Origin of the sequence: Neolewinella aquimaris (assembly GCF_014197245.1) — a bacterium.
Taxonomy (GTDB): Bacteria; Bacteroidota; Bacteroidia; order Chitinophagales; family Saprospiraceae; genus Neolewinella; species Neolewinella aquimaris.
This window is the reverse complement of record NZ_JACIFF010000005.1, coordinates 346,029-390,275: the sequence shown is the minus strand read 5'-3', so window position 1 is coordinate 390,275 and position 44,247 is coordinate 346,029. Positions and strand designations below refer to the sequence as shown.

Sequence of the window (44,247 nt, the reverse complement as noted above, 5' to 3'; positions counted from 1 at the left end):
TACAGCGGCGCGCCCCTGACCGACCTGGCCGCCTGGCAGTCCGCCTCCGGGCAGGGCGCCAACTCCCTCAGTTTCGCCCCCCAGTACCTCTCCGAGACCAACCTGCACGCCCAGGCCCCGGCCCTGGCCACCGCTGGGGTGTTCCTGGCTGCCGTCCCCGACGACATCGACGGTGAGGTCCGTGGCGATCCCCCCAGCATCGGCGCCGATGAATATATTGCCGGACCGGATCAAAGCGGATCTTTCGCCACGGTCGAGTTGACAGCAGGAAGCTACAGTATCGACGTGGTAGCGGAAGATTCACCCGCAGCCACTACCACCAATGAAACTCTGGACGGCACACACGTGCTATACGCAACGACCCACCCTAATGCTCCTGGTGGCACCGGAATGCCTGCCGACTATTCGGTCAGTACCTCCGAAGGGCTTCCCTACTCATTACGGGACTACACCCAAACCAACGTCGCAACGGTCGGCAGCGGTGACGTTATACTACTAAGTTTCGAAACGCCAACTACGGCTACCCAGCTCCACTTCCTAGCCGCGAGTGCTAACGGAAAGACCCCCGTCGACATCACGGTGGTCTACACGGATAATTCTACGCTGGACATTGCTAATCGTTTCTTCATTCAGGATTGGCTAGCCGATTCCACTTTCGCCCACACGCCCAGTGGGTACATGGAGCAATCCACGGAAGCAATAACGGCGTCAAATACAGATTACCCACGGCTTTTTTCTTACACCTTCAACCTCCCCGGCTCCGACGAATCCAAACTGATCCGGGACATCATTGTCTCCGGTTCCACAAGCAATTCGGCCGGCCAGGCATTCGTCTTTGCCGTATCCCGGACCACTTTCGCTGCCCTGCCCGTCGAACTGGTCGCCTGGAGAGCCGAAGCTAATGACGCAGGTCAGGCCCACCTCAGTTGGCGTACGGCATCGGAATCGGATAATGAACGATTCGACGTTCAACGGAGCCAGGACGGTACCGTATTCGAAACCATCGGCTCCGTAACCGGTCACGGCACTACGGTTACCCCTAAATCCTACACCTTTATCGATGAATCCCCCGGAACTGGAATAAACTACTATCGGCTTAGGCAAGTAGACTACGATGGGGCAGTCGAGTTCACTGAAACGCGCAGCGTGTTCATTACGGAAAGCCAGACTTCGTCGGTCAAGGTATTTCCGAATCCCCTCACCGCCGGTGTGTTGACGGTACGTACTGTCAACCATAAACTACGGGGAGCCCGCCTTCACCTATACGGTCCCGCCGGACGACTGGTAAGAAGCAGGAAGCTGCGTGATCGGGAAACAAAGGTCCCCGTAAGTGATCTTCCTAGCGGTATGTACGTACTGACCATCGGGGAAGGTCCGCATATGAAAACTCGCCGAATTTTGATTCAGTAGACCGGCAGCGTGAACTAAAAATTACTACCGCGTCCGCAACCGAATCACCGGACAAACAATCTCCTCCAAACTGATCCCGCCGTGCTGGAAGGTATCTCGGTAGTAGTTGTTGTAGTAATTGTAGCTATTGGGGTAGAGGAAAAACTTGTCCTCCTTGGCGAAGATGAAACTGCTGCTCAGGTTGGGGCGGGGCAAACAACGAATCGACCTGGCGCGGGATTTTGGAACACTTCGCGCCGGCCGTGCAGCTGGGCCTCACCGCGACACCCCGGCGGAAAGACAACGTGGACACCTACGATTATTTTGGGGAGCCGGTGTACGAGTACTCGCTCCATACCGGTATCGAAGATGGCTTCCTTACGCCCTTCCGCGTCCGCGAGTACACCACCAGGATGGACAAGTACATCTATACGGGCGACGACGAAGTGCTGATCGGTGAGGTAGAAGAAGGCAGGGAATACACGGAGGCGGACTTCAACCGTAAACTCGTCATCCAAGCGCGGGAAAAGTACCGGGTGGAGCTCTTCCTCCAAGCCGTGGATCAGCGGCAGAAGGCCCTCGTATTCTGCGCTACCCAGGCGCACGCCGCCCTGATCCTCGACCTGATCAACCAGCTCAGCGACTCCCTGCACGCGGACTACTGCCAGCGCGTCACGGCCGACGACGGAGCACGCGGCGAAAAGGCCTTGAAAGAATTTCAGGACGACGAACGGACGCTCCCCACCATCCTCACCACCAGCCAGAAGCTAAGTACAGGCGTCGACGCCAGCGAGGTTCGCCACGTCGTGCTATTGCGCCCGGTGAACTCCATGGTGGAATTCAAGCAGATCATCGGTCGGGGTACCCGGCTGCACGACGGTAAGGAGTACTTTACCATTCACGATTACGTGGAGGCCTACCAGCATTTTCAGGATCCGGAATGGGACGGTCCCCCGCAGGACCAGACTACTTCCCGGCCGTACGTCGCACCAGAGGACCGGCGGGTGGAGGAAGTGGCGGATGAAGGACTGAACGAGCTGGCTCTCTGCCCGGACTGCGACAATCACCCCTGCGTATGCGAGCGACCGCGCAGGGAAATCACCGAAATTCGTCTCAGTCCCCATAAGGTAGTGCAGATCGATTCGATGGTTCGCACCATGTTTTACGACTCTTCCGGCCGGGTCATCAGCGCCGAAGCCTTTTTGCATCAACTGTTTGGCGACCTGTCGGAATTGCTCAAGGATGAAGATGAGCTGCGCCGGCTGTGGAGTCGCCCGGAAACACGTCGCAAGTTGCTGCAAACGCTGGAGGAGGCGGGTTATTCTGACGCCCAGCTGGAAGACCTGCGCCGGCTGGTACAGGCCGAAAACAGTGACCTATTCGATGTACTGCGTTATGTCGCCTACAGTAAGAAGGTGCTCCCCCGCCTGGAACGCGCCACCCGCGCCCGGGCTTACCTAAGCGATTACGACGCCAACCAGCAGGAGTTCCTCAATTTCGTCCTCGATCAATACGTAAAGGCCGGCTACGAAGAACTGGACGACAGTCGCCTGGGGGCTTTGCTCGTGTTGAAGTACCACAGCGTACCGGACGCCAAGCGGGTGCTGGGAAATCCGGCTACGATCCGTCAAGCGTTTATTGAGCTGCAGGGCGGGCTTTACCGGGAGTCGGCTTAGGCTGCCACCCATCTCAGCCGTAGTGGAATCGGCACTGAATGATGTAGCAAGTTCTTTCTTCCCCCTCCTCTCCCACAATGCGGTATACCAACCGGTGCTGCTTATCGATGCGCCGTGACCAATAGCCCGCGAATTCATGCTTTAGGGGCTCCGGCTTGCCGGTCCCCTCAAAGGGATGGCGAGTAATTTCCCGAATCAGTTTACGAATTTTGGTGGCCAATTTCTTTTCCCGGTCGAGCATGTATGCAAAATCCTCCCAACCGGTCTCCGTAAATGCAACGATCATATAGCACGATCAAGGTCCGTGAGGCTTTTAACCGTAGTAATTCCAGCCTCGACTTGTCGCACACCCTCCAGCAGTCGTTGGTGATTCATAGGAGAGGATTTTAGATGGAGCGTTTCCATCAATGAATTGTAGTCCGCTAAACTCATGAGCACCACTCCTTCCCGATCATTCCCACTACGGGGAATTACAACGGTGTCGTTGGATTCTTCGACGTGGTCCAGATAGTGCTTCATATTGGACCGGAACTTGGAAACAGTGATAGCCTGCATAGCAATCGATTTGCAGAGTAAACGTACGAAATTACGTACAAGTTGTACCGGCGTCCCCGGTGGGTATCCGGGGGAGACCGAATTGTACTGGTGCCACGATAGTTATCGGGGGAGGCCACGTTGTACTAGCGGGTGCGGAGCCGAATCACCGGACAAACAATCTCCTCCAGACTGATCCCGCCGTGCTGGAAGGTATCCCGGTAGTAGTTGTTGTAGTAATTGTAGCTATTGGGGTAGAGGAAAAACTTGTCCTCCTTGGCGAAGATGAAACTGCTGCTCAGGTTGGGGCGGGGCAGTTTGGCTTCCTTGGGCTCGCGAACCTCGAGCACGTCCTTTTCCTCGTACTGTAGGTTGCGGCCGAGCTTGTACCGCAGGTTGGTGCTGGTATCGCGATCGCCTACGACGCGGCTGGGCGTATTGACCCGAATGGTGCCGTGGTCGGTGGTGACGATGAGGGTAATGTCGCGCTCGGCCAGGCGCCGCAGGGTAGCCCACAGGGGGGAGTTCTCAAACCAGCTACGGGTGAGGCTGCGGTAGGCTTTCTCGTCGCCGGCCAATTCCTTGAGAACCTCCATCTCCGTGCGAGCGTGGCTCAGCATGTCGATGAAGTTGTAGACGATGACGCTGAAGTCGTTGTTGAGAAAATCCAGCGCGCGATCCTGCATTTGGCGGGCGAAGTTTGTGCGGGTGACCTTGGTGTATTCCCATTTGATGTCGCCGCGGCGCATCAGTCGTTCGAACTGCTTGCCGAGCAGGTCAGCCTCGTGGTTGTTCTTGCCGCCGTCCTCGCTGTCGTTTAGCCACCAGTCCTTGTAGTGCTTCTCGATCTCGGAGGGCCACATGCCGGCAAAGATGGCATTGCGGCTGTACTGGGTGGCCGTGGGTAGGATGCTGTAGAACGAATCCTCCTCCTCAACCCGGTAGAGCTGGGTGATCATGGGCTCGATGACGCGCCACTGGTCGTAGCGCATGTTATCGAGCAGCACCATCACGGTGGGCCGCTCCTTGTTGATGTGGGGGAATACCTTTTCGCGCATCAGGTTATGCGACATGATGGGCGCATCTTCTCCCTTCACCCAGTCGAGGTAGTTGCGTTCGACAAACTTCGAAAATTCGGCGTTGGCTTCCCGTTTTTGGACGGACAGGATCTCACCCATCTGCTCGCTGTTGCTGTCGTCGAGCTTAAGCTCCCAGTTGATGATCTTTTTGTAGACGTCGACCCATTCTTCCTTGTCCAGGCCGCTGTTGATCTGCATGAGCAGCTGGCGGAAATCCTGCTGGTAATCACTGGTGGTCTTCTCGCGTACGAGTCGCTTTTCGTCAACGATCTTCTTTAGCGTGAGTAAAATCTGGGAGGGATTAACGGGTTTGATCAGGTAATCGGCGATCTGACTTCCGATGGCTTCCTCCATCACGTCCTCCGCTTCGTTCTTGGTGATCATCACCACGGGGATGGTGGGAAGGATCGCTTTGATGCGGCTCAGGGTTTCCAGGCCGGTCAGGCCGGGCATGCTTTCGTCAAGAAATACGATGTCGATCTCCTTATCCGTTTCAATTTCCTCGAGTGCATCGTGTCCGTTGGTGACGGTAACGACTTCGTACCCCTTCTTACGCAGGAAGATCAGTTGTGGCTTGAAGAGGTCGATCTCGTCGTCGGCCCAGAGGATTTTGATGCTGTCCATAGTTATTCTTTCGCTTGGTGGGGTGGTACGTGTGTAGATACGTTTAACGCCGGGGGGAAGTTGGAAGTACCCGTAGGCGGTGTTCACGGGAAAATCGCGCAAATGCAGACCCCCGCCAAAACATTGGCGAAAGGAAACAGTTAGTAGGCTCGCGCAATTAAATGAGTGTACGTACAATGACCTAGCTTTGTGCCGCCCAACCAACCAGTGAGACCTATGACAAATCTACCCCTACTACAGGCCGTGTGCGAGGCACCCGGCGTATCCGGATTCGAGCGAAGGATTCGTCAACTCGTCCACGACGAGGTCAAGGACCTGGTCGATGAGGTAAGCATCGACAACATGGGCAACCTGATCGCACTAAAAAAGGGCCGCGAACGCAAGCGGGTCATGGTTGCCGCCCACATGGACGAAATCGGCTTCATCGTCAACCACATTGACGACAACGGTTTCCTGCGCTTCCTCCCACTCGGAGGATTCGACCCAAAGACTCTAACGGCCCAGCGGGTACTGGTGCACGGCCGCCACGATGTCCTTGGTGTTATGGGCAGTAAGCCCATCCACATCATGAAGGCGGAGGAACGCACGAAGGTGGTTCCCATCTCCGATTACTTTATCGACCTGGGACTACCGAAGGAGGAAGTAGAAAGGATCGTCTCCGTCGGCGACCCCATCACGCGGGACCGTCATCTCATTGAGGTGGGCAACTGCGTCACCGGAAAATCACTCGACAACCGCGTATCCGTTTTCATCCTGCTGGAAGTGCTGCGTGAGCTCAAAGGCCAGGAGATCCCCTACGACCTCTACGCCACCTTCACCGTGCAGGAGGAGGTCGGACTACGCGGGGCAATGGGAAGCGCAAGCCACATCGATCCGGATTTCGGATTTGGCCTGGACGTGACCATCGCCTACGACGTACCCGGCAGCACACCCCAGGAACGGGTGACCGGACTCGGCTGTGGTGCTGCAATAAAGGTGCTGGATGGATCGGTGATCTCCGACTACCGTATGGTCAATTACCTGAAGGGCATAGCGAAAGAGGATGAGATCACGACCCAACTGGAACTTCTGCCGGCCGGCGGCACCGATACGGCGGCCGTGCAACGGTATGGTACGAAGGGCAGCATCGCCGGAGCCATCTCCATCCCCCTCCGCAACATGCACCAGGTGATCGAAATGGCGAACAAGCAGGACATCGCTGACTGCATTTCCCTGCTCTCCGCCGCCATCCGCAAGCTCGATACCTACGACTGGGATTTTTCGGCCAGCCACGAGCAGCCTTCCCACCCCGACCGGCCCGACAACGGTACCGACTGGCTCTGACGGGACTAATATTTCTTAGCTTTGCGCCGTTCCAGTATCCAATCTTCGCGCAATGGGAAAACTTCATCGCTTACACCAGCTTACCGGCTGGGTCGTATTCATTATTACGGCCACCGTGCTGCTGCTCAGCGTCGAACGTACGGGTAGCCTGTGGGACGTAGGAGAATTTATCCTGGGAGCCCACAAGCTACAGGTGGTCCACCCACCGGGAGCCCCCCTTTTTCTACTGATCGGCCGCATGTTTGCCGCGGTGGGCGATCTGCTCTCCGATGACCCGTCCTTCATCGCCGCCTTCGTCAACGGTATGTCAGCCCTGTGTACCGCCTTCGGTGCCACCTTTGTCGCCTGGGTGACCATCCGCTTAAGCCTGCTTTCCCTTACCGGTCGCGACGAGCGGGCGGAAGTCGGGGGCGGACAGGTGATCGCGGTTGCCGGGGGCGGACTGGTAGCCGGCCTGAGCGCGGCCTTCACCACTTCGGTCTGGTTCTCGGCCGTAGAGGGAGAAGTGTACGCCATGTCCTTCTTCTTTACCTGCATGACCGTCTGGGCCGCCATTCGTTACTACACTACGCCCCGCGACCGGGATCACATTGCGTACCGTTGGCTCATTTTCAGCATCTTCTGTATCGGATTGTCCTCAGGTGTACACCTGCTTAGCATTCTGGTACTGCCCTTCATTACCCTGCTGTTTTACTTGCGCGAGCGGGGTCAGCTCTTCCTCACGCGGGTGGGTAAGATCGTCGGCTACCTCTTCGCGGCCAGTCTGTTGCTTACGGCCGGCAGCTTCGCTAGTAAATTGATCGGCATTGGCGCGGTCGCAGGAGCAACGTATTTCCTGGGAGCAAGGAAGCTGCCGCACTGGGCACAATTCGTGGTGGCTGCCGTCAGCGGCGTCCTGATGATCGGCATTATTCAGACCCTAGTGATCATCGGGGTGCCTTCGGTTTGGCACTGGTTTGAGATCGGCATGGTCAATAGCGGCCTGCCTGTCCACAGCGGCGTAGTGCCTACCCTACTGGCCTACGGCGGATTGCTCTACCTGGCGTTCCGTTACGCGCACCGGCACCGGGACCAGGGCGTCCAACTGGCCGCGATGGGTATCGCCAGCATCCTGATTGCCTACAGTGTGATTGCCGTGGTAGTTATCCGGGCCGAGGCCAAGACGCCGGTCAACATGAATAATCCCGACAACGTCACCAGCCTCCTCCCCTACCTTAACCGGGAACAGTACGGGGAGCGAAGCCTGGTCTACGGTCCCCACTTCGAGGCTCAGTTGACGGCTACCGACGTGGAAGACCGCTACGGACTGGTCGATGGTCGCTACGAGTACACCAACTTTAAGGTCACGCCGGAGTACGAGAAGGACAAGCAGATGTTCTTCCCCCGGATGTACGACGGTACCCAGGGCCGCCCCGGCCTGTACAAACGATGGATGGGCCTGGACCCCTCCCAGCCCATGCCCCGCGGCCGCCCCAGCCAGGTAGACAACGTGCGCTTCCTCTTCAACTACCAGTTGGGCTGGATGTACTGGCGCTACTTCATGTGGAACTTCTCCGGTCGCCAAAACGGTCAGCAGGGATACTTCAGCTGGGATGAAAGTAGCGGCAACTGGATCACCGGCATCAAGTTCCTCGACGAGCTGCGGCTCGGCAACCTCGATGAGTTGCCAAGCGACTTCAAGAACGACCCCTCCCGCAATACCTACTTCCTCCTCCCCTTCTTATTCGGCTTACTGGGGCTACTCTGGCATTCCGGACGACGGGGGGAAGAATTCCTTGCCCTGCTGGCCCTCTTCGTGATCACGGGCATCGGCATCACGATATACACCAACCAGCCGCCCAATGAACCCCGCGAGCGAGACTACGTACTGGTCGGCTCCTTCTTCGTGTTCTGTATGTGGATCGGCATGGCGGTGCCGGCGATCTACGAACTGGTTAAGGGTCAATTCCGGGCCCGTGGGGTCGGTCTGGCCGTCGGTGCCTCCGCCCTTGTCCTGGTAGCCCCCATCCTGATGGTGACGCAAAACTGGGACGATCACAACCGGTCGCACCACACCGCCGCCCGCGACTACGCCCACAACTTCCTGGAATCGGTGGACGAGAACGCCATCATCTTCACCTACGGGGACAACGACACCTACCCCCTATGGTACGCCCAGGAGGTGGAGGGCATCCGGACCGATGTACGGGTAGTTAACCTGAGCCTCATTGCGGTAGACTGGTACATCGACCTGCTGCGGTACCGCATGAACGACTCCCCGGTCATCGACCTTCAGCTCACCGAAGACCAGATGCGGGGACGCCTGCGCAACAACGTACAGTACTACAACCTGCGCAATCCCGAGCAGCCGTGTGAGGAAGCTCCCCCCATCACCCTGGAGGCCTTCATGAACGAGCTCGCGGACGATAAGAACCTCCCGGTGCAGGGCGGCCGAATCATCGAGACGGTTTACCCCACCTGCAACGTAAACCTGAAGGTCGATCCGGGGCGTCTGGCCCAGGCACCCTGGCTCACGCCGGCCGGTGAACCCGTAGTGCAGAGTATCCCCATTAGGATCGATCCGCGTTCGTTACAGAAAGACGAGATCGCCATTCTGGACATCATCAACTCCAACTTCTACAAGCGCCCCATCTACTTTGCGGTAACCTGTCAGCCCTCCAAGTTTATGGGACTGGAAGACTACATGCAACTGGAAGGGCTCGCGCTGCAGCTCACCGCCACCCGCACCCCATCGCAGACCCAGCGCTACCAGAACATCGGAGCCGGAGGCATTGACGTAGACAAGAACTACGAACTCATCATGAACGAATGGACCTGGGGCAACTTCGACAAGGTCGATACCTATGTCAATACCAGCTATGCGCCGGCCATTCAGTCGATGCGTGGAGTAATGCTCAGAACCATGGATGTGCTGATGCAGCGGGGCGACACCGAACGTGCGCTCGAGATCGGCGATAAGTACTTCCAGTCGTTCCCGAACATGAACTTCCCCTTCTACTACGAAGCGTTCATCATGCTCGATCCCTATTTCCGTAGCGGCAATACGGAGCGGGCGGCGGACGTCATCATCCAGCTGGCCGAGAATACCGCCGAGCGACTCAACTACTACGAGAGCCTCGACGAGAAGGTGCTGAACGAAAGCTACTTCTACGAGAATCGCCAGGGGCAGGCCATTGCCCAGCAACTGATCATGCAGTTGCGGGACAGTGGTAACGAGGCCCTCCGTAATCGGGTAGAAGGAATCCTTTCCAATTACCTCTACTTAGCCGAGGCACCCGGCCCGGGCTAACGCATGGATAAGCAGAAGTTCGGTACCGCCCCCGTATTCTTTACGGCCATTTCCACCATCCTGGGGGCGATCATGTTTCTGCGTTTCGGTTTTGCGGTCGGGATGGTGGGCCTCGCCGGCACCATCGGGATCATCCTGATCGGCCACGCCGTGACCATTCCGACGGCTATGGCGATCGCCGAGATCGCCACCAACCAGAAAGTCGAAGGCGGGGGGGAATACTACATCATTTCCCGCAGCTTCGGACTGGTCATCGGTTCCACCATCGGTATGGCGCTGTTCATGTCCCAGGCCATTTCGGTGGCGTTCTACATCATGGCCTTCACCGAGGCCTTCAATCCGTTGATCGGCTGGATCCGGGAAACCTACGTACTGTTGCCCTGGGTCGATAACCTGCTGGGTTATCCCCAGACCGTCGGCATTCCCGCCCTCTTAATTCTGACGGCGCTGATCCTTACGAAGGGAGCGGACCTGGGGGTCAAAGTGCTGTACACGGTTGTTGCTACCCTGGCCCTGGCGCTCCTGGCGTTCTTTGTTGGACGGACCGAATACGCCCAGACCCATTCCGTCTCTTTCTTCAACAGTTACAGTACGGAGGCGGCGGCCCAGCCTTACGACGAATCGGTAACGGCCGCGGACCAATTCTCTGACCTTGATTCGGTCTACTATCCCGGCAGCGAGGTCGTGGCCCGTGCGGCCGACCCGACGCCCATGGAACCAGCGAAGCCCGTCCTGCCCACCCTCAGTTTCTTCACCGTCTTTGCCATCATATTTCCCGCCTTTACGGGCATGACGGCGGGCGTGGGGCTTTCCGGCGACCTGCGCGATCCGGGCAAGTCCATCCCGCGGGGTACCCTGGCGGCTACCATCGGGGGCATGATCGTGTACTTCTTCATGGCCTGGAAGCTAGCGGCGTCGGCGCCACCCGAAGTACTTGCCGATACCAGCACCCTTGTCATGGCCGACATTGCCTGGCAGGGTTGGTGGATCATTCCCCTGGGACTGGCCGCCGCTACGATCTCCAGTGCGCTCGGCTCCATCCTCGTCGCGCCGCGTACCCTCCAGGCCATCGCGGCCGACAACATCTTTCCCGCCACCGGCATTAACCAGTTTCTGGCCCGGGGGAAGGGGGACCGCAACGAGCCCTACAATGCCAGCCTGATCACGGTCGTCCTGGCGGCGTTCTTCATCATGCTCGGGGCGCTGGACAGCGTGGCGGAGATCATCTCCATGTTCTTCATGGTGACTTACGGATCACTCTGCCTCATCAGCTTCCTCAATCACTTCGCCGCCGATCCGAGTTACCGGCCCACCTTCCGTTCGAAGTGGTACGTATCCCTCTTCGGGGCGATCGCGTGTTTCGGGCTGATGTTTTTCATGAACAGCACGTATGCGGCAACGGCGGTGGTGCTCATCGGCCTGCTGTACGTTTACATCGCCTACAGCAATCCGGATAAAAGGAGCCTTGCCCTAATCTTCCAGGGCGTAATTTTCCAGATCAGCCGGCGGATCCAGATCTTCCTACAGAAGGCCGACAAGGAGGAGAAAAAGAGCTGGCGCCCCAGTATGATCGCCGTGAGCGACGCCACCTTCACCCGCCTGGGTGCCTTCGACCTGCTGCGGTGGCTTTCGCAGAAGTACGGTTTCGGGACCTACCTGCACTACATCAACGGCTACCTGAGTCACGATACTTCGGAAGCAGCTGCAGAAACCAAAAAACGCATCATCCGTATGGCCGAGGCTACGGAGAGCCGGATCTACGTCGACACCATCGTCTCCCCTTCCTACACCTCCGCCATCGCCCAGATCATTCAGTTTCCGGGCATTGCGGGTACGGAGAACAACCTGCTGTTGCTGGAATACTCGAAGCAGACCGGAGAGGGTCTCGACGACATCATCGACAACTTCAAGCTGATCAAGTCGGTAGACTTCAACATCGGCATCCTGGGCCTTTCGGAACGCGGTTTCGGGCTCAAGCGGACCATCCACGTCTGGATCACGCGGGCCCACTACGAGAGCGCCAACCTGATGATCCTGCTGGCCTACATCATGACCGGCCACTCCGACTGGAAAAACGCCGAGATCAAGCTCTTCGCCGTATTCGAGGAATCGAAATTAGCCGAGGAGGAGCAGCGGATGTACGACCTGATCGAAACGGGCCAGTTGCCCATCAGCCGCAACAACATCGACGTGCTCTGCCGCCTCGACAATACCGACAGCCGCAGCGTGATCGCCACCAAATCCGGTGAGGCTGATCTGGTGATTCTAGGCTTCCGCGACGAAGCCCTCAAGCGGATGAAGGAAGACCTCTTTGCCGGCTACGAGGAGATCGGTAACGTACTGTTCGTGAATGCGGCCGAGGAGGTGAAGATCCGCTGATAACAATTTTATAGAGTCGCTACACTCACCTTTTCGATCACCTTTGCCGGCATGAGTACGCGCAAATGGCCGACAACGTGTGGTCCCTCATATAAATCCAGCACGTTTTCTGGATAGAGAAGTTCGGAGGGTGCATGGGGGGACACAAACCTTGCTATTGCGTACCAAGTATCATCAACACCCTGTTCTAACAGGTTTAGCGTAATACTCCAGTGGCTTACGGAACCTTCCCGTTCGATCATCGTAGTTGGGGTGTAGGTTCCCCCAGCGAGCGGGCGGCTCCTTCCTCCCTCGCTTGCTGGCACCATTTTTATACCGGCGATCACTTTCATTTCTTTAGAACATCTGTAACGGTTAGAATGGTTGCATGCTTGAGATGGTCAATCTCCGCATATCGTGCTGGTCCAACACCATCTAGATAGTCTGCGAAGTACAAAGCTTCGCCTATATCATCCGCAATCTCAATTTCGATTACGCATACTTTGCTAGAATAGGTTAGCTTCAGAGCCCATTTTAAAGCATCACTTTTAGTCTCTGCAAACCATTTCCCCATCAGGGCATTTGCTACGGATCTAAATCGTCGATGCAGTAGAATATCTTCGTATTCGGCCGAACTCATGGCACGGTACAACCGCATAATAAGTCATTTACAAGGTAAAATATCAATATTCCTATAGTGCCACGAGTTACCATCGATTTTTCCAGTTTCTCCGAAATAACTGACCTCCCCCCCGCCGACCGCGAACTCCTCGCCGCCGCCACCACCGGCCTGGCCCACAGTTACGCCCCCTACTCCAACTTCCGGGTGGCGGCCGCGGCACGGTTGCAAGACGGCACCATCGTCATGGGCGCCAACATCGAAAACGCGGCCTACCCCATGTGCATTTGTGCCGAACCCAACGCCCTGGCCGCGGCCGCATCCGTGAAGCCGGGTATGCCGGTGGTGAGTATGGCCGTCACGGTGAAGGCGCCGGGCCGGGTACTGAGTGCCCCGGCCAGCCCGTGCGGCTCCTGCCGGCAGATTCTCAGCGAACACGAGAGCCGCTTCGGTCACGACCTGCGACTGATCCTGCGGGCGGAAACCGGTCCGATCTACGTGTTCGACCGGGCCAGCGACCTGCTGCCCTTCGGTTTTAGCGGAGAATTGCTGTAGCGATTAGCTTTGCGCATGCGTATCCTCCTTCTGCTCCTGTCCTCTTTCCTGCTTCGGGCGCAATCCGGTGACTACTTCCAGCAGGAGGTCAGCTACGACATTCGGGCCAGCCTCGACGATCGCAACCACGAGCTCAGCTGCTTCCTGCAGCTTACCTACACCAACCACGCGCCCGTAGCCCTGGATTCCATTGTCTTTCACCTCTGGCCACGGGCCTTCAGTAGTGACCAGACGGCCTTCGCCCGCCAGCAACTGCGCAACGGCAGTACGCGCTTCCACTTCTCCGCCGAGGAAGATCGGGGCACTCTGGATAGCCTGGATTTCCGGGTAGACGGTCAGCCGGCAGCCTTCCGATTCACTGCGGATCCGGACATCGGCGTGCTGAGTTTACCGGCGCCGCTGCCTCCCGAAGCATTCATCACGATCACTACTCCCTTTCGGGTAAAAATCCCGATGAGCTTCAGTCGGCTCGGCCACGTCGGGGAGTCGTACCAGATGACCCAGTGGTACCCCAAGCCGGCCGTATATGACCGCGACGGATGGCACGCCATGCCCTACCTGGACCAGGGAGAGTTTTACAGCGAGTTCGGAGATTTCCGGGTGGCGATCGACCTGCCGGAAAATTACGTGGTCGCCGCCACCGGCACCCTCCAGGAAGCGGACGAACGCAGCTGGCTCCTGGCCCGCGCCGACAGCGCCCAACGCGCACTGGCCGGCCGCGACGATCTCTCCCCGGGCTACGTTGCCCAGCCCTACCCTCCCTCCGCCGCCGCGCGAAAAACCGTGACGTACACCGCCGCCGGCGTGCACGATTTCGCGTGGTTTGCCGACAAGCGGTTTGCTGTTTTACACGACACCTTGCACCTGCGTCCCCGCCCGAATAAAGCGATTGACGTGTGGAGTTTTTTCACGGAAACGGAAGCTGCCCTGTGGAAAAATTCGCTCACGTACACCAAACGCGCTACGCGCTTTTTCTCGGAACGCCTGGGCACGTATCCCTACCCGCAGGTAACGGCGGTACAGTCGGCGCTAAGCGCAGGAGCAGGCATGGAATACCCGATGATCACCGTGATCGGAATGAGTGGCAGCAGCTATGCCCTGGACGAAGTGCTCGCCCACGAGATCGGCCACAACTGGTTCTACGGCGTACTGGGCAGCAACGAACGCCGGCACGCCTGGATGGACGAGGGGCTCAACAGCTACTACGAAAGGAGGTACACCCGTGAGTATTACCCCGAACGCAGCGGGCGTTTCCAACTTCTTCCCGGGCGGGAAACGGACATCAATGCCCTGGGTTACCGCTATACGGCACGCCTGGGGAAGGACCAGGCCCCGGATACCCCAAGCGACAGCCTCAGCCAGGTCAACTACTGGATCGCGGCCTACGGGAAGCCCACCCTGGTGCTGGAGGAACTGGAAGGGCAAATCGGGCAGGCTAAAGTGGATGCCGCATTCCGCCGCTACTACACGACCTGGAAATTCCGTCACCCCGGTCCGGAAGATTTTTTCGCCGTCATGGAAAGCGAAACCGGCCAGGGCGACTACTTCCGCGATGCCCTCACGACCACCGGGCGGGGAAGTTTTAATGCCGGTGCCCAGCGGCGACCGGAAGGAGATACAAACTGGCTGCCCTCCATTGGGCTCGTCACCGCCCAGGAACGGGAGCAACCGGCGCTGTTCGTGACCCCGCTGGCCGGCTTCAACGCCAACGACGGGGCCATGCTGGGCCTCGCCCTCCACAACCGGACCCTGGAGCCGCGGCGGTTCGAATTCTTGCTCGCGCCGCTGTACGGGTTCGGATCGAAGGAGCTGGCGGGATTTGCCGGGGGCAGGTACCGAGTCACGCGGCCGTTGTCCTGGTTGCAGCGGGTGACGATCGGTGCCGGAATACAACGGTTTACGGACTTCGTGCCCCCGGCCGAACGGCTCCGGGAGCTCGACCTGCGCTACGGGTACACGCGATCTGCCCTGAAGTCCGAATTTTTCTTCGATCATCCGGCGGTCGACCAGCGCGAGAGCAGCGTGTACACCCAACTGATCCACCTGGACCGGGCACGCCCGGCCTTCTCCCCGGGGGGTGACCTGCTTGACGATCCTGCCCACCTGACCACTAATTTCCTGGTCCTCGGCTACCAAGCCCGGATGGAACGGGAGATCAATCCCATCGCCTACGGTCTGCGCCTGGAGTACCGCGACGACGGCAACGCGGGATCCGTAGATACCGACTACCTCCGGCTGGAGGGAACGCTGACGGGGGGATACCAGTACGACCGCAAGAAATTCGTGCGGTGGCGGTTGTTTGGCGGATACTTTCTGGTCCACGATGCACGGGAGGGGAACGCTTCCCCGGAGTTCAGCTTCAGTCTCGTCGACAACGCCGCCACCGACTACCGCTACGACGACCTCTACTTCGGCCGGAACCGGGACAAGGGCTACGAACAACAACTGGAGCTGCGGCAGGGCGGCTTCCGGGCCCCGATCGCACCGGCCTTCAGTTACGGTCGCAGCAACGACTACCTGGCCGCGCTGAACCTGGATGCCGATCTCCCCCTGCCCAACTTGCCGGTGGGTCTCTTCTTCGACGCGGGGGTGTACGGCTTCCGACCGACGCTGAGCAGCGACCCCACGAACGAGTTGAACTGGGTTGGTGGGCTGTCGGTCAATTTCTTCAACAGCCATCTTCAACTCTTCCTCCCCCTGGTAGCGGACACCGACACCAAGCGGCTGCTCCAGGAGCGTGGGAATTTGCTGGATCGCACGTCGGTGCGCCTCCGGCTCAGTAGTTTACTGCCGTGGCGGTGGCTCGACGACTTGCCCTGATTACCTTTGGGCCATGACGCTCAACGACTTTGTCCGCTTTGCCGCGGAGCACCCTACGGCGGTGATCATCTACTTCTCCCTCATCCCCTTCGCGGCCCTGCTTACGCGCTTTATGGACCGGGAGGAAGCACACCTGCCCCCCTGGAACTACCTGTACACCAGCCTGCTTTACCTGGTTGCCGTGCCGGCGGTGCTGTCGGTGGCCCTGGCGGTATACCAGTGGCTGTTCGGGGACGGCAACCTACTGGTGGAAGCCGACCCGGTACTGCAGATCCTGCCGGTGGTGAGTTTGATTGTTACGGCGCTGCTTATTCGGTCGCAGGTCGACCTACAGAAGCTACCGGGCTTCGGTAGTCTGGGTGGGATGATCGTGATGATTGGGCTTGCCCTGCTGGTTATTGGGGCGGCAGGCTGGGTCGGTTTGGCGGCGGTGGGTGAGTTGCCCATTCGCTACCTGCTGGTGATTTTTCTGTTGTTGTTGATCCTTGTCCGGCGGGTTTGGCCGAGCTCGACTGCGTCCGTAGCGTAAGGCGGGAGTCAATACGATGTTCTTCGGATCGGGGATGCGCGCCAATGCATTATTTTGCCGGCCCCTCCACTTCGTCCCTAACCACTATGCGCCCACTCTACCCCATCCTGTTCCTGTGCCTGCTGGGGACGGTGCACGTGGGCGCTCAGAACCTGGAGTACGGTCAGGGACAACTGATCGTACAGCTCCGGGGGGACGCGGACGCCAAGCTGTGGGCCTACCGGCAACCCGAAGTGACGGCCTGGCGAAGACTGGGGCACACCGTAAACAGCCTCCTGGTTAATTTCGACTGGACCCGCTACGCCGAGGACGAACTGCGCGAGCGCTTCTCCCGCGATTCCCTTGTCATCAGTGCGCAGCTCAACCACCGGCTGAGCATGCGCCTGCGTAAGCCCAACGATCCGCGCTACGGCCAACAGTGGCAACACCACAACACCGGACAGTCGGGCGGCCTCACCGGTGCCGATTACAACCTTGAACGCGCCTGGGATATCACCACCGGTGGGGTCACGGTCAACGGCGACACCATCGTCATCGCTTCCATCGACAACGGCATCGACTTCGACCACGAAGACCTGCAGGAGAACATTTGGATCAACCGGGACGAAGTGCCCGACAACGGGATCGACGACGACCGCAACGGTTACGTCGACGACCGATTTGGCTGGAACACGGCGCTCGAATCGAAGGACATCGAGGGCGGCGGTGGCGACCACGGGACCCCCGTAATGGGGCAGATCGGTGCGGTCGGCAACAATGGACGGGGCGTGACCGGCGTCAACTGGCGGGTAAAGGTGATGAGCATCACCAATAACTTCGATCCGCTGGAGTCGGAAGTCATCCAGGCCTATAGCTACGCCCTGGAGGCTCGCCAACGCTACGACGCTACCGGAGGCCGCGAGGGAGCTTACGTCGTAGCAACGAACGCCAGTTGGGGGCGCGACCGGGCCTTCCCCTCCCAGAGTCCGATCTGGTGCGCCATCTATGATTCGCTCGGAAGCCACGGCATTCTGAACGTGGCCGCCGTACCCAACAGCGACGTCGACGTGGACGAAGTAGGCGATCTGCCCTCCCTGTGCACTTCGGAGTACCTGATCGTGGTCACCAGCCTCGACCAGCAGAACAAGCGGGTAGCGGATGCGGCCCGCGGTGCGCTTTCCGTCGACCTGGCAGCCTACGGAGAAGGGGTCTATACCACCATTCTGGGCAATGGGTACGGACCGGTGTACGGCACTTCCTACGCCGCCCCGGCCGTGACGGGCACCATTGGCCTGATGTATTCCGCCCCCTGTGCCACCTTTGGTGAATTGGCAAAGAGCGATCCCGCCGCTACGGCCCGCTACGTAAAGGACGTACTATACGGCAACCTCCGGCCCCTGGAGGACCTAACGAACGTGACCACCACCGGCGGCTCGTTGGATGCGGGAGGCGCGGTAACCGCCCTGATGGCCGATTGCGGCGGCTGTCAACCCCCCACTTCCTTCGCCATCTCGACCACCGGTGACCAGACAACCGACCTGGACTTATCGTGGAAGGAAACCGCCTCCGTGCAGCGCACAACCCTCCAGTACCGCCGCACCGGCACGACACAGTGGACGGAAGTGGCGGGCGCCAATTCACCCTACCGCCTTAGCGGCCTTCCCGGCTGCACGCCTTACGAACTGCAGCTTCGCGTTGCCTGCGGTAGCGGTACAGCCACGACCGAAATCCGGGAAATAGAAACCCCCGGTTGCTGTCGTTTGCCCGATGATTTCCAACTGACCGCCCTGTCCGGGGGGCGTATCGAGGCCGACTGGTCGCCGTTGCTTACCGCCCGCAGCTATACCCTACGGTACCAAAACCCCGACGGAGCAACGGTCGAGGTGACCACGCCGCTCAATCACCTGGAAGTCGACGAACTCAGAAATTGCCGCAATTACGAATTTCAGTTGCGAACGAACTGCGCGACGGACAGCACCGGCTTTTCGGCAAGGCGGTTACAGAAAACCTTGGGTTGTGGCGTATGCCTCGACGTGGAGTACTGCAGCCCTCCCAAACACCGCAACGAACAGGAATGGATCGCGGAGTTGCATATTCCCGGTATTCTGAGAAAGCAATCGGGTCGGGAGGCCGGTGCCTACACCAATTTCGGTGATTTGACGGAGGCGGCAGTGGTCCCCGGGGGCGTCTACCCGGTACGGCTGCTCGCCGGCTTCCGGAGCGGGGGCTTTACCGAAGATTTCCACCTGTACGTAGACTGGAACCAGGACGGAGTGCTCGCCGACGAGGAGCTTATTCTACAACAGTCGGCGGCACCGGGCAAGTACGCTACGGGAACGTTTACCGTACCCGCCGATGCTAAAACCGGCCGTACCCGCATGCGGCTCATCATGCAATTTAGTGCGGTAAGCTCCCCGGCCTGTTTGACCGGAGGCGGATCGCAGTTCGGGGGAGAAGTGGAAGACTACTGCCTAGACGTTACTTCGGCGAGGGGTTGTCCGCCCCCCGATTCGCTTACCGCAACCTACGATGAACAGGCCAATGCCACTACCCTAAACTGGGGAGCCTCCGCGGCCCCCGGGGGAGCCTACGTGATCAGGTACCGGAAGCGTACCGCTCCCGACTACACCGAAAAAAAGATCGAGGGGTTGACCTTCACGATCCAGAACATCAATCTGTGCAGCAGCTACGAGGTCCAGATCGCTAGCGACTGCGACGGCACCGTGGGTGAGTTCCGTACGGTGTACCTCGGTGACGATTGTGTTTCCCAGCGGCCGACGGCTTTTTTACCGAGCGAATGGAGCGTCTATCCCAATCCGTCTACTTCCCACGCAACGGTCAACTGGCCGCCGGAGTGGCACATCCGCGCCGTCGCACTGTACGGCGCCGACGGCCGACCGGTATGGGACACGTCTGCCGACACGACCACGGGGCAGTTGCTCATCCCACTGAATGATCTTCCTACGGGAGTGTATTTCATCCGTCTGACGGCAACGGACGGCCGCCGGGGCACCCGCAGGCTCCTGGTGTGGTAGGCCAATCTCCATTCGCTAGGCTACCTTTGGGCAATGAGCGTACATAAGGTCATCGACGTAAAGCGGGTCACTACCCACACCCTCCGGGCCATGAAGGAAGCCGGAGAGAAAATTGCCATGCTCACCGCCTACGACTACTCCATGGCGCGCATCCTGGATGCCGGTGGAGCCGATGTGCTGTTGGTAGGCGACTCGGCGAGCAACGTCATGGCGGGCCACGAAACTACTTTGCCGATTACCCTGGATCAAATGATCTACCACGCCGCCAGCGTCGTACGGGGCGTAAATCGCGCCCTGGTCATCGTCGACCTGCCCTTCGGAACCTACCAGGGCGACAGCAAGATGGCCCTTAAATCCAGTATCCGCATCATGAAAGAAAGCGGTGCCCACGCCGTGAAACTGGAGGGCGGCCAGGAAGTGGAAGACAGCATTCGCCGTATCCTCAGTGCCGGCATCCCGGTCATGGGACACCTCGGGCTCACCCCCCAGTCCATCTATAAGTTCGGCACCTACACGGTCCGCGCCAAACAGGAAGCCGAAGCGCGCCGCCTCCTTAAGGACGCCAAGATGCTCGACGAACTCGGCTGCTTCGGGATGGTACTGGAGAAGATCCCGGCGGAGTTGGCACAGCGGGTAAGCGAAAGCGTCGACGTGCCCACCATCGGCATCGGCGGCGGTGCCCACTGCGACGGACAGGTGCTCGTGACCCAGGACATGCTGGGCATAACCAAAGACTTCCATCCGCGTTTCTTACGGCGATACGCGGAGTTGTTCGATGTCATACAGAAGGCTACGGAAAGCTACGTGACCGACGTCAAGGCAGGGGACTTTCCCAACGACAAAGAACAGTATTAGCACGGCCAGACCGTATTCAGCACATGAAGAAGATTATCGCACTTATCGTGGTTGCCATCCTGCTCCTGGCCGGATTTACCTACTATCAGATCATGGTGGTCCCCGTCGTGCCGGAAGGGCGTGACGAACCCGTTGTCGTTCAGTTCCCGACGGGAAGCACCTACGAGCAGGTCATGGACTCCCTGGCCGTCCACGGCATACGGCCCAACCGGACCTTCTTCGATCCCCTGGCCAGCCGCATGGCCTTTCGCCGCGATCCCATGCGGGCCGGACGGTTCTCTATTCCACCCGGCACGAGCGCCATCGGGCTCATTCGGCGGTTGCGTAGCGGCGCCCAGGCAACGGTGGATGTCGTGCTCACCACCGAGCGCGAACCCATGAACGTAGCCGCCAAGGTGGCCCGCTTTCTGGAGCCGGACAGCCTCGATTTCCTGCGTCTATTTCAGGATTCCGTATTCGTAGACAGTATCGGCTACACGGCCGAGACGCTGCAGACGCTGTTTATCCCCAACACCTACGAAATGTACTGGAACGCCAGGCCCCGCGAGTTCGTCGCGCGCATGGTAAAGGAGCACGAGCGATTCTGGCGCGCCAACGGTCGCCTGGAAAAGGCAGCCGCCGCGGGTCTCTCTCCCGCCGAGGTTTATACCCTGGCCAGCATTGTCGAAAAGGAAAGCCTACAGGCCGTCGAGCGTCCCCGGATCGCGGGCGTCTACCTCAATCGGCTCCGCATCGGCATGCCGCTTCAGGCCGATCCCACCGCGGTGTTCGCCACCCGGGAGTTCGACGTAGGGCGGGTTTTGCACCGACACATCGAATTCGACAGCCCGTACAACACTTACCGGTATCCGGGCCTGCCCCCCGGCCCCATTACCATGGCGAGCGTGGGCAGTATCGATGCGGTGCTCTCACCGGAAGAACACAACTACCTCTACTTCTGTGCCCGCGGCGACGGGAGCGGCCTCCACAATTTTGCCAGCACCCTGGCCGGACACTCCCGCAACATCGCCATCTACGTTGCCAACCTGAAGGCAAGGGGCATCCGTTAGATCACCGCCGCACCACCCGTACGGTCCGGGTTTCCTCCCCCGCCCGTACCCGCACGAGATACAGTCCGGCGGGCCGGTCACCCAGGTGTACGGTAGCGGAAAGCTGATTCGCGTGGCCGAATTTTCTCGTTTCTATTCGCCTTCCGGTCGGATCGTAAACTTCGAGTTCGAGCAGCTGCGGCAGGTTAAGACTTAGCCGAATTTCCAGTTGCTCCGAGGTAGGATTCGGATACACCTCCAGGCCGGGCAGGGCACCGGGTTCGCGCGTAGCCACTGCGGTGAGGTCCACATTGACAAGCCGGGAGCCGGTGCACCCCAGCGCATCGGTGACGGTCACGCTGTACTGCGCCACGCTCAGGTCTCCGACGGATTGAGTGGTATCGCCCATACTCCACAAAAACGTATAGGGGGACAAGCCGCCGCGCACCGTCAGGTACGCCGTCCCGTCATCGGCGAAAATACCGGACGGGGGCACCGTCGTCAGACCGATTTCGATCGCGCCGCTGCAGCGGCGGATACTGATGTTGTCCACATCAACGAAGTAGTCGCCCGCCGTCCTGCTCACTTCCACCGTAAATCGGGCGTTCGCCCCCTCCAGATTCAGGGGGATCGAAATTCGGCTGCTGCCAGCACTCAACTCCCGTTCGAGCAACACCACCTCCGCATCGTCGCAATCCGTATTAGCGGTAACCTGTAGGCTTCCGGTAGCAACTTCGTCCTCCTCGACGGACGTCAAGCTAAGGTCGAAGGTCAGGGAATCCCCCGCCGCGAGGGGTCCGTAGCGCGCGGTGGTAAAGGTCATTGCCTCATCCTGAGCGGATAGGTTATCTGACAGGGTTGTCGAGGCATTTCCCGTGCGTCGGGCGATCACGAGGTCCGCATCCACCGACCAATCCGTCGGCTTTCGCCCGTTCTCGAAGTCGACCAGGAAGGGAAGTTCCCGCACCGGCTGGTAGACTAGCGTGATCGTATCGTTCTCCGGAGCGGTATCACCGGCGGCCATCACCCAGGCCTGGATAGTTACCGTATCGGGGGCAACGATCCCGAGATCGGCAAGAAACTGAAACGTTCTTCTTCCACCCAAGGTAGCCGGGGCGGCGGCGCGCGCCGTAAATACCGCTCCGCCGTCTATCCGATAACCCACCGTCACACTATCCACCCGCTGAGTACCGATGTCGGCGTAGGAAAACTGCAGGGTATCGCTGGTCGCCGCACAGTTTCCGTAACCAATCACCCGGGCACTCACGCCGGCCAAATCAACGCCGTCGCGCCGGGTAATGCGGATGTTGTCGATGGCCACGCCCTCCCGGATTCCGTCGCCGTCGGATTCGAAGACAAACCTCAGCTGCGCCTCACGCGCCCCCGCCAGTCCGTTGAGTTGCTGTCCTACCAGGGCGTATCCCCCGCCGAAGCCCCCGTCTCCGTCCCACGCCCGATCGCGGCCGTTGTTGTACCAGTTGATGCCGGTGGGATTTCGCTCTACCCGTTGCCAGCGCTTTCCCCCGTCGGTGGACGACTCGAGGTAGAGGCGATCAAAGTTGGCCTCGGTGTCGACGTACAGGAGAAAGGAGATGAAGGGCGCAGTAGTGAGTCCCGAGAAGTCAAAACAGGGTGACTGCAAATAACTTTTTTCGTCGTTGCTGTAATCGCCCCGGGCATTGGTGACGTAGGCGTACTCCCCCGATCCCGCGCGGTCAATTAGGGTATTGCGGGGTTTGGCGCGCTGCCAGCTCACGGGGCCGGTCCCACCGCGTTTACTCAGCCAGAAGCCGTTGTCCGCCTCGAATCCCTCAGTATAGGGAAATTCGTCGACGACCGGCAGGCTGAGAACGGTGACATCCAGGGTGTCGTTGGTGGTATTCTCGTCGCCCTCCAGTTCCGTAAATAGTTTGAAGTTGTAGTATCCGGGGGCACTTAGATCGACCATGTTATCGAAGGTGAAAAACTCGGTGCTGTCTACCCCCAGTACCCCCGTGAAAATGCCGTCGAAGGGAAAGTTTACCCCGCCCGGCGCTTCGTTTAGGGTATAGTTTACCCGGAAAAACTGTTGGGCCTGTCCGCCGAAGTTAGTGATGCCAATCGTAAGCGAATCCCGACCGGTCGCGGCACATTTGTCAATCGGCTTTAGCAGCTGAGTGATACCGATATCACTCCGCAGCTGGGTCATGATGCGAAACGGCCCGCGGCGTACCGTCGTTTCATTCGGCGTCTGACACACGGTAGAGAGGTAAAAATCGTAGCCGGTATTTGCCTCCAGGTTACCGATCCGCAACATGGTATCCTGAGTAATCACTTCACTGCCTTCCTCTCCCGCAGGATCGAAGCCGTTTAGTCCGTACTCGATCCGGTAGCTGGGTCCGGCAGCGGCGGGGGTCGAGCGAAACCGCAGGTCCACCGAGTTGTAGCGTACGCGGTACAACTCAATAGAAGCAAGGGGCGGCGGTGCGCAGGCGCGGCATTCTGCGGTGAAGGCAATGAGATTTGGTGAGGTACCCGGTGCATCGACCTGGTAGATGAGGCTGTCGTTGTTGTCCAGAATGGCGAAACTCACTTCCTCCGGAAAGGCCTCGGCGCGGTATCCCACGGTGACGGCGTCACCGTTGTTGACGGGAATGAAGAAGTCGGCGCGGCTACCGTCGTCCACCGTAGCGTCGAGGGTGTAGCTGCGGGGTACGCCCGCTACGGTAATGGTCACTGCGGCACCGCTGAGTCCGTCGCCCCCACTGTCCTGAAGTCGCAATTGGTAGAAACAGTCCTGGGCTTGCAGACCGGTCACGAGCAAAATCAGGGCGGTAAGTATGTAGTGTCGCATAGCCCGAAAAATACCACAAAGGCAGCGAACCAAGCGCTCCAATGTCCCTAAACCATTTAGGTATCGTGGCGTTAGTCACCCGGCTATCCGACAATCACTCCTCGACTCCCCCAATTTGGCGGTTTACTCCATCAACGACGTAGAAAATCTTACGGGCATCCGGGCACACACCCTGCGCGCCTGGGAGCAGCGCTACGATTTGATCGCCCCCCGCCGCAGCAAGCACAACGTCCGCTTTTACCTCGATGAAGACCTCCGGGAACTGACCACCATCGCGCTGCTTAACAAAAACGGCTACCGCATCAGTAAGATCGCCGCCATGAGCCCGACCGAGCGGGCCGAATTGGTCACTTCTCTTTCGGCACTCAACGTCAGCCCCGAAACCCAGCTCGATGCCCTTACCCTTGCGGTGGTGGAGCTCAACGAATACAAGTTCAGCCTTATCCTGGATACCAACATCGGGCAGCGGGGATTCGAAGAAACCATGATGGAGGTGGTGTACCCCTTCCTGGATAAACTGGGTGTGCTCTACTTCACCGGCTCGGTAACCGCCGTCCAGGAATCGTTCGTCGGTGGCCTGATCCGGCAGAAGATACTCTCCGCTACGGATCACCTACCGGCCATCCAGAAGTCGGATCGCACCGTCTTCGCGCTCTTCCTGCCTAAGGGGGAGCAGCAGGACCTGAGCATGCTCTTTATCCAGTACCTGTTACGCAAACGCGGCTTCCATACCCTCTACCTGGGATCAAATATCTCCCCAACGGATCTGGCGGACCTCTGCCGCGTCACCCGGGTCGATTACTTGCTTACTCACCTGTCCAACAGCTACGTCGACCGGCCGGTAGAAGACCTCGTGGCGGATATTCTGGATCAGTGTACCGAGGCCAGGCTTCTGCTGTCCGGCTACCAGGCCAGCCTACATGACCTCAGCGCGTTCGTAAGGGTAGAAAAGGTATCCGGCCTCGGAGAAATTCTTGCCTTTCTGGCGAAACTTAGTAAGCGCGAAGGTCTGAGTATTGCATCAGGGAGATGATCTGCCAGTTGTTGAGGGTACGCTCCACTTCCGCGGGGTGGATGGCGGCCAGCGCGACCAGGGTGCTACCGGACATCGGCCTCGGCAACAGATCGCTGTAGTACTCCGGGAAGGCCCGGCGCTCGTCTTCACTCGCCTGCGCACGGTCCTGGTGCACGGCCCGCGTCGCGTTGCTCCATACTTCGAATCCCAGCCCGGCGTCGTAGCACAGCTGCTCAAGTTGTTCAATGGCGGATTCCTCGCTGGTGTGCAACAGACAACTGAACGTTTGGTAGGGAGATCGCTTAATGCAGTCCACCGATTGGTAGATCGATATCCGCCGCTGCGCCACTACGTTGTAGCCCTTTCGCCCCCTGCGGTCGTACAGCACGAGATCCCGGTAGCGGGTCCCGCTGCCGGGGTGCGGGATGCTCACCACACGGCCCCGTGCGGCGTCCAGGGTTTGCATCCATAGTATTTCGTAGCCGTCCTCGTGGCGCAGCTGAAGCCCCACCGGAGCGTCGGTTCGCACACGATCGAATCCGAATTTCGCCCAGACGGTCTGGGCGGTGCGCATACGCTTCAGGGGCACCGCGGCCAGACCGAGTTGCCACCAGGCATCGCGGTCGTCGGCATCCAGGGCAACGGTTTTGCTCCAGTAGTGAAAGGCCGGTTTCCACTCCTTACGGCGCGTATAAATGACGGCCAGACTACGAAAGGCGGCAGACCAGTCCGGCACGATGCGGGTCACCTTCTTCAGCAACTTCACGGCAGTGTACGGATCCCCCACTTTGTCGTAGCGGAGGGCCTGCTCGTAGAGGTCCAGATGATTAGGAGGTAAGTTCATGTGCCGTGGTGTAGGGGAATACTTTCCGGGGCTTATTAACGTATCAGGGTAGCCGTGGTTGTGTGCTCAACCAGTCTTACGGGTCGGGCGTTGGCAAGGTATGGATATTCGTTCCCTTAGCCTCGATGAGCTAACCTCACAGTTGATTCTCACCGGCGAAAAAAAATTTCGGGCCAAGCAGGTCTACGAATGGCTCTGGCAAAAGGGGGCCCGCACCTTCGACGAGATGACCAATCTGTCGCTCGACCTGAGGGAGAAATTAAAGGAAAATTACGAGTTGCCGGTCGTCACCCTCGACAAATTGCAACGCAGTAGCGACGGCACCGTCAAGAGCCGCTTCCGCCTCCACGACGGCCACCTGATCGAATCGGTGCTGATTCCCGTCGTCGCTGATGACCGATTTACCGTCTGCGTCTCCAGCCAGGTCGGCTGTAGCCTCAGCTGCACTTTCTGCGCCACCGGACGCATGAAACGCCTGCGCAACCTCACCGCGGCCGAAATCTACGACCAGGTGTACCTGGTCAACGAGCAGTGCCTCGAGATCTTCGGCAAACCCCTGACCAACATCGTCTACATGGGCATGGGAGAGCCCCTGCTCGCCTTTCGCGAGGTAGTAGGCAGCATCGATCGCATCACCAGCCATACCGGATTGAACATGGCCCCCCGCCGCCTCACTGTCTCCACGGCCGGCATCGCCAAAATGATCCGTAAGCTCGCCGACGAAGACACCAAAGTCAATCTCGCGCTCAGCCTCCACGCCGCCGACGACCTGAAGCGCAACGAGATCATGCCCATCAACGAGACCAACAACCTGGAGGCAATCATCGAAAGCCTCGAGTATTTCTACGAAAAGACCAAAAAGCGCATCGGATTTGAGTACATCACCTTCCAGGATTTCAATGACTCTCTGGAGGATGCCGAACAACTCTACCGCATCTGCCGCCGGGTCCCCAGCATGGTCAACATCATCGAGTACAATCCGATCGACAACGCCCCCTTCCGCAAGTCCAGCGAGCACCGCATCGACGATTTCGCAACTTATTTGCGCGACCGGGGCATCATGGTTACCGTCCGCCGCAGCAGGGGAAAGGACATCGACGCGGCCTGCGGCCAACTCGCCAATAAGGCCTAAAGCTTCGTCAGGATTGACTCCAGCTCCCGCTGCTTATCCTCGTCGTCGATCAGGTAGACCGGCAGCACCACCCGTTCGCCATCGCGCAGCGATAAGATCAGCTCACGGACGGACGGACGGCTTACTTCCCGGACCGTCGCGAGATCTAGTACCTGCCGGCCGGTCACCTGGTCCAGTGAATAAGTCATCACGCCGTCCTCGATTTCAACAAAGCGTTCTGGCGGATCCTCACCGTCCCCCCCGTGGCTGTAGGTGAAGTAGCCGATAAGGATGCTTGCGATGAGGTAGATTAGTCCCAGTACCAACGACCAGATGTGACTGTTGTCATCGCCCACCGTCCATTCGGTGAAGTAGCGGTAGAGCGAGTGAACCGCGGCCACTAACAGCAGCATCGCGCCGAAGTAGAAGAGCAGGTGCAGAAACCGGGTCGTCCGGGGATTGGGATGCTCGGTTCGGAAGGTGTAGTCTGGTATCACGCCAGCGAAGATAACCGCTTGTCGGCATACCCGCCCCACTACCCGCTTCGATCGGTCACCGGATGAAGACGATCTTCCCTACGGCATGCTGTTCGTTTTCCAGGCTGAACCGTCCGTTGCTCGAGGCGAAGATCAGGTATACCCCCGTCGTGACCCTGCGACCGTTGTAGTCCGTACCCTCCCACGTAAATTGTCCGCCAATGGCCGTACCCTCTTCCACCAACTTCCCACTCAGGTCGGTGATCTTGACGCGGGCGTCGCGCATCAGTCCCCGAATGGCGATTTGCCCGTCGTAACCGGGCTCGACCGGATTGGGAAAAACGACCAGATCCCGGGCAAAAAAGTTTTCCGCAAGTGTCGCATCACTGCGGTAACTGATTACCCCGAGCTCCGTGCCGAAGTACACCGTACCGGTGGTCGGGTCGATGGCAATATCGCGCACCAGGTCGTCCAGCAACGGGCTGTTGCCCCGGTCGAAGAAGAGCTGCTGTTCCCGACCGTCTTCCGAAAGCAAGTAGGCCCCACCGCTGGTACCGACCCACTTCCGGTTACCCCCATCGACGGTGAGGGCCCGGATTTCTTCCGTTTCCAGCAGGAAGCCCCCGAACCCGTCGTCGGCCTCCACTTGCGGGCGCCGACCCGGGCACGCTGTCGCATCAAAGACCCGATCGCCGCACTCGAAGACCACGATGCCCATCACGGTCCCGATCCACACGGCTCCCTGTAGGTCGACGGCAATGCTGCGCACTTCGTTGGTGGGCAGTTCGCTGTTGCTTGTGGTAATGGTCCGGCAGCGGTCGTCGCTGGGGTCCAGTGGGGTACCCATCGGATCGATCACCGTGATGCCGCCGTTGCTCCCGTCCCGGTGCAGTACCCACACATATCCCTGCTCGTCTACGGAGATGTCGATGGCAATATTCAAATCGCAGGACTGCCCGAGTGCCGCCCATTCCCCCTCCGGACTCCTCACGCTAACAATGCCGTTCTGTGCCGCGCGACTTATCCCGAAATAAGTGAATCCGTTCGCGTCGGTGGCTCCTCCGGCTGCCCGAATGCGGCCAGGTCCGGCGTCGGGCGCCAACTGAATGCTGCTGTTGGTTTCGTCGTAGAGGGTGGCTTCCCCCTCCGCATCCAGGCCAATGACGCCCTCGAAGAAGGAGCTGAAGTAGTGGACTTGGTTGATGGGATCGTAGTGTACGTCGACGATGGTGGCAACGTCGTCGTCGCCCCCCACCGATCCGTTGCGCCCCCGGAAGGCAGGTGTGTTGTTCCGGTCGTAGGTCGACCAGCTTCCTTCGCTGTAGTGGTACACCCCCTTAAAATCAAAGGTGGGAGTGGTGTTTTCGTCGAGTTGGCCGGGGGCCACCCACAGGGAGGTTCCGTCGTGTAGGAGCCGGTAGTTGTTGTCGTCGAGGGGACCGGGATAGGCCAGTCTCCTACATTCTCCGTCGGCCGCCGTCAGGTAGCGAATGCTCTCCGCCGCGTCTCCGAACCAGATGCGGCCCCGATCGTCCTCAATCGCGTTCACGGTGCGGTAGGCGCAGTCGCGGAGTTGCCGCGCCGACCCCGGAGCTTCCTCCAGTGCGATGATCTCCCGGTCGGCGCAATTTCCGGTCGTACACTGATAGCCCGCCAGCAGCAGCTTGGCGCCGCCACTGAGGTACTGCAAACGGTTCTGCTTCACCGGGGCATCGTAGAGAACGCTCGCCGTGTCTACGGACAGCCGCCAAACGTCTTCGTTTACTCCAAAGTAAAACTGGTCGTTCCACACGGTCACGGTGGATGTGCCGTAATCTCCGGGTAGCCCGAAGTCCGGCCCCAGCAGGTCCCAACTGTTAAAGTCGTTCAGGTTGACGCCCGTTAGTGGAGCGCGGTACAGCCCCTCTTCGGTTCCGGCGTAGATCCTTCCCTCAAACTCAGTGGCGCTCTCCACGCGCACCCCGGTAAAGGTCGTAAAGGTGAACGTTTCGTCGTTCAACGAGAGCGCTGAGACGCCATAGCCGGCGGCAAGGTAGATGCGGTTGTTCTGGCCGAAGGTTACGTCGTAGATGCGCTTGTCTCCGCTGAAGTTGAAGTTATCGATCTGCCGCAGCGTAGTGAACCGCCCGTCCCGCAGCAGATCGATGGTACTGTTCTCGTATACGATGATCAGCGTGGCGGTGGACTCGTGGTACTTGACGATGGTGATGCGCCCCCCGGCCAACCCGTCGGTGCGGGTCAGCTTCCGGAAGCTGAGGTCCTCCTTGTCCAGGTAGAACAGGGCATTGCCGGTGGTATAGATGATCGATTCCGGACTTTCCGTCACGTAAAACCCGTTGGAGAAGGATTGCAGGCTTCGCCACTGACCGAGGCTGTCGGCCTGTCCGGCAATCATTACTGCCCACAGCAGGCACAGCCCCAACAAAGAATTTTTCAACGGCATACAGCAAAGGTACATTAGGGCGGGTGCGCGGGTGCGGAGGAACCACCGGAAAGCAATGTCAACGGGCTTACCTAAGTCGAAGATGCCCACCCCTGACGTCCCGTTGCTTAGCCGCTGGCCAAAAGCACTAAATTGCACACCCCGCTGCGCCATCCCCCACCATGACCACTCCCTCCCCCGGCATCGTTGTCTTCTACCTGCCGGATAAGGGCTACGGCTACCTCCGCCTCGCAGGCACCCGGGAGGAATTCCACTTTCGCAAACGCAACCTGCGCTCCCCCAGTGTTAAAAAGGGTGACCTGGTTCGCTTCCTCCTGCGCGAGGGTCCCGGTGGCTACTACGCCGATGCCATCGAGCTGACCGGCATCACCTAGCCGCCGGCCCGTCGTCGGCCGACCGAGGCACGTCGTCGGCCGACCGAGGCACGAGGCTCGTCCGCCGACTGAACCAAAAAGCACAAGGAAGCGATACTGATCTCCCAGGCCACGACTCGGCGGACGAGCTCAGGCTCGGCCGACGAGGTGGCCCGCCGTCAGCCGACCGAGGCATAAGTCGTCGGCCGACCGAGGCATAAGTCGTCGGCCGACCGAGGTACGAGGCTCGTCCGCCGACTAGACCGGAAAGCCTAGGGAAGCGATTCTGATCTCTACGCCACGACTCGGCGGACGAGCTTAGGCTCGGCCGACGAGGTGGCCCGTCGTCGGCCGACCGAGGCATAGTCGTCGGCCGACCGAGGTACGAGGCTCGTCCGCCGACTAGACCAGAAATCACCCCACCTTTTTATCTTCCCGGCATGTACTATCCCAACGTCATCTACCACGTGTACAACCAATCCATCAACTTCGAGCCGCTGTTCCGCAACGAGGGGAATTACCTGTTTTTCCTACAAAAGTTACGGGTGCATTTGCTCCCCGTAACGGATGTACTCTGCTACTGCCTTATGCCGGATCACTTCCACCTACAATTAATTCCCAAACCGGAGGGGTGCGAATTGGCAACGGTGGGAACATCCGCCGGAAACCACCAAGTTATTCATGCGCGGTTCAGGACCATCTTGAGCAGCTACACCCGCGCGTTTAACAATGAACACGGGCGCCGCGGCAGCCTCTTCCGCGCTGGGACCAAGTATAAACCCGCTTATGCGGACTTTCTCCCGGAAAATTGGGAGATGCGGGAAGATGACCCCTTCACCCGGTATATCCCCTACGTAAGAATTTGCTTTGAGTACATCCACCAGAATCCAGTGCGGGCCCGGCTCGTCCATGCTCCGGAGCATTGGGCCTTTTCCTCGGCAAAGGACTACGCCGGTCTTCGGGAGGGATCCCTGTGTAATTATGTGCTCGCCGAGAAATTAATTGGGGTTGGGCGGGATGGTCGTCGGCCGACCGAGGCATAAGTCGTCGGCCGACCGAGGCACGAGGCTCGTCCGCCGACTAGACCGGAAAGCCCAAGGAAGCAATACTGATCTCCCAGGCCACGACTCGGCGGACGAGCTCGGGCTCGGCCGACGAGGTGGCCCGTCGTCGGCCGGCCGAGGCACGAGGCTCGTCCGCCGACTAGACTGGAAAGTCCATCGAAGCGATACTGATCTCCCAGGCCACGACTCGTCGGACGAGCTTGGGCTCGGCCGACGAGGTGGCCCGTCGTCGGCCGACCGAGGTCTAGTCGTCGGCCGACCGAGGTACGAGGCTCGTCCGCCGACTAGACCGGAAAGTCCATCGAAGCGATACTGATCTCCCACACCACGACTCGGCGGACGAGCTTGGGCTCGGCCGACGAGGTGGCGGGCTCGGCTGGCGGGGTGGCGGGCTCGGCCGACGAAGTGGCAGGCTCGGCCGACGATTAAGGCACAACCACTTGTGCCGTTTTCGGGTTAGTAGGTCTATGCTTTCCCCAACGACCACCGCACCTGCGACCCCGCCCAACGAAGTATCCGAGTTGCCGCACACCGAACGATTTATCACGGTAATCGGTGCGAAGGAACACAACCTCAAGGACATCGACGTGGAACTGCCCCGCAACGAGCTGGTGGTGATCACCGGACTCAGCGGAAGCGGCAAATCAAGCCTGGCGTTCGATACGATTTACGCCGAGGGGCAGCGGCGCTACATGGAGACCTTCAGCAGCTACGCCCGGCAGTTTATGGGCACGATGGAACGGCCCGACGTGGAGCAGATCACCGGCCTCAGCCCCGTCATCTCCATCGAGCAGAAGACCACCAACCGGAGTCCGCGCTCAACGGTGGGTACGGTTACGGAGATCTACGACTTCCTGCGCCTGCTCTTCGCCCGCGCCGGCACGGCCTACAGCCACGTGAGCGGTAAACCGATGCTCCGATACACGGAAGAGCAAATGCTGGACCAGATCGCCGAAACCTACAACGGCCGCAAGATCATCGTGCTCTCCCCCCTCGTACGTGGGCGTAAGGGACACTACCGCGAACTCTTCGACCAGGTACGCAAGCAGGGGTACACCAAAGTGCGGGTCGACGGGCAGATCGAAGACCTGGTGGAGGGCATGCAGGTGAGCCGCTACAAGGTGCACGACATCGAACTCGTGGTAGACCGCATCAAGATGGGCCCCGACCGCCTGGATCGCCTCCGGCAGGCCGTGGCCACCTCCCTTAAAATGGGCGACGGGCTGGTGCTCGTCCAGGATGCCGAGACCGGTGAAGCCTCCCCCTACTCCAAAAACCTGATGGACGCCGAGAACGGCATCAGCTACGAGGAGCCGAGTCCGAACACCTTCAGCTTCAACTCGCCCTACGGCTACTGCCCGACGTGTAAGGGGCTGGGGCAGGTGAACAGTCCCGACATCACGAAGATCATTCCCGATCGCTCCCTGAGCATCAACAAAGGCGGACTGGTACCGCTGGGCGACACCCGCGACAACACGACCTTCAAGCAGATCAAGGCAATCGCTAAGGCCGAGAAGTTCAAACTCAGCGACCCGATCGAAAAGATCGCACCGGAGGCGCTGAACGTGATCCTGTACGGCCGCAAGGCAAACGGCAAGAAAAAGAAGAGCAAGTACGACAAGAGCGCCCACGACCTGGTCTGGGACGTCGAGCAGAACGGCCTCGTCAACATGATCGTGCGCTGGTACGAGGAAACCACCAGCGAACGCATCCGCACCTGGGCCGAGGAGTTCATGACCATCGACACCTGCCCCACCTGCAACGGCGACCGACTGCGCACCGAAGCCCGCCACTTTAAGGTGAAGAACAAGACGATCAGCGACCTGGCCCGGATGGACCTGGGAGAGCTCGGCATTTGGATGGAAACGGCGGAAGAGGGAATGGACGAGCGCACCACCCTGATCGCTACCGACATCCTGAAGGAGATTCGGTTCCGGCTCCAGTTTCTGCTGCACGTAGGCCTGGGATACCTGAGCCTCGACCGGCCCGGCCGTACGCTTTCCGGCGGGGAGGCCCAGCGGATCCGACTGGCGACCCAGATCGGCAGCCAACTGACCGGCATCACCTACATCCTCGACGAGCCCAGTATTGGGCTACACCAGCGCGACAATCAGCGGTTGATCGCCGCCCTGCGCGACCTTACCAATATCGGCAACAGCGTACTCGTGGTGGAGCACGATAAAGATATTATGATGGCTAGCGACTACCTGCTGGATCTAGGTCCGGGAGCCGGCGTCAACGGCGGCTATGTGGTGACGGCGGGCAAACCGGCCGATTTTTTGAAGGACAAGAACGCCGGCAGCATCACCAGCGATTACCTGGCGGGGCGCAAGCGGATCGAACTGCCGGAAAAGCGCAGAAAGGGGAACGGCAAATTCCTCACGCTGAAGGGCGCCGGCGGAAATAACCTGAAGGGCGTGGATATCAAAATTCCCCTCGGCACCCTCACCTGCGTAACGGGTGTATCGGGCAGCGGAAAATCGACCCTCATCAATGAGACCCTCTACCCCATCCTGCGGCAGCATTTTTACAACAGCGTAAAGAAGCCCCTCGAGCACGGTCGGGTCTACGGCCTGCAGCACATCGACAAGGTGATCGACATCGACCAGTCGCCCATCGGCCGCACGCCACGCTCAAACCCCGCCACCTACACCGGCGTGTTTACCGACATTCGCCAGCTGTTTACTAAGCTGCCGGAGGCCATGATCCGGGGCTACAAACCCGGTCGCTTCAGCTTCAACGTGAAGGGCGGGCGCTGCGAAGTATGTAAGGGCAGCGGCATGCGCACCATCGAGATGAACTTCCTGCCCGACGTCGAGGTGCAGTGCGAGAACTGCCAGGGCATGCGTTTCAATCGCGAGACGCTGGAAATTCTTTACAAGGGTAAGTCCATCACCGACGTACTCAACATGAGCGTGACGGAGGCGGCCGATTTCTTCCAGCCCATCCCGAAGATCTACCGCCGGATGAAGACCCTCAAGGATGTGGGCCTCGGCTACATCACCCTCGGCCAACGCGCCACTACCCTATCGGGTGGCGAAGCACAGCGCGTAAAACTGGCGGAGGAGCTGAGCAAGCGGGATACCGGCCAGACGGTCTACATCCTCGACGAACCCACCACCGGACTACACTTCGAGGACATCAAGTACCTGCTCAAGGTGCTGCAGAAACTGGTGGACAAGGGCAATACCGTCATCGTCATCGAGCACACCATGGACGTAATCAAAGTAGCTGATTACGTGATCGATATGGGACCGGAGGGGGGTCGCGGTGGGGGTAAAGTAGTCGCGACGGGTACCCCGGAGGAAGTCGCACGGGAGACGAAAAGCCACACGGGGCGCTTTCTACGGGCCGAACTCGGGGCAGATATGGCTTAGGAATTCGCATCCGACACCTAAATCAGTTAGTTTCACGGAAATTTTGTGTTCTCTTTTGAAAGCAACCTTAGAAGTACAACATTATGCTCTTATTCTGGTGGTCGAGCGGAAGACCCTAAGCATTACGGCGGTAAGTGAACACTCCGCACAATTTTGCGGAACCCCACCCGAACAGCTTCTACGGAAAACGCTTCACGATGTTTTTACCTCCGATACCCTTACCGATCTGCGGGATTCGGTCCGGGAAGATGCACCTGGTATATTCGTCCTGAAGGATCTGGAGGGATGGCCGGAAGGTGAGTACCAGGCCATCGTATATGCCTTCGTCGACGAGCTCGTGATCGAAATAGAGCCACGGCGCTTCTGGCCGCACTCCGGTGACTACTCGGCGCGCCTCAACGATTTTACGGAAGAACTGGAAGCGATGCCCACGATCGATGCCATGCTCCAGGGTCTGGTCGACGGACTCACCTACCATCTGGGGTACGATCGGGCCGCTTTGGTCCAGTTCGACGAAAGTTTCAACGCGCCGGTTACCCACGAAAGTAATCCGGGTAATTTGCCTTCCATACTTGATGTTGTATTCAAGGACGAGGACATTCCCGCGGATACCCGCTACAACCAAGTAGTCGACCCCATCCATAACTTCGTGGATAGCGGGGATGAGTTGATCCGGGTCCAGGGGCACTACGGGCCGGGCGCCCGCGAAATCGTCCGCCGTATCATTGCCGCCCGGAAACCCAACATTCACAATATCCAATTTTTACGCGATCATGGGCTCAGGACCGTTGCTTACCTGGCGATCGTGATCGATGGAAAACTGTGGGGATCGATCTATGCGCACTGCACCAAGCCCCTGTACCTCGATTACCAGATGCGGGCCTTTATGCGGATCGTGGGTCGGGTAACCCAGCAAAAGCTCGCCTACCACACCTACTCCCGCACCCTGCGCCTGCGGCAGGCGGCCAATCAGGTCCGCGACCGGCTGCAGGATCATATCGTTCAGTCCGATAATCTGGCTCACGGCCTCACTACCGGAGGTACAACGCTACTGGACCTGATCAGTGGGACCCACGGAGCCGCCATCTGTTCCGACGAAGAGTTGACCCTACACGGCGTTGCTCCCAGCGAAGAGCAGGTCAATGCCGTCATGAAGTGGTTGAAGCAAAGCACGGGGGGAGAATCCGTCTGGCATACCGATCACCTCGGTGACCTGTGCGCTTCCGCCCGCGACTGTGCCGATGTAGCGGCGGGCATGTTGTTCCTTCCCCTTGACGTGGAGGCCAACCAGTGGATCATCTGGTTCAAGCCAGAGATCGTACAGACCGTAACCTACGGCAGTGCCCAGGACGATCGCTATCCCGGTGGCCGCCGCTACCAACGCAGCACCCAGACCTTACACGGCTACTCCCTGCCCTGGTCGGAAGACGACATTGGGACCGCACAGGCCATTCAGGCGTTTATTCAGGACGTGGTCATGAAACGCTATACCATCGCCCGAAAACGCAACGACCTCCTGCGGCAGGCGTACGAGGACCTGGAAGTGTTCAGCTATACGGTAGGTCACGACCTGCGCGCCCCGCTGCGGGGCATCTCCAGTTTCGCGGAAATCCTGGAGGAAGACTTCGCGGAAGCCCTGGGTGAAACGGGGATGTCGCACCTGAAGGTCATCCAGGACAACGCGGAGCGGATGCGGCTGTTCATGTCGGACTTACTGGCCCTCAGTCGCATCGACCGGGTCAACATCATCATTAACGAGCTTTCCGTTGCCACGCTGGTGGAGCGGGTGCTGGCCGACCGGATCACGTCAGAAGTGCGGAAGTTCGAGTGCATCGTGCAGCCGGACATGCCGCCCATTCACGGCGACCGCAACCACCTCGTCACCGTATTTACCAACCTGATCTCCAACGCGATCAAGTACAGCTCGCAAAAGGAGGCTCCCCGGATCGAAGTCGGCTTCACCGGCACGTACCGTCACGGTTGTCCGGTCTTTTTTGTTGCCGACAATGGTATCGGAATACCGGAGGATCAGTACGCGCGGGTCTTCGAACTCTTTACCCGCTCCTCCAACGCGGACGGTTTTCAGGGTACCGGCATCGGGCTGGCCCTGGTCAAGCGCATCATCAATTTTCACGAGGGAGATATCTGGATCGAAAGCGAGGTAGGCGTAGGCACCCGTTTTTACTTCTATACTTGCCTGGACTAGTCCGGCGGGTCCCTACGCCTTACTTCCTAAGCGAAGGTGAACTCAGCCAAATACTTCGCACCGGCCGCGGCACTCTTCAGCGGGGTCGAGTTCTCGTAGTCCTCCTGCTCCAGGATGTAGTATTCCATTCCCTGCTCCTCGGCTGCGGCCAGCACTTTCGGGAAGTCGATGGAGCCGGTGCCCAGGTCGACCGAGGCCTCGTGTTCCTCGGCGGTGGCTCCCTTCTTGCGGTCCTTTACGTGGCAGAGGGTCCATTTATTGGGGTACTTGTTGAGCCACTCGATGGGATCCGCGCCGCCGGTGACGACCCAGTAGATGTCCATCTCGTAGTCGACCGTATCATCGGTGTTGTCCATCAGGTACGCCTGGGGCACGATACCGTCCACCTCTTCAAAGCTGTAGGCGTGGTTGTGGTAAGCAAAGCGAATGCCGTGCTCGGCGCAGATCCGGCCGCATTCGTTGAATTTCTCGATCACGGCGTCCCAACCCGCCTTGCCGTCCTGGGGTCCGATGTAGGAACAGATCAGGTAATCCACGCCGATGGAGGCAACTTGTTCCGCCTTTTCCGCGAAGTTCTCGTTGATATTGCAGTGGGTGGAGACCATGGTGAGCCCGAGCTCGTCGAGGTAGTCCTTCCATTCCTGGGGTTCCATTCCCCAGAAGAGGCCCTGGTTGCCCTCGTAGCCCTCGATCTGGGTGTATCCCATATCCGCGATCTGCTTCAGCGTTCCCTTCGGGTCGGTAGGCATCATATCGCGCAGGGTGTAGAGCTGGATGCCGAAGGCGGTGAGATCGCCGGTGGCGGTCCTATCTTCCTCCTCCCGAATAGCTTCTCCTTCGGTGCGCGGTTCGCCGTTTCCGTCTCCGCAGGCCCATAGGGGGACGAGTGCGGCGGTGGCGGTAAATCCGCCGGCCAGGCGAAGAAATTTTCTTCTCGAATTGATCATAAACTAGTGGTGTACTGGTACGGGCAGTCAATGTAAAGAAAAGTTCGGGGATGATTCCTTACCTGATTGTCCGTACCAGTGTCACCCTAGCTAAGGGAGAGTTTCACCGCCCTACCCTAGTTCACCCGGATAAAGTCCTGAAGTACGACCGAGTAGCTATCCTTACCCGCCTCATAGGCGACGCGGTACTTCGTCGGATAGTAGCCCGGTTGCTGCCAGGCCTGGGGCTGCCGCACTTCCGCCGTCACGTCGGGCTTGCTCCGAAGAAACTCCGTGGTGATCATCGGTTCGAGAAAGGTGATCTGGCCCGCGTACTTACCGTAAATGAAAGTGTGGGTGAAGGTACCCTCCCCGCTAATCTCCGGAGACCGCAGGTCGATGACGTGAGCTCCCATGCCGGGGACGCCTCCGGGTGTTTCGAGGTAGTCGAGGGGTAAGTTCTCGGCCGGCAGCGGCTGATTGAATGCTAGGGAATCGTCCGGCCCGATCGCGTCGCGTTCCGCCTCGGTCATGAAGTAAAAGTGGACGTCAAAGTGGGGCTTGTCGTAGACGTGCGGGGGCTCGTGACCGTGCTCGTTCCAGTCGAGGGTGATGTGGTCGTAAGGGGGCAGACTTACCCCGGCGGGCAGGCGCAGAACGTATGAAGGGGGAGGAAAATGTCCCGTAGGTAGCCCGTTCAGGGCGGCGGCATCGAACTCTACGGCCAGACTCAGGGGCGTTCCCTGTAGGTCGGTCTGGACGACCGCGCGGGCCATTCCGTTGCCCATGGCTACTTCCGGGCCGGTGAATCGGGTCTGAACCACGGCGTCCTCCTTACAGGCCGGCAGCAGTACCAGCAGAAGAGCGAAAAGACAGCATACCTTTTTCATAGCGAATGTATTTAAAGAATCAAAGAATGGTGCAGCACTGCTCTGCTTACACGAAGCGGATGCCATAGCGTGCGCAGATACCGAAGACGGTCGGCATATCGGGCGGACCGGCCGGCAGGGCACCGATCTCCTCGAACATGGTCTCGATTCCGGAGGGGAAGGCGGTGAGGATCACGCGGGTTTTTCCCTCGCCGACGGTCTTCCAGCTGTGCGGAATGCCCCGGGGCCCGAAGGCCATATCGCCGGCATGTAGCACGGTCGTTTCTCCGCCGACGGTCACTTCCAGAGCCCCCTCGAGTACGCGGAATATCTCGTCTTCGTTATCGTGGACGTGCGGCGGAATCATCACCCCTGGATCGTTCGCCTCCTCGATCACGGTTACCTGTCCGGCCGTATCCTTTCCAGTCAGTTTGAAGGTCATTTGGTCGCCCAGCACATTGACCCGCTGTCCTTCGTCGCCGAGTACGATGCGGGGTTCGAGCTGGTCGGTATCCGCCGGTAAGGCGGGGGAGGCGGAGAGCGGACGGAAGGCCGTGACGGCGCCGGCCGCGGCGAGGGTGGTACGGAGAAAAGCAATACGTTTCATGGATGTGGAAATTTGGTGAAGTGTGCTATGCGTGGGATGCCAGGCTCCTACGCTCTTTCCAAATTTCCGCCGCACCCGCGCGCGCCGCCCCACACAAATGGGTGGTTTAGCGGTAAATGCGGGCGACAAGTTCGGCCCGGCCCGCCACGTCAAACTTGGCGTACAGATGCTTGACGTGGTACTTCAGGGTGTTCTGACTGATGAAGAGGCGCTCGCTGATGGCGCGGTACGACAGCCCCTCCACGAGCAGGCGGGCGATGCGTTTTTCCTGCTCGGTCAGGGGTTCGGGACAACCGCTGAGGTCAATGCCCCGGTTCTGACGCAACCGCTCGAAATTGCTCCAGGCTACGGCTAGGGTACTGAGGACCGTCTCGTCCTGGAAGGGCTTTACGAGGTAGCCGTAGGGGGCCTGTTGCATGGCCGCCTCCAGGGTTGCGGGATCGGAATAGGACGTCAGGAAGATGTAGGGGATGCGGTAGCGGTCGTGCAGCACCTCGGCGATCTCCAGTCCGTCCGGCCCCGTACCCAGGTTGATGTCGAGGATCACAAAATTGGGCTCGGCGGTGCGCAAGAGGTCATAGGCCTGCACCGAATCCTTGGCCGTGCCGACTACGGTGATGGCGTGACTCCGGAGCAGCGACCGCAGGTCGGTGCGGATAATGGGGTCGTCCTCTACAATCAGGACGCGCAGGGCTTCCAGGCTCATGCGGCGAGGGTGTATTCCTTGAGCAATATATCTACCGTAGTGCCCGGCCGGCTACTGACGCGCAGTTCCCCCTCGAGTTTGTCCACCAGGGCGGTAATAAGCTCGTAGCCGTAGCTGTCGCCGCGGGTTACCGACTGGGGGTCCGCAATGCCAATGCCGTCGTCGTCGACCACCACCCGGAGCCCGCCCTCCGCTTCCCGGATGCTTACCGTGATGCGGCCGCCGCCCGTGGGGAAGGCGTACTTGAGGGCGTTCGACATCAGTTCGTTCAGGATCAGGCCCAGGGGGATGAGGGTATCGACGTCCAGCACCAGTGCGTCGATGTCGGTAATTACCTCGATGCGTTCGGGGTAGATCCGGTAGGTCCGCAGCAGGTTTTGCAGCAGTTTGTCGAAGTACTCACGGATGTTGATGCCCGTCAGCCGGTCCCGGCCGTACAGGTTTTCGTGGATCAGGGCCATCGTCTGCACCCGACTGCGCCCTTCGTTGAGGGCCTGCCGGGCCACCTCGTCCCGGACGTGTCGCGACTGAATCCCCAACAGCGAGGAGATGACCTGGAGGTTGTTCTTCACCCGATGGTGAATCTCGCGCAGCAGGGTATCCTTTTCCCGCAGCGCCTGCTGAATTACCTGATGTTGTCCCCGTATACGGTTGCGCTGTCGCCACAGAAAGTAGCCCAGAATGGCCAGGAGGGCGAGACCGGTGAGCAGTACAATGATTATCCGCCGCTGGTTACCGAGGCGAGCAGTGGAGAGTTGCTCCCGCAGTTCCAGGTTGGCCACCTTCTGTTCGCTGAGTAGTTCACGCTGCCGGAAGTCGTTTTCGAGGCGTAGCGTGGTCAGGGCCTCGACATTTTCGGCGTTGAGGAGGCTGTCGCGGAGGTCGAAGGCGGCCTCGAGATGCGGCAGCGCTTGGGCGGGGGACTCCCCGGCGTAGCTTTCGTACAGCCCGTGGTGGGCATCGAAGGCCACCTGAGGATTGCCCATTTCTTCGGCCAGTTTTAGGGCCTGTCGGTAGTGGGTTCGGGCAATGGCCGTCCGTCCCAGTTGCTGGTTTGCGTGGCCCAGTCCGATGAGGCAAAAGGCCTCGTCGCGCGGGTTGTTTTCCCGGCGGGCCAGCTCGAATCCCCGCTGGTGGTGGTCCAGTGCGGCGGTATAATCTCCCCTGCCGTGCGCGATTTTCCCCAGGTTATTGAGAGTAGTGGCGATCTCGGCATCCAGTCCGATATCTTCCTTTACCACCAGGCTTTGCTGGAGGTAGATTTCGGCGGAATCCGGTCGGCCGCGATCGAGGTAAGCTACGCCGATGTTGTTGAGGGCGGTGGCTTCTCCGCGTCGGTTGCCGCTGGCCCGACTGGCTTGCAGGTAGGCGTCGTAGTGTTTCACGGCCTTGCCGTAGTCCTGCTGGGCGTGGTAGACCTGCCCCAGGTTGTTGTTGACGATGGAGACCGCCGCGGCGTGACCCAGCCCCTCGAAGAGGTTCAGGGCTTCGAGGTACACCCGCATGGCCGCGCGGTAGTCGCCCCTGGCGTAGTGGATGAGTCCGAGGCTGTTGCGTACCGTGCCCCGGGGGAAGCTGTCGGTGCCCATCTCAAACACTTCCAGCGCGCGTTCGTAGCAGTGAGCGGCGCTGTCGAGTTCGCCCCGTGCGCGGTGGGCAGTGCCGAGGTTGGCCAGGGCGCGGGCGTAGGCCTTGTCGTTCTCCTCCGGCGTGATGGTGGCCAGAATGCGGCGGTGGTAGTAGGCCACGGAGTCCATCATCCCCAGTCGCTGGTAGGCGGCGCCGTGGTAGTGGAGCCAGTCGGTGCGCTGTTTTGGTGTGGCGTGGGGAAGTATTGCTTCCACCTCGCGTAGTGCCTGCAGTGCCTCCCGGGGTTGTAGCACGAACAGGGTATCAACGGCCGCTAGGGTACGGCGCAGGCGGGCGGTATCCTGGGCAAGTAGGGCGGGGGCGCAGGTGCAGAGCAACAGTAGCAAAAGCAGGCCCCACCGGTAGCCACCACGGGGCAGTGATGGCCGGATGATCCTTGGGGTCGCGATGAGTGTTTGCGGGTGTTGCGCTGACATCCTGCCGGAAGTTAGCAAAATTAACTCATGCCCTTCGGCAGCCACGGGGGACAATTTGGCTTACGGGGATAAACTTAAGTGTGCACGCCCGGTTTGCCCCAGTATGCATCCCAGATCCTTCTCCCACATTGGCATTACGGTTCCGAATCTTCACCAGGCCGTTGAGTTTTATCACGACGTAATGGGCTGGTACGTCATCATGCCCCCGTCGACGGTCAAAAAGGAAAGCGACACGGCCATCGGCCAGATGTGCATCGACGTGTTCGGCGACGACTGGGAGACCTTCGAGATCGCCCACCTATCCACCTCCGACGGCATCGGCATCGAGCTGTTTTCCTTTCCCCAAACCGAGGACCGCAAACCCGAGTTTAATCCGTTCGCAACGGGCCTGTTCCACTTCTGCGTCCAGGATCCCGACATCGAGGCATTAGTAGAGAAAATCGTCGCCCACGGCGGGAAACAGCGCATGCCCATCCGTGAGTACTATCCCGGCGAAAAGCCCTACAAGATGGTGTACGTAGAGGACCCCTTTGGCGTGGTCTTCGAGATCTATACCCACAGCTACGAACTTACGTATTCTTCGGGGGCGTATCAGGGGTAGGTCGCGTGGCCTCTGGTCCGAGACAATTTTTTCCACCACAGATTGCCTACGGCAGACACGGATTCGCTGCGCTCGATCACAGATTCGCACGGATTTTTAGGACCTGCGGTCCGATTTGCGGATATAGGTCGAGGCGTTACACGCCGAGGGCAGTGGAGTAAAAAGATTGAGTGACCTCCAGCATGAGCTGCTCGCACTGTAATAGCCACGGACGCCGAACGAATACTTGGCACTTCACGGGAGGCGAAGCAAATTTAAAATTTTACATTCTCAATTTTACATGCTGTCAAGCGGCCTATGGCCGAGAGGCTTACCCCAAAATAGCCACAGACGCCGAACGGATACTTGACGCTTCACGGGTGGCGAAGCAAATTTCAAATTTTACATTCCCAATTTTACATGCTTTCGAGCGGCCTCAGGTCCGAGACACTTCACCACGGATAGCCATTGATTTCCACGGATTAAGCTACTCGGCGGACGAGCTTAGGCTCGGCCGACGAGAGGCCGACGAGGGCGGACGAGCTACTTCGGCAAGTTTCGCTGAAACTGCTGGAAGGGGGCCAGTTCGGCGGTGTTGGTGTCGCAGTTTTTATCAATGGCGCGCTGGTTTATTTCCTGTACGCGGTCGTCGGGGTTGGGGTGGGTGCTGAGGAAGGCGGGCGGATTGATGCTGTCCTGGATCATTTCGAAGAAGCCGGCGGCTCCGTTGGCGGCGTAGTCGGTTTCACAGAGGTAGTCGACGGAGCGGTCGTCTGCTTCGGATTCGTCGCTGCGACTGAACTGGAGGGTGAGCAGTCCGCTGGCAATTTGGCTCAGTAGGCCGGGGTCGCCGCCGGAGATGAGGCTCAGTAGGGTGGAGATGCCGTACTGCTTGGTGAGCTGATCCGTCGAATGGCGCTCGGCGGAGTGGGCGATCTCGTGGGCCATGACGCCGGCCAGTTGGTCGCCGGTCTCGAGGCGTTGTACTAAGCCCGTATATACGTACAGGAAGCCGCCGGGGGTAGCGAAGGCATTTTCCACGTCCTTATTGATGATCGCCACCTCGTAGGGGAAAAGGT

31 protein-coding genes and 1 pseudogene (1 of these 32 cut by a window edge) are annotated in these 44,247 nt (G+C 59.4%); 18 read left to right on the top strand and 14 right to left on the bottom strand.

Going from position 1 to position 44,247, the window contains the following annotated elements:
- Positions 1–1,410 (top strand): T9SS type A sorting domain-containing protein (locus GGR28_RS11740; RefSeq protein ID WP_183495975.1); only part of this gene is annotated, 1,410 nt, incomplete at its 5' end.
- A 24-nt stretch (positions 1,411–1,434) separates the two neighbouring features.
- On the opposite strand, the pseudogene GGR28_RS11735 reads toward GGR28_RS11740, so the two are convergent.
- Positions 1,435–1,605, bottom strand: a pseudogene (locus GGR28_RS11735) (two-component system response regulator); the annotation flags it as partial.
- A gap of 26 nt (positions 1,606–1,631) precedes the next feature.
- Here GGR28_RS11735 and GGR28_RS11730 point away from each other — a divergent pair.
- Complete coding sequence (locus GGR28_RS11730) at positions 1,632–3,065, top strand: type I restriction-modification enzyme R subunit C-terminal domain-containing protein (protein WP_183495974.1); 1,434 nt, start codon at positions 1,632–1,634, stop codon at positions 3,063–3,065.
- 13 nt (positions 3,066–3,078) lie between these two features.
- Here GGR28_RS11730 and GGR28_RS11725 read toward each other — a convergent pair whose 3' ends face one another.
- From GGR28_RS11725 to porX, 3 genes are all read right to left on the bottom strand, one after another.
- Complete coding sequence (locus tag GGR28_RS11725; protein ID WP_183495973.1) at positions 3,079–3,351, bottom strand: Txe/YoeB family addiction module toxin; 273 nt, start codon at positions 3,349–3,351, stop codon at positions 3,079–3,081.
- Complete coding sequence (locus tag GGR28_RS19475) at positions 3,348–3,620, bottom strand: type II toxin-antitoxin system Phd/YefM family antitoxin (protein ID WP_183495972.1); 273 nt, start codon at positions 3,618–3,620, stop codon at positions 3,348–3,350. The genes GGR28_RS11725 and GGR28_RS19475 overlap by 4 nt, the downstream gene beginning before the upstream one ends.
- 125 nt (positions 3,621–3,745) lie before the next feature.
- Positions 3,746–5,302 (bottom strand): T9SS response regulator signal transducer PorX, encoded by a 1,557-nt coding sequence (gene porX, locus GGR28_RS11715; RefSeq protein ID WP_183495971.1) that lies wholly within the window; start codon positions 5,300–5,302, stop codon positions 3,746–3,748.
- 216 nt (positions 5,303–5,518) lie between these two features.
- On the opposite strand from porX, the gene GGR28_RS11710 reads away from it, so the two are divergent.
- From GGR28_RS11710 to mltG, 9 genes are all read left to right on the top strand, one after another.
- Positions 5,519–6,625, top strand: a complete 1,107-nt coding sequence (locus GGR28_RS11710; RefSeq protein WP_183495970.1) for a M42 family metallopeptidase — start codon at positions 5,519–5,521, stop codon at positions 6,623–6,625.
- Positions 6,626–6,677: 52 nt separating this feature from the next.
- Positions 6,678–9,914, top strand: a complete 3,237-nt coding sequence (locus GGR28_RS19105; protein ID WP_246416646.1) for a glycosyltransferase family 117 protein — start codon at positions 6,678–6,680, stop codon at positions 9,912–9,914.
- A gap of 3 nt (positions 9,915–9,917) precedes the next feature.
- Positions 9,918–12,293 carry an APC family permease gene (locus GGR28_RS11700; protein ID WP_183495969.1) on the top strand — a complete coding sequence of 792 codons (2,376 nt, stop codon included), beginning with the start codon at positions 9,918–9,920 and terminating at the stop codon, positions 12,291–12,293.
- Positions 12,294–12,969: 676 nt separating this feature from the next.
- Positions 12,970–13,446, top strand: coding sequence for a cytidine deaminase (locus tag GGR28_RS11695; RefSeq protein WP_319936724.1), 477 nt, complete (start codon positions 12,970–12,972; stop codon positions 13,444–13,446).
- 15 nt (positions 13,447–13,461) lie between these two features.
- Positions 13,462–16,266 carry a M1 family metallopeptidase gene (locus GGR28_RS11690; RefSeq protein ID WP_183495968.1) on the top strand — a complete coding sequence of 935 codons (2,805 nt, stop codon included), beginning with the start codon at positions 13,462–13,464 and terminating at the stop codon, positions 16,264–16,266.
- Positions 16,267–16,279: 13 nt separating this feature from the next.
- The gene (locus GGR28_RS11685; protein ID WP_183495967.1) at positions 16,280–16,795 is read left to right on the top strand and encodes a hypothetical protein; all 516 of its coding nucleotides are present in this window, start codon (positions 16,280–16,282) and stop codon (positions 16,793–16,795) included.
- An 86-nt stretch (positions 16,796–16,881) separates the two neighbouring features.
- Complete coding sequence (locus tag GGR28_RS11680) at positions 16,882–19,809, top strand: S8 family peptidase (RefSeq protein WP_183495966.1); 2,928 nt, start codon at positions 16,882–16,884, stop codon at positions 19,807–19,809.
- Positions 19,810–19,842: 33 nt separating this feature from the next.
- Positions 19,843–20,664 (top strand): 3-methyl-2-oxobutanoate hydroxymethyltransferase, encoded by an 822-nt coding sequence (panB, locus tag GGR28_RS11675; RefSeq protein WP_183495965.1) that lies wholly within the window; start codon positions 19,843–19,845, stop codon positions 20,662–20,664.
- Between the two features lie 23 nt (positions 20,665–20,687).
- On the top strand, positions 20,688–21,713 hold the full coding sequence (gene mltG / locus GGR28_RS11670; protein WP_183495964.1) for an endolytic transglycosylase MltG: 1,026 nt from the start codon (positions 20,688–20,690) through the stop codon (positions 21,711–21,713).
- 1 nt (position 21,714) lies between these two features.
- Here the strand turns inward: mltG and GGR28_RS11665 are convergent, their stop codons facing one another.
- On the bottom strand, positions 21,715–24,525 hold the full coding sequence (locus GGR28_RS11665) for a T9SS type A sorting domain-containing protein (protein WP_183495963.1): 2,811 nt from the start codon (positions 24,523–24,525) through the stop codon (positions 21,715–21,717).
- Positions 24,526–24,640: 115 nt separating this feature from the next.
- Between GGR28_RS11665 and GGR28_RS11660 the strand changes: the two genes are divergently transcribed.
- On the top strand, positions 24,641–25,558 hold the full coding sequence (locus tag GGR28_RS11660; RefSeq protein ID WP_183495962.1) for a MerR family transcriptional regulator: 918 nt from the start codon (positions 24,641–24,643) through the stop codon (positions 25,556–25,558).
- Here the strand turns inward: GGR28_RS11660 and GGR28_RS11655 are convergent.
- Positions 25,518–26,384: a tetratricopeptide repeat protein gene (locus tag GGR28_RS11655; protein WP_183495961.1), complete on the bottom strand. Its 867-nt coding sequence runs from the start codon at positions 26,382–26,384 to the stop codon at positions 25,518–25,520. The genes GGR28_RS11660 and GGR28_RS11655 overlap by 41 nt on opposite strands.
- A 100-nt stretch (positions 26,385–26,484) precedes the next feature.
- On the opposite strand from GGR28_RS11655, the gene rlmN reads away from it, so the two are divergent.
- Complete coding sequence (gene rlmN, locus GGR28_RS11650; RefSeq protein WP_183495960.1) at positions 26,485–27,516, top strand: 23S rRNA (adenine(2503)-C(2))-methyltransferase RlmN; 1,032 nt, start codon at positions 26,485–26,487, stop codon at positions 27,514–27,516.
- Here rlmN and GGR28_RS11645 read toward each other — a convergent pair.
- Both GGR28_RS11645 and porZ read right to left on the bottom strand, forming a co-directional pair.
- Positions 27,513–27,992, bottom strand: coding sequence for a DUF308 domain-containing protein (locus tag GGR28_RS11645; protein WP_183495959.1), 480 nt, complete (start codon positions 27,990–27,992; stop codon positions 27,513–27,515). The two genes, rlmN and GGR28_RS11645, sit on opposite strands and share 4 nt — an antisense overlap.
- A 55-nt stretch (positions 27,993–28,047) precedes the next feature.
- A complete protein-coding gene (gene porZ, locus GGR28_RS11640; protein ID WP_183495958.1) occupies positions 28,048–30,414 on the bottom strand; it encodes a type IX secretion system anionic LPS delivery protein PorZ in 2,367 nt (788 codons plus the stop codon).
- A 161-nt stretch (positions 30,415–30,575) separates the two neighbouring features.
- Here porZ and GGR28_RS11635 point away from each other — a divergent pair, with 161 nt between their 5' ends.
- The 4 genes from GGR28_RS11635 (at position 30,576) to GGR28_RS11620 (ending at position 37,414) form a co-directional block, all read left to right on the top strand.
- A complete protein-coding gene (locus GGR28_RS11635) occupies positions 30,576–30,788 on the top strand; it encodes a hypothetical protein (RefSeq protein WP_183495957.1) in 213 nt (70 codons plus the stop codon).
- A 419-nt stretch (positions 30,789–31,207) separates the two neighbouring features.
- Entirely contained in the window at positions 31,208–31,810 is a 603-nt protein-coding gene (locus GGR28_RS11630; protein WP_183495956.1) for a hypothetical protein, read from the top strand.
- A 488-nt stretch (positions 31,811–32,298) separates the two neighbouring features.
- A complete protein-coding gene (uvrA, locus tag GGR28_RS11625; protein WP_183495955.1) occupies positions 32,299–35,208 on the top strand; it encodes an excinuclease ABC subunit UvrA in 2,910 nt (969 codons plus the stop codon).
- 55 nt (positions 35,209–35,263) lie between these two features.
- On the top strand, positions 35,264–37,414 hold the full coding sequence (locus GGR28_RS11620) for a sensor histidine kinase (RefSeq protein ID WP_183495954.1): 2,151 nt from the start codon (positions 35,264–35,266) through the stop codon (positions 37,412–37,414).
- Between the two features lie 26 nt (positions 37,415–37,440).
- Here the strand turns inward: GGR28_RS11620 and GGR28_RS11615 are convergent, their stop codons facing one another.
- The 5 genes from GGR28_RS11615 to GGR28_RS11595 form a co-directional block, all read right to left on the bottom strand.
- Positions 37,441–38,361: a sugar phosphate isomerase/epimerase family protein gene (locus GGR28_RS11615; RefSeq protein ID WP_183495953.1), complete on the bottom strand. Its 921-nt coding sequence runs from the start codon at positions 38,359–38,361 to the stop codon at positions 37,441–37,443.
- Positions 38,362–38,477: 116 nt separating this feature from the next.
- A complete protein-coding gene (locus GGR28_RS11610; protein ID WP_183495952.1) occupies positions 38,478–39,230 on the bottom strand; it encodes a DUF5602 domain-containing protein in 753 nt (250 codons plus the stop codon).
- A gap of 46 nt (positions 39,231–39,276) precedes the next feature.
- Positions 39,277–39,816 (bottom strand): cupin domain-containing protein, encoded by a 540-nt coding sequence (locus tag GGR28_RS11605; RefSeq protein ID WP_183495951.1) that lies wholly within the window; start codon positions 39,814–39,816, stop codon positions 39,277–39,279.
- A 106-nt stretch (positions 39,817–39,922) separates the two neighbouring features.
- Positions 39,923–40,522: a response regulator transcription factor gene (locus GGR28_RS11600; RefSeq protein ID WP_183495950.1), complete on the bottom strand. Its 600-nt coding sequence runs from the start codon at positions 40,520–40,522 to the stop codon at positions 39,923–39,925.
- A complete protein-coding gene (locus tag GGR28_RS11595) occupies positions 40,519–42,588 on the bottom strand; it encodes a tetratricopeptide repeat protein (protein ID WP_183495949.1) in 2,070 nt (689 codons plus the stop codon). The genes GGR28_RS11600 and GGR28_RS11595 overlap by 4 nt, the downstream gene beginning before the upstream one ends.
- Positions 42,589–42,691: 103 nt before the next feature.
- On the opposite strand from GGR28_RS11595, the gene GGR28_RS11590 reads away from it, so the two are divergent.
- Positions 42,692–43,189 (top strand): lactoylglutathione lyase family protein, encoded by a 498-nt coding sequence (locus GGR28_RS11590; protein ID WP_183495948.1) that lies wholly within the window; start codon positions 42,692–42,694, stop codon positions 43,187–43,189.
- 522 nt (positions 43,190–43,711) lie between these two features.
- On the opposite strand, the gene GGR28_RS11585 is transcribed toward GGR28_RS11590, so the two are convergent.
- Positions 43,712–44,247 carry the 3' portion of a M48 family metallopeptidase gene (locus GGR28_RS11585; RefSeq protein WP_183495947.1) on the bottom strand. 250 nt of this gene lie beyond the right edge of the window, so 536 of the gene's 786 nt are visible here — the last part of the coding sequence; its start codon lies beyond the right edge, outside the window — the gene reads right to left on this strand; the stop codon is at positions 43,712–43,714.

What these genes read in the sequence shown, in the direction of transcription:
- GGR28_RS11590 (WP_183495948.1), top strand. Translation starts at nt 42,692, where the DNA reads ATGCATCCCAGATCCTTCTCCCACATTGGCATTACGGTTCCGAATCTT.
- GGR28_RS11610 (WP_183495952.1), bottom strand. Translation starts at nt 39,230, where the DNA reads ATGAAAAAGGTATGCTGTCTTTTCGCTCTTCTGCTGGTACTGCTGCCG.
- GGR28_RS19475 (WP_183495972.1), bottom strand. Translation starts at nt 3,620, where the DNA reads ATGCAGGCTATCACTGTTTCCAAGTTCCGGTCCAATATGAAGCACTAT.
- GGR28_RS11615 (WP_183495953.1), bottom strand. Translation starts at nt 38,361, where the DNA reads ATGATCAATTCGAGAAGAAAATTTCTTCGCCTGGCCGGCGGATTTACC.
- GGR28_RS11665 (WP_183495963.1), bottom strand. Translation starts at nt 24,525, where the DNA reads ATGCGACACTACATACTTACCGCCCTGATTTTGCTCGTGACCGGTCTG.
- GGR28_RS11725 (WP_183495973.1), bottom strand. Translation starts at nt 3,351, where the DNA reads ATGATCGTTGCATTTACGGAGACCGGTTGGGAGGATTTTGCATACATG.
- GGR28_RS11605 (WP_183495951.1), bottom strand. Translation starts at nt 39,816, where the DNA reads ATGAAACGTATTGCTTTTCTCCGTACCACCCTCGCCGCGGCCGGCGCC.
- GGR28_RS11700 (WP_183495969.1), top strand. Translation starts at nt 9,918, where the DNA reads ATGGATAAGCAGAAGTTCGGTACCGCCCCCGTATTCTTTACGGCCATT.
- GGR28_RS11710 (WP_183495970.1), top strand. Translation starts at nt 5,519, where the DNA reads ATGACAAATCTACCCCTACTACAGGCCGTGTGCGAGGCACCCGGCGTA.
- GGR28_RS11595 (WP_183495949.1), bottom strand. Translation starts at nt 42,588, where the DNA reads ATGTCAGCGCAACACCCGCAAACACTCATCGCGACCCCAAGGATCATC.
- panB (WP_183495965.1), top strand. Translation starts at nt 19,843, where the DNA reads ATGAGCGTACATAAGGTCATCGACGTAAAGCGGGTCACTACCCACACC.
- uvrA (WP_183495955.1), top strand. Translation starts at nt 32,299, where the DNA reads ATGCTTTCCCCAACGACCACCGCACCTGCGACCCCGCCCAACGAAGTA.
- GGR28_RS11635 (WP_183495957.1), top strand. Translation starts at nt 30,576, where the DNA reads ATGACCACTCCCTCCCCCGGCATCGTTGTCTTCTACCTGCCGGATAAG.
- GGR28_RS11685 (WP_183495967.1), top strand. Translation starts at nt 16,280, where the DNA reads ATGACGCTCAACGACTTTGTCCGCTTTGCCGCGGAGCACCCTACGGCG.
- porZ (WP_183495958.1), bottom strand. Translation starts at nt 30,414, where the DNA reads ATGCCGTTGAAAAATTCTTTGTTGGGGCTGTGCCTGCTGTGGGCAGTA.
- GGR28_RS11690 (WP_183495968.1), top strand. Translation starts at nt 13,462, where the DNA reads ATGCGTATCCTCCTTCTGCTCCTGTCCTCTTTCCTGCTTCGGGCGCAA.
- rlmN (WP_183495960.1), top strand. Translation starts at nt 26,485, where the DNA reads ATGGATATTCGTTCCCTTAGCCTCGATGAGCTAACCTCACAGTTGATT.
- GGR28_RS11630 (WP_183495956.1), top strand. Translation starts at nt 31,208, where the DNA reads ATGTACTATCCCAACGTCATCTACCACGTGTACAACCAATCCATCAAC.
- GGR28_RS11680 (WP_183495966.1), top strand. Translation starts at nt 16,882, where the DNA reads ATGCGCCCACTCTACCCCATCCTGTTCCTGTGCCTGCTGGGGACGGTG.
- GGR28_RS19105 (WP_246416646.1), top strand. Translation starts at nt 6,678, where the DNA reads ATGGGAAAACTTCATCGCTTACACCAGCTTACCGGCTGGGTCGTATTC.
- GGR28_RS11655 (WP_183495961.1), bottom strand. Translation starts at nt 26,384, where the DNA reads ATGAACTTACCTCCTAATCATCTGGACCTCTACGAGCAGGCCCTCCGC.
- mltG (WP_183495964.1), top strand. Translation starts at nt 20,688, where the DNA reads ATGAAGAAGATTATCGCACTTATCGTGGTTGCCATCCTGCTCCTGGCC.
- porX (WP_183495971.1), bottom strand. Translation starts at nt 5,302, where the DNA reads ATGGACAGCATCAAAATCCTCTGGGCCGACGACGAGATCGACCTCTTC.
- GGR28_RS11600 (WP_183495950.1), bottom strand. Translation starts at nt 40,522, where the DNA reads ATGAGCCTGGAAGCCCTGCGCGTCCTGATTGTAGAGGACGACCCCATT.